The sequence below is a fragment of the Flavobacterium sp. AJR genome, assembly GCF_002156885.1.
GTDB lineage: Bacteria > Bacteroidota > Bacteroidia > Flavobacteriales > Flavobacteriaceae > Flavobacterium.
In genome coordinates this window covers 1-45351 of the sequence record NZ_NCWQ01000022.1, presented here as the reverse complement: position 1 = coordinate 45351, position 45351 = coordinate 1, and the positions used below count along the sequence as shown (strand labels likewise).

Annotated in this window: 40 protein-coding genes; 23 read left to right on the top strand and 17 right to left on the bottom strand. The window is 34.0% G+C overall.

What is annotated here, in order from left to right; translation table 11 throughout:
* From B8T70_RS07590 to B8T70_RS07580, 3 genes are all read left to right on the top strand, one after another.
* Nucleotides 1-1170: gliding motility-associated C-terminal domain-containing protein (locus B8T70_RS07590; protein WP_123912083.1), on the top strand; the 1170-nt coding region annotated here is incomplete at its 5' end.
* 64 nt (nucleotides 1171-1234) lie between these two features.
* Complete coding sequence (locus B8T70_RS07585) at nucleotides 1235-2140, top strand: type IX secretion system membrane protein PorP/SprF (RefSeq protein WP_039118362.1); 906 nt, start codon at nucleotides 1235-1237, stop codon at nucleotides 2138-2140.
* 11 nt (nucleotides 2141-2151) lie between these two features.
* Nucleotides 2152-4107: an OmpA family protein gene (locus B8T70_RS07580; RefSeq protein ID WP_086894489.1), complete on the top strand. Its 1956-nt coding sequence runs from the start codon at nucleotides 2152-2154 to the stop codon at nucleotides 4105-4107.
* Between the two features lie 176 nt (nucleotides 4108-4283).
* Here the strand turns inward: B8T70_RS07580 and B8T70_RS07575 are convergent, their stop codons facing one another.
* Nucleotides 4284-4859: a metalloregulator ArsR/SmtB family transcription factor gene (locus B8T70_RS07575; protein WP_207621520.1), complete on the bottom strand. Its 576-nt coding sequence runs from the start codon at nucleotides 4857-4859 to the stop codon at nucleotides 4284-4286.
* A 465-nt stretch (nucleotides 4860-5324) separates the two neighbouring features.
* On the opposite strand from B8T70_RS07575, the gene B8T70_RS07570 reads away from it, so the two are divergent.
* From B8T70_RS07570 to B8T70_RS07555, 4 genes are all read left to right on the top strand, one after another.
* Nucleotides 5325-5822 carry a DUF2480 family protein gene (locus B8T70_RS07570; protein WP_086894488.1) on the top strand — a complete coding sequence of 166 codons (498 nt, stop codon included), beginning with the start codon at nucleotides 5325-5327 and terminating at the stop codon, nucleotides 5820-5822.
* Nucleotides 5823-5830: 8 nt separating this feature from the next.
* On the top strand, nucleotides 5831-6955 hold the full coding sequence (locus tag B8T70_RS07565) for an efflux RND transporter periplasmic adaptor subunit (protein WP_086894487.1): 1125 nt from the start codon (nucleotides 5831-5833) through the stop codon (nucleotides 6953-6955).
* A 6-nt stretch (nucleotides 6956-6961) separates the two neighbouring features.
* Complete coding sequence (locus B8T70_RS07560; RefSeq protein ID WP_086894486.1) at nucleotides 6962-10111, top strand: efflux RND transporter permease subunit; 3150 nt, start codon at nucleotides 6962-6964, stop codon at nucleotides 10109-10111.
* Between the two features lie 350 nt (nucleotides 10112-10461).
* Complete coding sequence (locus B8T70_RS07555; RefSeq protein ID WP_086894485.1) at nucleotides 10462-11847, top strand: efflux transporter outer membrane subunit; 1386 nt, start codon at nucleotides 10462-10464, stop codon at nucleotides 11845-11847.
* Nucleotides 11848-11944: 97 nt separating this feature from the next.
* On the opposite strand, the gene B8T70_RS24180 is transcribed toward B8T70_RS07555, so the two are convergent.
* Nucleotides 11945-12736, bottom strand: coding sequence for a response regulator transcription factor (locus B8T70_RS24180; protein ID WP_086894484.1), 792 nt, complete (start codon nucleotides 12734-12736; stop codon nucleotides 11945-11947).
* Nucleotides 12737-12803: 67 nt separating this feature from the next.
* Between B8T70_RS24180 and B8T70_RS07545 the strand changes: the two genes are divergently transcribed.
* Both B8T70_RS07545 and B8T70_RS07540 read left to right on the top strand, forming a co-directional pair.
* Nucleotides 12804-13451: a DUF1349 domain-containing protein gene (locus tag B8T70_RS07545; RefSeq protein ID WP_086894491.1), complete on the top strand. Its 648-nt coding sequence runs from the start codon at nucleotides 12804-12806 to the stop codon at nucleotides 13449-13451.
* Between the two features lie 124 nt (nucleotides 13452-13575).
* A complete protein-coding gene (locus tag B8T70_RS07540) occupies nucleotides 13576-14874 on the top strand; it encodes a M20 family metallopeptidase (protein ID WP_086894483.1) in 1299 nt (432 codons plus the stop codon).
* 227 nt (nucleotides 14875-15101) lie between these two features.
* Here B8T70_RS07540 and B8T70_RS07535 read toward each other — a convergent pair whose 3' ends face one another.
* The 6 genes from B8T70_RS07535 to B8T70_RS07510 form a co-directional block, all read right to left on the bottom strand.
* Nucleotides 15102-16511, bottom strand: coding sequence for an MFS transporter (locus B8T70_RS07535; RefSeq protein WP_086894482.1), 1410 nt, complete (start codon nucleotides 16509-16511; stop codon nucleotides 15102-15104).
* Nucleotides 16512-16542: 31 nt separating this feature from the next.
* On the bottom strand, nucleotides 16543-17613 hold the full coding sequence (locus B8T70_RS07530) for a nitronate monooxygenase family protein (protein ID WP_086894481.1): 1071 nt from the start codon (nucleotides 17611-17613) through the stop codon (nucleotides 16543-16545).
* Nucleotides 17614-17738: 125 nt separating this feature from the next.
* Nucleotides 17739-19733 carry a TonB-dependent receptor gene (locus B8T70_RS07525; protein ID WP_086894480.1) on the bottom strand — a complete coding sequence of 665 codons (1995 nt, stop codon included), beginning with the start codon at nucleotides 19731-19733 and terminating at the stop codon, nucleotides 17739-17741.
* A 66-nt stretch (nucleotides 19734-19799) separates the two neighbouring features.
* On the bottom strand, nucleotides 19800-20651 hold the full coding sequence (locus B8T70_RS07520; RefSeq protein WP_086894479.1) for a hypothetical protein: 852 nt from the start codon (nucleotides 20649-20651) through the stop codon (nucleotides 19800-19802).
* Nucleotides 20652-20731: 80 nt separating this feature from the next.
* Nucleotides 20732-21070, bottom strand: a complete 339-nt coding sequence (locus B8T70_RS07515; RefSeq protein ID WP_052250190.1) for a hypothetical protein — start codon at nucleotides 21068-21070, stop codon at nucleotides 20732-20734.
* A 156-nt stretch (nucleotides 21071-21226) separates the two neighbouring features.
* Nucleotides 21227-21883: a trans-aconitate 2-methyltransferase gene (locus B8T70_RS07510; protein WP_086894478.1), complete on the bottom strand. Its 657-nt coding sequence runs from the start codon at nucleotides 21881-21883 to the stop codon at nucleotides 21227-21229.
* A gap of 397 nt (nucleotides 21884-22280) precedes the next feature.
* Here B8T70_RS07510 and B8T70_RS07505 point away from each other — a divergent pair, with 397 nt between their 5' ends.
* The 5 genes from B8T70_RS07505 to B8T70_RS07485 all read left to right on the top strand — a co-directional run bounded on the left by B8T70_RS07505 (nucleotide 22281) and on the right by B8T70_RS07485 (nucleotide 29935).
* Nucleotides 22281-22664 carry a hypothetical protein gene (locus B8T70_RS07505; RefSeq protein WP_086894477.1) on the top strand — a complete coding sequence of 128 codons (384 nt, stop codon included), beginning with the start codon at nucleotides 22281-22283 and terminating at the stop codon, nucleotides 22662-22664.
* A 176-nt stretch (nucleotides 22665-22840) separates the two neighbouring features.
* Nucleotides 22841-23923: an efflux RND transporter periplasmic adaptor subunit gene (locus tag B8T70_RS07500; protein ID WP_086894476.1), complete on the top strand. Its 1083-nt coding sequence runs from the start codon at nucleotides 22841-22843 to the stop codon at nucleotides 23921-23923.
* A 122-nt stretch (nucleotides 23924-24045) separates the two neighbouring features.
* On the top strand, nucleotides 24046-27213 hold the full coding sequence (locus tag B8T70_RS07495; RefSeq protein ID WP_039120341.1) for an efflux RND transporter permease subunit: 3168 nt from the start codon (nucleotides 24046-24048) through the stop codon (nucleotides 27211-27213).
* The gene (locus B8T70_RS07490; RefSeq protein WP_086894475.1) at nucleotides 27206-28639 is read left to right on the top strand and encodes a TolC family protein; all 1434 of its coding nucleotides are present in this window, start codon (nucleotides 27206-27208) and stop codon (nucleotides 28637-28639) included. Before B8T70_RS07495 ends, B8T70_RS07490 begins: the two co-directional genes overlap by 8 nt.
* 255 nt (nucleotides 28640-28894) lie before the next feature.
* Nucleotides 28895-29935 carry a S66 peptidase family protein gene (locus tag B8T70_RS07485; RefSeq protein ID WP_086894474.1) on the top strand — a complete coding sequence of 347 codons (1041 nt, stop codon included), beginning with the start codon at nucleotides 28895-28897 and terminating at the stop codon, nucleotides 29933-29935.
* A gap of 379 nt (nucleotides 29936-30314) precedes the next feature.
* Here B8T70_RS07485 and B8T70_RS07480 read toward each other — a convergent pair whose 3' ends face one another.
* Nucleotides 30315-31064, bottom strand: a complete 750-nt coding sequence (locus tag B8T70_RS07480) for a DeoR/GlpR family DNA-binding transcription regulator (protein WP_086894473.1) — start codon at nucleotides 31062-31064, stop codon at nucleotides 30315-30317.
* 84 nt (nucleotides 31065-31148) lie between these two features.
* Here B8T70_RS07480 and B8T70_RS07475 point away from each other — a divergent pair, with 84 nt between their 5' ends.
* Nucleotides 31149-31682, top strand: coding sequence for a 5'-nucleotidase (locus B8T70_RS07475; RefSeq protein ID WP_039120344.1), 534 nt, complete (start codon nucleotides 31149-31151; stop codon nucleotides 31680-31682).
* An 83-nt stretch (nucleotides 31683-31765) separates the two neighbouring features.
* On the opposite strand, the gene B8T70_RS07470 is transcribed toward B8T70_RS07475, so the two are convergent.
* Both B8T70_RS07470 and B8T70_RS07465 read right to left on the bottom strand, forming a co-directional pair.
* Nucleotides 31766-32362, bottom strand: a complete 597-nt coding sequence (locus tag B8T70_RS07470; protein WP_039114423.1) for a methyltransferase domain-containing protein — start codon at nucleotides 32360-32362, stop codon at nucleotides 31766-31768.
* Entirely contained in the window at nucleotides 32359-32730 is a 372-nt protein-coding gene (locus B8T70_RS07465) for a glycine cleavage system protein H (protein WP_039120345.1), read from the bottom strand. Before B8T70_RS07465 ends, B8T70_RS07470 begins: the two co-directional genes overlap by 4 nt.
* Before the next feature lie 177 nt (nucleotides 32731-32907).
* Between B8T70_RS07465 and B8T70_RS07460 the strand changes: the two genes are divergently transcribed.
* From B8T70_RS07460 to B8T70_RS07440, 5 genes are all read left to right on the top strand, one after another.
* Nucleotides 32908-33591, top strand: coding sequence for a Crp/Fnr family transcriptional regulator (locus B8T70_RS07460; RefSeq protein WP_086894472.1), 684 nt, complete (start codon nucleotides 32908-32910; stop codon nucleotides 33589-33591).
* Between the two features lie 667 nt (nucleotides 33592-34258).
* On the top strand, nucleotides 34259-35131 hold the full coding sequence (locus B8T70_RS07455) for an AraC family transcriptional regulator (RefSeq protein ID WP_086894471.1): 873 nt from the start codon (nucleotides 34259-34261) through the stop codon (nucleotides 35129-35131).
* 188 nt (nucleotides 35132-35319) lie between these two features.
* A complete protein-coding gene (locus B8T70_RS07450) occupies nucleotides 35320-35736 on the top strand; it encodes a cupin domain-containing protein (protein ID WP_086894490.1) in 417 nt (138 codons plus the stop codon).
* A gap of 189 nt (nucleotides 35737-35925) precedes the next feature.
* Entirely contained in the window at nucleotides 35926-36330 is a 405-nt protein-coding gene (locus B8T70_RS07445) for a cupin domain-containing protein (protein ID WP_039118517.1), read from the top strand.
* A gap of 74 nt (nucleotides 36331-36404) precedes the next feature.
* Entirely contained in the window at nucleotides 36405-37460 is a 1056-nt protein-coding gene (locus tag B8T70_RS07440) for an NAD(P)-dependent alcohol dehydrogenase (protein ID WP_039114417.1), read from the top strand.
* A gap of 67 nt (nucleotides 37461-37527) precedes the next feature.
* On the opposite strand, the gene B8T70_RS07435 is transcribed toward B8T70_RS07440, so the two are convergent.
* The 3 genes from B8T70_RS07435 to B8T70_RS07425 all read right to left on the bottom strand — a co-directional run bounded on the left by B8T70_RS07435 (nucleotide 37528) and on the right by B8T70_RS07425 (nucleotide 39910).
* Entirely contained in the window at nucleotides 37528-38415 is an 888-nt protein-coding gene (locus tag B8T70_RS07435; RefSeq protein WP_039118519.1) for an S-adenosyl-l-methionine hydroxide adenosyltransferase family protein, read from the bottom strand.
* 292 nt (nucleotides 38416-38707) lie between these two features.
* Complete coding sequence (locus B8T70_RS07430) at nucleotides 38708-38917, bottom strand: hypothetical protein (RefSeq protein WP_039118520.1); 210 nt, start codon at nucleotides 38915-38917, stop codon at nucleotides 38708-38710.
* Between the two features lie 12 nt (nucleotides 38918-38929).
* Entirely contained in the window at nucleotides 38930-39910 is a 981-nt protein-coding gene (locus B8T70_RS07425; RefSeq protein WP_086894470.1) for a hypothetical protein, read from the bottom strand.
* Nucleotides 39911-40094: 184 nt separating this feature from the next.
* Between B8T70_RS07425 and B8T70_RS07420 the strand changes: the two genes are divergently transcribed.
* The 3 genes from B8T70_RS07420 to B8T70_RS07410 all read left to right on the top strand — a co-directional run bounded on the left by B8T70_RS07420 (nucleotide 40095) and on the right by B8T70_RS07410 (nucleotide 42579).
* Nucleotides 40095-41090: a sensor histidine kinase gene (locus B8T70_RS07420; RefSeq protein ID WP_086894469.1), complete on the top strand. Its 996-nt coding sequence runs from the start codon at nucleotides 40095-40097 to the stop codon at nucleotides 41088-41090.
* Nucleotides 41063-41770 (top strand): LytTR family DNA-binding domain-containing protein, encoded by a 708-nt coding sequence (locus B8T70_RS07415; protein WP_086894468.1) that lies wholly within the window; start codon nucleotides 41063-41065, stop codon nucleotides 41768-41770. The genes B8T70_RS07420 and B8T70_RS07415 overlap by 28 nt, the downstream gene beginning before the upstream one ends.
* Nucleotides 41771-42156: 386 nt before the next feature.
* A complete protein-coding gene (locus tag B8T70_RS07410) occupies nucleotides 42157-42579 on the top strand; it encodes an MgtC/SapB family protein (protein ID WP_086894467.1) in 423 nt (140 codons plus the stop codon).
* A gap of 238 nt (nucleotides 42580-42817) precedes the next feature.
* Here B8T70_RS07410 and B8T70_RS07405 read toward each other — a convergent pair whose 3' ends face one another.
* From B8T70_RS07405 to B8T70_RS07390, 3 genes are all read right to left on the bottom strand, one after another.
* Nucleotides 42818-43213: a hypothetical protein gene (locus B8T70_RS07405; RefSeq protein ID WP_086894466.1), complete on the bottom strand. Its 396-nt coding sequence runs from the start codon at nucleotides 43211-43213 to the stop codon at nucleotides 42818-42820.
* Nucleotides 43214-43541: 328 nt separating this feature from the next.
* The gene (locus B8T70_RS07400; protein ID WP_086894465.1) at nucleotides 43542-44030 is read right to left on the bottom strand and encodes a hypothetical protein; all 489 of its coding nucleotides are present in this window, start codon (nucleotides 44028-44030) and stop codon (nucleotides 43542-43544) included.
* Between the two features lie 728 nt (nucleotides 44031-44758).
* Complete coding sequence (locus tag B8T70_RS07390; protein WP_039114516.1) at nucleotides 44759-45304, bottom strand: DUF4494 domain-containing protein; 546 nt, start codon at nucleotides 45302-45304, stop codon at nucleotides 44759-44761.
* Nucleotides 45305-45351 lie beyond the last annotated feature (47 nt).

The window sequence follows — 45351 nt, the reverse complement described above, 5'->3', positions numbered from 1 at the left end:
GTAGTAATTGGAACCAATCCAGGCGAAGTAAAACTAACGCCAGTAACTGTACCAACAGGACTCACACTAAATCCAGATGGAACAGTAACCGTATCTCCAAATACACCAGCAGGAAACTATGATGTAACCTACAAAATATGCGAAGTGACCAATCCGACAAACTGTGATGAAGTAACTTCAGTAGTTGTAGTAGGAGCAGCGGTGATAGATGCAACAGATGATAACGTACTCTTTGCAGACGGAATAAACGGAACACTAGAAGCAATTAATGTATTAGACAATGATAAATTAAACGGAAGCAGAATAAACAACCCAGCCGTTGTAACCATAAAAAGCCTAACCGTATTATCAGGAATCACATTAAACGAAGACGGAACAATAGATGTAGCGCCAAATACACCAGGAGGTACCTATACACTAAACTACCAAATTTGTGATGCCATAAACAAAACAAATTGTGTAAGCGCCAAAGTAACCATTTTTGTAGCCGTACCATCGATAGCCGTAATAAAAACAGCCACATTCAATGACGAAAACAAAAGCGGTTATGCCAATGCAGGAGAAACGATCACCTATACCTTCAAGATAACCAATACCGGAAACACCCCGCTGACAAACGTAACAGTTAGCGACCCACTTCCAGGACTAGTTATGACAGGAAGCCCAATCACATTAGGCGTAAATGAAACCGATGAACACACCTTTATAGGCGTATATGTAATCAAACAATCCGACATCAATGCCGGAAAAATAAGCAACCAGGCCACCGCATTTGGAACCAGTGCCAACGGAATCACAGTAGAAGACAAATCCGATTACACCAGTAATGTAGACGACAACCCAACGGTATCCCCAATAGAAGGCTGCGTAATAAAAGTCTTCAATGCCATCTCACCAAATGGAGATTCCATGAACGAGAGATTCTACATCCAGGGACTAGAATGTTATCCAGAGAATACCGTAGAGATATACAACCGATGGGGAGTTTTAGTATTCGAACGCGAACACTACAACAACGAAGAACGCGCCTTTAGAGGAATGTCCGAAGGACGCACCACCGTAAAACAATCCGATGGACTGCCAGTAGGAACGTACTACTACGTACTAAAATACAAAGACAGCGAGTCCAATGCCCACCAGGAAGCAGGATATTTATACATCAATAAATAAAAGTAAAAAACAAATAGAAACGGCTTAGCCCTAAAAAGCTAAGCCATTCTTAAAAGAAAAATAAATGAGAAAATTAGTAATCGTTTTTATGTTTTTTTCCGCAGTAAGCCATGCACAACAAGATGCCCAGTTTACACAATACATGTACAATACCATCAATATAAACCCAGCCTATGCCGGTTCCAGAGGAGCCATGAGCATCTTTGGACTATACCGTACCCAATGGGTAGGACTCGATGGAGCACCCGAAACCAGTAGTTTTTCCCTAAACACCCCGTTAAACAATAGCAACCTGGGACTTGGAGTATCCCTGGTAAATGATAAAATAGGACCAACAAACGAAAACACATTCTCGGCCGATTTATCCTATACCGTACCCACATCCGAAACCTTCAAGCTATCCTTCGGGATCAAAGCCACCGCCAACCTGTTCAATTTAGACATCGGTAAACTAAACCCAGAACAACAAGGCGACCCACAGTTTCAAGACCTAAACAGCAAATTCACCCCCAATATAGGAGCAGGAGTATACTGGCATTCCGATAAAGCCTACATCGGATTATCCGTACCCAATTTTATCGAAACTAACAGATACAACGATAACGACATCGCCATCTTCAAAGACAAAATCAACTACTACCTAATAGCCGGATACGTATTCGATCTAGACCCCTATATCAAATTCAAACCAGCCGTACTCACCAAAATGGTCGAAGGTTCCCCACTACAAGTCGACCTGTCAGCCAACTTCATGTTCAATGACAAATTTGTAGCCGGAGTCGCCTACAGATGGAGTGCAGCCCTAAGCGCCATGGTAGGATTCCAGGTAAGCGACGGATTATATCTAGGCTACGCCTACGACCGCGAAACCACCCGCCTGAACAACTACAACTCAGGTTCCCACGAGATATTCCTGCGATTCGAATTCTTTAATAATTACAGCCGAATAACCTCACCAAGATTCTTCTAAAACCATCAAAGATGAAAAAAAACTATATAGCCATCACCTTCACCCTCCTTTTAGTACTGATAACACCAAACGGAAGAGCACAAAGCGCAAGCCAGCACAAAGCCGATAAAGACTATAACCAATACGCCTATATCGATGCCATTGCCACCTACGAAAGAGTAGCCGAAAAAGGATACAAAGACCAGGAAATGTTCCAAAGACTAGGTAACGCCTACTACTTTAATGGTGAACTAACCAAAGCTGCCAAATGGTACGAAGCCCTTTTTGAAATGAATCCAGAACAAGAACCCGAGTACTACTACCGCTACGCACAAACCCTAAAAGCCACAGGAGATTATGCCAAAGCAGATAAAACCCTCGAGAGCTTCAACAAAAAAAAGACAGCCGATAAAAGAGGAGAACTATTCGAAAACAATAAAAACTACCTCGAGCAAATAAAAGCCAACTCAGGGCGATACGAAATAGCCGACGCAAAAATCAACTCCACCCAAACCGATTACGGAAGCGCCTATTACAACAACAAACTCGTATTTGCATCCGCCAGAGATACCGGAGGCATAGCCAAAAAAACATTCAAATGGACCAATAAATCCTTCACCAACCTATACACCGCTGAAATAAAAGCCGATGGAACACTAGGAACACCAGAACGATTTCAAAAGAACATCAATTCCAAATTCAATGAATCCACACCCGTTTTCACCAAAGACGGAAAAACAATGTACTTTACAAGAAACAACTACCTGGAAGGAAAAAGAGGCAAAGACAACCAAAAAATCACCCTGTTAAAACTCTATAAAGCAGAACAAATCGATGGCAAATGGACCAACGTAAGCGAACTACCATTTAATAGCGACCAGTACAGCACCGCACATCCCGCACTAAGCAATGACGAGAAAAAACTATACTTCGCCTCCGATATGCCAGGAACACTGGGCCAATCCGATTTGTATAGCGTAACGATAAACAGCGACAAAAGCTTTGGAAAACCAGAAAACCTAGGAAAAACAATCAATACCGAAGGCAGAGAAACCTTCCCGTTTATAGCAAACGACAACCAGCTATATTTTGCCAGCGACGGACGACCAGGACTAGGCGGACTCGATGTATACGTTACCAAAATCAATGATAACAACAACGATAACACCTTTACAACAGTACAAAACGTAGGCGCACCAATAAATAGCAAGCAAGACGACTTTGCATTTATCATCGATAGTGAAACCCAAAAAGGATACTTTACCTCCAATCGAGAAGGAGGAAACGGCAACGATGATATTTACAAACTAACCCAAACCAGAAAACTAAACTGCGAACAAACCCTAAAAGGAATAGTAAGCGACAAAGAAACCAATGCCATACTAGAGAACGCCAAAGTAACCCTGCTCGACGAGCAATTTAAAACAATAGGCGAGGTTACAACAGCAGCAAACGGAACATATAGCTTTAAGGTAGATTGTAACAAAACCTATCATGTAAGAGTAGCCAAAGAAGATTATGAAACCATAGAAACTCCAGTAATCATAAAAGAACAATCAGGAGAAACAGACCTAAATATAAAATTAGAAAAACGCATCAAGCCAATCACAGTAGGAACTGATTTGGCCAAAACACTAAACATACCTATCATTTATTTTGATTTAGATAAATCCATCATCCGCAAAGATGCCGCCTTCGAACTAGAGAAAATCCTGGCGGTAATGCAGCAATATCCGAAGATGAAAATCGATATTCGCTCCCATACCGATAGTCGTCAAACAGCCAAATACAACCTGGCATTATCAGACAGAAGAGCCAAATCAACCCAACAATGGTTGATAAAAAACGGAATTAAATCTAATCGATTAACCGCCAAAGGATATGGTGAGAGTCAATTAGTAAATCACTGTTCCGATGGAGTTCCTTGCACCGAAGCAGAACACCAATTGAACAGAAGAAGTGAATTTATTGTTGTTTCAATGGACTAAATTTAATTAATTGTCAATCAATCAAAAGCCCTTTCTAAAGTTTAGAAAGGGCTTTTTTAGTTTTCAGTTTCAGTTTTCAGTAGCAGAGAAATTAACCGCAAAGAGCGCAAAGTTTTACTGTAACTGTAACTGTAAACTGAATACTGAATACTGATACTGTAAACTGCCACTAAAAACTAAATACTAATCTGATAGGCACATCTTCTTTCGCCCGCAATGATATGACTCACACGATTAATGCTAACTTCTTTTCCTAATACAGATCTAAATGTATTTAATTCGGAAGAACAAAAACCTTGGCAAATTGTAGCAGCAGCACAAATAGGACAGTGATTTTCGACAAAAAGATACCCATCGTCATTCTTAGCGTATTCCGCCATATAACCTTCTCTTGTTCTTATTTCGACAAGTTTTTCTATTTTTTGTTCCAAATCATTAATAGTATCAATTTCTTCATGATACTTCTTTTTCCCACTTTCTTCATATACATCAATAACCGCTTGCATAGTATCTCCGCCCATAGCGTTAATAATGTTAATCAGCTTTAGGGTTAATTCAGCATGAGTATCGGGAAACTTCGAATTTCCATTCGCCGTAAGGCTAAAAGTTTTTTGAGGTCTACCAACACCTTTAGACTCTTCTTGAGGATGTATAAAATCTTCTTCAACAAGTTTAAGTAGTTGTTGTCTAACGCCTTCCTTTGTTATCTTAAGCTCATGCGCAATCTCGAGAGCCGTAAGAGGACCTCGCATTTTGAGCAACATTAAAATCTTATTTGTAGTCATAAATTAATAAAACAAGTATTTAGTTGTTTTATTATGCAAAAATATTAATTTTGCATAACTTATCAAAGCTCATTGCCAGATATTATTATCCTAAGAGCAATCAATATTGAGAGTTACAGAAATTATTAATACAAACTATAGATTATGGTACTAGAATTACAATCACCACCCATTAGTTCATATGATAGGATTAATTTACCTGTATATATCGTTCCGTACTGGAATGTGTTAATGAAAATCTACAAATAGTACATACTCTCCATTATAGATTTTAGAAATCTCAAAAACCTTTAGTTAAAGTGTTTTTTATAGCATGCTCAACATACTAGAAAAATAGTATTCAAGTTGGGCGGGGGATACCTATGTCCAAAAATCAGCAAAACTCAAAAATTAAAATTCAATAAATAACTCAATTTTTTAATAATCCAAAATATGGAAATAATAAATAAAATAGATGCTTCTGGCATACAAACTCTCGATTTACGGTCGTATAAACCCATCGAAAATGATTTCATAATATTTGATATTGTACCATTTCTTATAGAAGATTTTATGTTGCAAGAAAAGACATTCCGATTAGAAATGGCTAATATCGATTGGAACCAATATAAAGGAAAAGATGTAGTAATCACTTGTTCTAATGATGCCATAGTTCCGCTTTGGGCGTATGTATTAATCAGTTCATTACTAGCTCCGCATGCATCGATAGTGGTGTATTCGACAACTGGAAATCACGAAGGAATTTTATGGATGGAAAGAATAAGAAAAATAGAATTTTCGGCTTTTATCAATCAAAAAGTAGTGCTTAAAGCCAATTCGTCCATACCCGAAGAAATTCTTGTATTGGTCACAAGCCAATTAATTAAATATGTACAAACCCTAATGTGGGGAGAAGCAGGTTCTCCTTTAATGATTTACAAAAGAAAATAAACGAAATAATGAAAAGAAGAATAGCAATACTGATTATAGGAACACTTTTGATAGTTTCATGTAATTCTAAAAACGCAGAACAAACAGAAAGTCCAGTAGCATATCCCACGCTTACGATAAAGGCACAAAAAGCCAATGTTTCAGTCGAATTTCCAACGACTTTAGAGGGAGAACAAACTGTTGAAATACGCTCTAAAGTAGATGGATATATAGAGCAGGTTTATGTAGAAGAAGGTTCGGCTGTAGCCAAAGGACAACCTTTATTTAAAATAGATGCCAATAGTTATTTGCAGGAAGTAAATAATAAGAAAGCAGCAGTTCTTGCAGCCGAAGCTAGTTTGGAAACTGCCGTTATCCAGACTAAAAGAACAGCAGCATTGGCAGAAAAGAAAATTATAAATAACTATGAATTGACATCTGCTAAAAATATTGAACGAGTAAAAAGAGCCGAATTAAGTCAGGCAAATGCCGATTTATCTGCGTCTAAATCCAAACTAGCTTTTACCAATATCGTGAGCCCGATAAATGGAGTTGTAGGAAGCTTGCCATTTAAAACAGGAAGTTTAGTAAGCAGTTCGGCACCAGACCCTTTAACTACAGTAGCTAATACCAAAAACATCTTTGCTTATTTTTCTTTAAGTCAGCAACAATTAAACTCTTTTTTGAGTCAATATTCAGGGAATCAATTAAAAGATAAATTCAAGAATATGCCCGAAGTTTCATTAGTAACTGCTGATGGAGAAACATATCCATCAAAAGGGAAAATCCAGACTTTAAGCGGAGTATTAAATGCAAGTACAGGTTCGGCAAATTTTAAAGCAGTTTTCCCAAATCCAGAAGGTAAATTATGGAGTGGAGCAAGTGCCACAATTGTCATTCCAACACAGTTTGAAGCTGCGATTTTAGTTCCTAAAAAAGCAGTATTTGAGTTGCAGGGACGCTTTTTTGTATTTACTGTAGATGCAAAAAATGTAGTGCATAATACCGAAATAAAAATAAGAAACACCTCAACAGAAAAAGAATATGTAGTAACCGAAGGCGTAAAATCTGGAGATACTATAATTACAGATGGGATAGGGAATTTAAGGGATGGAGTGAAAATCGCACCGATAGTTCCTTCATCAAAAAATTAAAAAGACATGTTTAGAAAATTTATAGAAAATCCGGTATTATCCACCGTAATATCGATAATCATAGTGATTTTAGGATTACTAGGATTAGCTTCGCTGCCCATATCACAATACCCCGAAATTGCGCCACCTACAGTTGTTGTAACCGCTTCTTACCAAGGAGCAAGTGCCGATGTGGTTATGAAAAGTGTGATTGTTCCGCTAGAAGAACAAATAAACGGAGTCGAGAATATGACCTATATGACATCTACCGCCAGTAGTAATGGTAGCGCGTCGATAACCATATTCTTTAAACAGGGTACAAATCCCGATATGGCAGCGGTAAACGTTCAGAACAGAGTTACTAAAGCTACAAGTTTGTTACCAAATGAGGTTATTAAATCGGGTATTACAACTAGCAAACAGTTAAGCAGTACCGCTTTTAGTTTCTTGTTATATAGTAAAGACGGAAAGTACGACGAAAAATTCCTTGATAATTATTTGAGGATAAATATTATGCCCGAGATGAAACGTGTTGAAGGAGTAGGAGGAACTGAAATTTATAGCAGTCAGGAATATTCAATGCGTATTTGGTTAAAACCCGATGCAATGGCAAATCAAGGATTAGTTCCAGACGATATTATTAAAGCATTACAAGAACAAAATATTGAAGCTGCACCTGGAAAAATTGGAGAAAACAGTAAAGAATCGGTACAATATGCTCTAAAATTTACAGGAAGACTTGAAAACCCTGCAGAGTTTGAAAACATTGTTTTGAGAAGCGGTAAACAAGGAAGTTTATTACGTTTAAAAGATGTTGCCGATATCGAGTTTGGTGCTTTAGATTATACCACTTCATTAATCACCCAAGGAAAAGTTTCTTCGGGAGGAGCGATAAGTCAGATTTCAGGATCTAATGCTCGAGAATTAATTATTGCTTGTGAAGACATATTAAAAAAAGCATCTAAGGATTTCCCTCCGGGATTAGAGTATCATACTTTCTTAAATGCCAATGATTTTCTAGACGCGTCTATCGAAAAGGTAATCTATACGATTATCGAAGCATTTATTTTGGTTTTCATTGTTGTGTTTATCTTTTTACAAGATTTTAGGTCAACATTAATTCCGGCGATTGCAGTTCCTGTATCGATTATTGGTACTTTCTTTTTCTTGAAACTATTCGGATTTACGATTAATTTATTGACTCTTTTTGCTTTGGTTCTTGCCATTGGTATTGTGGTCGATGATGCGATTGTAGTCGTCGAGGCAGTTCATGCCAAACTAGACCAAGGCGCAAAATCGGCTAAGAAAGCAACCATTCATGCTATGAGCGAGATTAGCGGAGCGATAATATCTATTACCTTAATTATGTCGGCGGTATTTATTCCTGTTACATTTATTACAGGTTCTGCTGGTGTATTTTACAAACAATTTGGTTTAACATTGGCAGTAGCCATATTAATTTCGGCAATTAATGCATTGACTTTAAGTCCTGCACTTTGTGCTATTTTATTAAAACCACACGACCCAGAAAAATCAAATCATCCTAAAGGTTTCTTACCAAGATTCTATGCGAGTTTTAATGTAGCTTTTGAAACTGTTACAAATAAATATATTGGTGCTGTTCGATTCCTGATTCGTAGAAAATGGATTTCATTAGTTGCAATTGCACTATTCGGAATGGTATTTTATGCTTTAATAAAAACAACACCAACAGGTTTTGTACCTAATGATGATGGAGGAGCTATTTTTGGGAATGTGGTTTTACCACCATCTTCGACACTGGAACGTACCGAAGAAATTACAAAAGAAATAGATAGTATTGCGAGAAGTATCCCCGAAATAGAACTTTCATCAACCCTTTCGGGAATGGATTTAATTCACGGATCTGGAGGTTCTTACGGAGCATTATTCATAAGACTGAAACCTTGGAATGAAAGGAAAGGTAAAACTCAGGATGTTAATTCAATTGTGAGTCAGTTGTTTGAAAAAACTTCACATATAAAAGGAGCAAGTATTATTTTCTTTGCTGCACCAACTTTGCAAGGATTTGGAAACAGCAACGGATTCGAAGTGCAACTGCAAGATAAAACGGGAGGTAGTTATCAGAATTTTGATAAGAATATCGGAAAGTTTATGGCAGCAGTTAATCAGCGACCAGAGATAATGTATGCTACAAGTCCGTTTAATATTGGTTTCCCAGAAATGGAAGTCAACGTAAATGTGGCAAAGTGTAAAGATGCGGGTGTATCTGTAAATACTGTTCTTAATACGCTTCAGGGTTATTTTGGTGGAATCTACGCTTCGGATATTAATAAATTCGGAAAGCAATATCGAGTAATGTTACAGTCACATCCTGATTACAGAGCGAAAGAGAGCGATATAAATAAAGTTTTTGTTCGAACAGATAAAGGAGTAATGGCACCAATTTCGGAGTTTGTAACATTAAAGAAAACGTATGGTCCAGAATTTTTAAATCGTTTTAACCTGTTTACATCTACTACTGTTACTGGTGCGCCAAATGCAGGATATAGTTCGGGAGATGCGATAAAAGCAATCGAGGAAGTGGCAGCACAAACACTAGAAAGAGGGTATACTTATGAGTTTTCTGGTTTAACCAAAGAAGAACTTTCCAGCGGAAGTCAGACAACATTGATTTTCGGACTTTGTTTAATCTTTATTTACTTCTTGCTAAGTGCACAATACAAGAGTTATATTTTACCATTTTCGGTGTTGTTATCCTTACCAATAGGACTTGCGGGAGCATTTATATTTGCGAATCTTTTTGGAGTAGATAACAATATTTTCCTTCAGATAAGTTTGATAATGCTGATTGGGCTTTTAGCCAAAAATGCCATTCTTATTGTAGAGTTTGCACTATTACATCGCTTAAGCGGAAGAAGTCTTGTGCAGTCGGCAATATTCGGAGCGAGAGCAAGATTACGACCTATTTTAATGACCTCGTTTGCTTTTATCTTCGGATTGATTCCGTTGATGATTGCTACAGGAGCAGGAGCATTAAGTAACAGGTCTATTGGTACAGCAGCCGTTGGCGGAATGTTGATTGGTACATTATTCGGGGTTTTTGTGATTCCGGTTTTGTTTATCATTTTTCAGGCTATGCAGGAAAAAGTTGGAGGAATAAAAGAACCTGCGCATGAGCCGAGAATGTTAGATTAGATAAGAAAGGAACAAAGGTTTGGAGGCTCAGAGTAGCAAAGGTTCAAAGGTTCAGAGGGAATAGCTTTGCGATTATTTTACCGCAAAGGGCGCAAAGTTTTTTAGATGGATGGTTTTATAAAAACGCAAAGCTCGCAAAGCTTTGCCTTGAACCTTCTTTGAGAACCTTATGATAAAATTTTAACCGCAAAGGACACAAAGTTTTTTACAAGGATGGTTTTATAAAAACGCAAAGTTCGCAAAGCTTTGTATTGAACCTGCTTTGCGAACTTTGCGTATCCCGACGCTTCGGGATTGTGAACCTTGCGGTTAATTTCACCCAAATAAATAAAAAATAAAAACATATTATAATGAAGAAATATAATTATAAATTAATAGTCATTATACTGATTGTTGCCAGTATATGGAGTTCGTGTAAAATCACTAAATCCTATTCAAAACCTGCAACAACAGTAGAATATCGTGAGCCTGAAAATAAGGATACTACAAATATGGCAACGATGAAATGGTCGGAGCTATTTACTGATGCAGCTTTGCAGCAACTTATTTCCGATGGATTAGCGGCAAATCTGGATTTAAAGATTGCAGTAGAACGCATTAACCAATCTACAGCAAATCTTAAACTGAAAAAAGCTGCTTTCTTGCCTTCGGTAGATGGGAATGTTTCGGTAAAAGAATCCAGATTGGCTTTCCCGCAAGGATTTGGACTTTTCGACCAATCAACACAATATGATTTGGGAATTACAGCAGGATGGGAAGTAGATGTTTGGGGAAAATTAAAAAGTGCTAAAAAAGGAGCTATTGCTAATTTATTGGCTACAGATGCTGCCAAACGTGCTATTCAGACTCAACTAATAGCCAATATTGCCAATTCATATTATGAGTTGCTTATACTTGACGAACAATTAAAAGTACTTAAAAAGACAGCCAAAAATAGAGAAACTGATGCCGAAACAATTAAGGTTCTTTTCGAAAATTCTATTATTAATGGAGTAGCTGTTGTGCAGAGTGAAGCCAACTTTTATGAAGCTGAATTAGCGATTCCGGATATAGAACAAAAGATAACCGAAACCGAACATGCTTTATGTGTGCTTCTGGCAAAATCTCCAACTAAGATTGTACGTGGTTCTCTGGAACAACAAAAGCTTGTTTATGATTTAAAAATTGGGGTTCCGATGCAGCTTTTGGCAAACAGACCAGATGTACAACAAGCCGAATATAATTTTAGAGCTGCATTTGAAGAAAGTAATGTAGCAAGAGCTTATTTTTATCCTAGTTTGACTATTAGTGGAGCAGCTGGTTTTTCTAGCTTCGGATTAAAAGATTGGTTTACAAACGGTGGACTTTTTGGCAATATAGCCGGAGGGCTTGCACAACCAATTTTTAATAAAGGAATCAATAAAGCGAGATTGGCAACAGCATTGTCTTTGCAAAAAGAAGCGTTGTATAATTTTGAACTTTCGATGTTAAAAGCAAGTGAAGAAGTTTCGAATGCATTGTCTAAATATGATAACGCAGCTTTAAAAGAAGAAAAAAGGAAAAAACAATTAGAAGCATTATTTAAAGCGGTAGATTTTAATAAAGAATTATTAAACAATTCGACGACTAATTATACCGATGTGTTAACAGCCGAACAAAATTTACTAAATGCACAATTAAGAGGAATTGATGATCAAAGTCAGAAATTGCACGCCGTTGTAAACTTGTATCGCGCTCTTGGCGGTGGATGGAATTAATTTAAAAAATAAATGATAATTATTTAATTTGTTGGTTTTATTTGAAGCAGGGGATAGTTGAATTGAAAAACTATCCCTTCTTTTTTTTGGGGAAATTCTAACGTGGTATTAATCCCGTGGCATTTGCAATTCTGCAGGCTTCCATGGCATTATTGACATTGAGTTTTTCAAAAATATTTTGGCGATGCCTATTTACTGTATGTATGCTCAGGGACAGTTTATCTGCGATTTCTTTGCTTCGCATTCCTAAATTAATAAGCTGAATAATTTCTCCTTCTCTTATCGATAGCAAATCATCAAAACGGCCTTGTTCGCTATCTAAAATTACCCCTGTAGCGGTATTAATAATCACTCCATCAGGAACATCAAATCCAGGATAATCATATACCATGTTGTATAAGCAAAGTACTAGTGAAACATTTCCTTCATCTGTGCTGCTAAGATATAGTAAGCGATGTTTTATCAAAAGATATTTACCTTCGTTGTTTTTAATTCTCAGTTTGGTAATTACATTATAATTAAGGCGCTCATTTAAACTAATAGACTTCAGTAGCTTAAAAAACTGAAACTCAAGTCGGTATTTTTTCTGAAGATCCTCCGGATGAACCCGGCTCAATAATTCATCTTCCCAAATAGAGTTTATGGCTGTTTGCTTGGGTTCAAATCCCAGTTGCTGAGCGATTCCGCCAGAATAAATATAACTTTTTCTTTCTTTTAAATCGCTAAGTACACTAATTGTGTTTTCTAGTTTGGCGTATAGTTTAGCGATCATTTTACCATCGTCGAGTTGCATATTAGGCTGAGAAAAACCTGAAAAAGGCTGAGAAAATAGTTTTATATCAAGTAACTCACGAATATTTTCAGTATCCTGATGGTTATTTATAGCCATTTGATGTAGAATATTAATTTATAATTTTGGAATGCACAAGGTAACATTTCAAATCTATAACAAACTTATGAAAAAAACTATATTAGCTATTGGGCTCTTATTGAGCTTAACTGAAATAAATGCACAGAGTCTTGAAAAAATGCATTGGTTTAATGAGCCTGAAAAATGGCAGATAAAAGACAATAGCTTAATTATGCAGGTTACACCAAAAAGTGATTATTGGAGAATCTCGCATTATGGATTTACTGTTGACGATGGTCCATTTTATTACAGTATGTACGGAGGTGAATTTGAAACAAAAGTAAAACTAACAGGAAATTATAAAACCCGTTTCGACCAGATGGGACTTATGATTCGTGTAGATGAAAAAAATTATATTAAAACCGGCGTTGAGTTTGTAGACGGTAAGTTTAATATCAGTACGGTTGTAACACATGAAAAGAGCGACTGGAGTGTGAATGTACTGGACAAAGTTCCTCCTTTTGTATGGATTAAGGCTGTACGCAGATTAGACGCTGTAGAAATTTATTATTCTTTGGATGATAAAAACTATATTCTGACTCGTAATGCCCCATTGCAGGATAATATCCCTGTTATGGTAGGACTTATGGCAGCTTGTCCTGATGGAAACGGATTTGAAGCAAAATTCGAAAATTTTTCTGTAAAACATCTTGCAGATCAGAGACGTTTAGAGTGGCTTAAAGATCACCAATAGACCTTTTTTGCATTATTTGGAGTTCTAAATTTGAAAGCTTTTTGGGCTATTTAATAAAGAATGATTAAAAACATGTAACCTTTATATTATTAATGCCGTCTATAAAAGAACAACCTTCAAACATATGAAACTTATTCTATCAATATTTATTCTGGTATTTATCTTTAACTTAGAACAAATAGATAAAGAAAATCCGTCAGGACTATCTGTCGAAAATGCAATTCATAAACGCATTTCGGCAGATACTGACAAAATTTACGGTAAGCTGGTAGAACTTAGAAGAGATTTTCATGAAAATCCCGAATTGGCAGGAAATGAAAAACGTACCCAGGAAATCATAAAGCAATATTTGTTAGACTTAGGGATCGAAGTTGTAATGGATGTACACGGGTATAGTATTGTGGGCATTTTGAAAGGAGAAAAAAAAGGAAAAAGTATTGCGTGGAGAGCGGATATGGATGCCTTGCCAAATGATTTTCCTGATAAGGTTGATTTTAAATCTAAAATAAAAGGAATACAGCATGGTTGCGGACATGACGTACATCTTGCAATTGCACTGGGAATAGCCGAAATACTTTCGAAAAACAAAGCATCATTAAAAGGAACAGTTTATTTTATATTTCAATCAGAAGAAGAAACATTTGTCGGAGCAAAAGGTATGATCGACAAAGGCTTATTTTCTAAAATAAATCCCGAAGAAATTTATGCTCTACATATAAGCGCGTTGCCGGTAGGGGAAATTATGGTGAAACCAAATGAAATGTTTGCGTACCAAAAACGAATCAGAATCAAATTGAAAGATGAATTGTCGAAAGACGAAACCAAAGCGCTTACAGCGAAAATTCAGAGTTTGCTTTCTCGTAACCAAAGCGGTACAAAACCATGGGAAATACAATCTATGCTTGATCCTGAAATTGGATTAATGAATCAGAATACAATTTTTAAAGATTATCTTTTTGTCGACGGTCAATTTAATGTCTACTCAAAAAATGGAGAACTTTTTTTAGAAGCCTATCTGTATGAAACCAATAAATCGAATCTGCCAAAAATAATACCTGAAATAGAAGAGTTACTGGCCAAAGAGAAATATACCCAAAAAGTGATCTCACTATCTTTTATACAAGAAAATCCAACAGTAATTAATGATGAAAACTTGACCAAAAAAGCCATAAAATCGCTAAATAAAATTTATGGAAATAATTTGATGGTAAATGATTTTGGACAAATTCCATATTTCAATGATGATTTTGCTTATTTTCAACAAAAAATACCAGGAGTATATTTCTTGTTGGGAGGATCAAATAGTGAAAAAGGGATTGTAGCAATGAATCACGCCCCTAATTTTACAGTTGATGAAGAAAGTATAAAAATAGGTGTTAGGAGTTTCTCATCTTTAATAATTGAAAGACTAAATACCAAATAGCAACCGCACATCTTTTATGCATGAAAAATAGAATAATTATTGATTTAACATTTTTATCTGTCAATGCTTTTGTACAAAAAGAATGAAGCCTAATCATTTATTCGACGATAAATAAACAGAAGTAAAGAAAAAAGAGATATAAAAAAGCCTGTAATTATTATGTTTACAGGCTTTTTTATAAAATTATGTCAAGTAATTTATTGCTATGGTGAAGCAAAAAAATGCAGTTAAATTCCTGACTTTAAATTGTCACCATCTTTATCATGCAGTCTTCTGAAAACTAAACCAGATAGAATTGTCAAAAAGCCCACAACTAAAAATGTATATCGAAAAGCATTGTGAATTTCGTTGTGAATGAGTTTTACATCACCCTGAAAAATTTTGAGAACCAATAGTCCGAAAGCAATACCAAAACCAATAGCCAACTGCTGATTTACAGAAACTAATGAGTTACCACTACTTGTATGATAGTTTCTTAAATCGGCAATAGAAATAGAATTCATAGAGGTAAACTGTATGGAGTTAAAGAAACCCAATACCGAAATAATAGGAACATACCAATAGATAGATGTATGAATAGATGGAATGGCAAGAGCGCAAATTAGGACACCGATAATAAAGGTATTCACCATTAAAGTCTTTCTATATCCGTAAGTATTTAAAATTTTTATTACTGCCGATTTTCCAAACATAGCAGTAAGAGCCATGGGAGCAACAATCCACCCCGAGGTTACTGCCGATTGACCGTAAGCAATCTGAATCATCATAGGTAATAATAAAGGGATTGAACTAAAACCCAAACGAGTAGCGAGATTACCTATTATGCCCACACGAAAGGTTCTTACCTGAAATAAATTTAAAGGGAAAAGAGGATTTTTGTCAGTCACAGCATGACGATAGTACCAATACAACATTAAAAAACCTGCCATTAAGATCAGTAAAACAGGTGTTAACTGAACTGTGTTGCCAAATAATTCTAAAGAAATAGACAAGAGGAGCGAAGCTGCAGCAAAGATAAGGAAGCCTTTTAAATCAAAATCGATTATAGGTGATTTGTAATCAGGCATGTATTTTAAACTTAAAAGAATACCAATAATTCCAAACGGAATATTGATCAGGAAAATCCAGTGCCATGATAAATAATCGACCATATACCCACCAACTAATGGACCCAATACCGGACCAATTAAGGCAGGAATAATGGCAAAATTCATTGCCTTTAATAACTCTTTTTTAGGGAATGTTTTAATAAGTGCAAGCTTTCCTACTGGTGTCATTAAACTTCCTCCAATACCCTGAATCACACGGGAAAAAACCAAATGAGTTAAATTTTGGGAAAGCGAACAGAATAAAGACCCAACACTAAATAACAATAACGCAAACATAAATACTTTCTTGGTGCCGAATTTATCAGATAAAAATCCGCTAACAGGCATAAAGAGTGCTAAGGTCAGAACATAGCTGATAATAGCATTTTGCATGTCCAGCGGTGATTCGTTTAAGTCTTTGGCAATAGAAGTTATCGACGTATTAAGAATAGTAGAATCAAGCATTTGCATAAAAATAGAAGTCGCCAAAATAAGTGGTAATACTTTTTTGATTGTTTCATTATTTTGCCCTGCACTATTTGCATTCATATTTTTGTTTGGTTAGAATTTAAATATGGATTTATTTCAATATTTTATTAGTTTTATTAATTAAGGAGAGCATTAATTCTTTGGCATTAGTATGCTTTAGATTAATTGCATTTTGTCCAGACCAGAAATTAATCAATTCGGTTTTTCCTTGAGCGAATGCAGCTGTTTTAAGAGCAGCTATTAATCTTGTCTGAAGCGGAAATGGTAATACTTCGGTTTCAAACTTTATTTCTTCGGCAATGCGATTGGTCATCATTCTACCCATTCTTCCAGTAAGCGATTTAGAAAGTAAGGTATATTGTGAAGCTTCAGAAAACAATGCTTTTTTATGTTCGGGTGTGGCACCCGATTCATCGCAAGCTAAAAAAGCAGTTCCTAATTGTACCGCATCTGCGCCTAAAGTAAGTGCTGCAGCAACACCTTTAGCATCTACAATACCTCCGGCGGCTATAATGGGTGTTTTTATCTTGGCTTTCAGCTGTTGTACTAAGGCAAATGTACCTGTTAAAGAATCTTCTGCGGGTTTTAGAAAAGAAGGGCGATGACCACCAGCTTCAAATCCTGCTGCAACAATGGCATCAACTTTATGACTTTCGAGAAATAAAGCTTCATCTAGGGTAGTGGCACTACCAACAGTTTTAATCCCTAAACGACGGCATTCGTTTAATATATCTTCTGATGGAACTCCAAATGCAAAGCTGAAAATGGCAGGTTTTATCTGGAACAGAACTTCAACTTGCTGTTCAAATTTTGATGGAATGTCAATATTTAGATCAGGAATCGGAATGTTTAATTGATCGAAATAAGGCTTAAATATGGTTGTTATTCTTGCTAAACTTTCGGGCGAATAATTTTTCAATCGTTCATCGACATCCGATACCCACAAATTAATATTATATGGTTTGTCTGTTGCTGCATTTATTTTATTGCCAGCTTCCAGAATTTCTTGTGGTGTAAGCGTATAAGCTCCAAAACTACCCAAACCTCCCGCATCTGAAACTGAAGTAAGTAAATCTACAGTAGAAAAACCTGCACCCAATGGACCTTGAAGAATAGGGTATTTAATTTTCAGAATTTTGGTTAATTTGGTTTTGTGCCACATAATTTTGTTCTTTCTTACGATTAATGACAGAAGTAATTATTAGTAAACAAGATTTTTATTTACTGTTGATATCAAAATTAATCATTTCTGAATTAAGAAATAATCAGAATCCTAATTTTCATTACTTAAAACAAACTATAAGAAACATTAATAAAAAAGTTTCTTCCTTGTCTCGGAATCTTATTCCAATCAGAGAATGTGGTGTAATATTTATCAAGAATATTTTCGATTCCAGCCTGAATATTTAACTTGTTATCGTTCCATGGAAATGTATATCCAGAATTGAAATTAAAAATTACATAATCAGGTGTTTTGGTTTCTCCATATACCGAAGCGAATTTTGTTTTCGCCAGATTTCCAGAAGCGCCAAATCCTAAATTAAAGTTCTCTTTTTTGTATTGAATGCTTCCCGAATAACGCAACGGACTTATAAATGGCAGATTATTGTTATCATTATCTTTTCCGTAGCTATAAACGAACATGGTTTTGAAATTCCAGTTTTCGGCTATTTTATATTCTAGGTTTAAATCGGTATTAAAAATTGATGCATAATTTAATGCATTATATACTTTTACTCCCGAGGCTCCAATAGTCATAGGTTGTATGTTAGCATCAATTTTCCCGACGATATAATCCTGAATATGGAAAAAGGAAGAAGTTAATTTTGAAGTAAATTTTTCGGTTTTAAATCCAAATGAGAGATTAGCTTCAAATGATTTTTCGTTTCTCAGATTTGGATTTCCTACATAATCATAAAAATCATTACTATTGTACAAATAGTATCCATATCCCTCTGAAACTGAAGGTGCTCTTTCGCCGTAGGCTAAACCAAAACCATATTCTAATTTATCGTGATGCACGTGGTAATTCCCAGAAAGGCTTTTCAGAATTCTATTTTTGGATGCATCCATATCAGGATAAAAAATCTGTAGACTTTGTAAACCAAATTCATCAGCCACTTTATTAGAATGCATTCCGATGTTTGCAGAAAGTTTAATATCAGTATTTGAGGAAATTTGTATTGCATCTTCTAGATATAATCCGTTATAAAGTGTTCGCACATCGGGCCAAGTGTACATAAACATTGCATTTTCTTTGGGATTGTTTGGATACATTGTCATCTCGGCAACCGATTTGTTATAAAAACTATTCAGGTTTGCCATGAAGTGATGGTTTTTAAATTTCCCCTTTAGTTTAGAGTAGTATCCGTAGGTGTCTGACCAACCTGGCATATCCATATGAATAGGGACGCTTGGTCTTTTGGTATCATCCATTTTGTGAGTAATGGTGTTAAAGTATACTTTGGTTTCCCAATTGGTAAAATATTCAGAAGCAGGAGTATAGCTATAACGCAACGAAGTTATTGTGGCTTTGGCCAAAGAAACGTCCATTGGTAGCGCAGGATAACCTACATCTGTAGCTTTATCATAAATTATCGAACCTTCTATTAAACTCTTTTTGTTTAAATAATAACCCGCTGTTGCCGATAGGTTGTATTTTGTAAACTGCGAAAAGTTTATTTCTTCATCGTTTCCCGCTTTGTAATTTTCGGCATCACGATACATAAAATCAGTATTGATATAAAAAGAGCTATTGTTGTAACCTATAGATGTTCCTATGATTTTATGTTGATTATTGGTTTCATATCCCGTTCTTAAATTCCCATTCCATCCTAATTCTCTTTGAGTAAGATTGGTTCGTTTTAAATCAATTCCACCGCCAATTGTAGGGCCATGACAACTTCCTTGCTGACCTGAAGTAATATTGGCCTCAGACAAGTTTGATATCTCTACATAAGAAGTTACAGGATCCATTTTATCGGTACAAGCTCCAAAAATTCGCATGCCATCAATCGTGATAACAGTACGTTCAGTAGCCATACTATTGATAATAGGTTCGAGTGCATATCCGCCTCTTCGTACCATATTTACTTTAGATGATTGTTGTAAATATTCTTCGACAGTCGCAAGAGATTTTGGTTGTTTTTGATATACTGGCGTTTTTTTTCCAATAACAATAATTTCATTAAGATCAATGGGCGAAATACTATCTTTTTCTTTTTTCTGTGCAAAGCAAATAGTTGAAAATGCTGCTAACAGAATTGTTGCTATAATTTTCATAATATCACAAATGGGGATGGACTAAGCGTTGCTGCTTAGTCCTTAATCTTGTTATTAATAAAATGATTAAAATTCAATCTCAAAGAAGAGACTGCTTGAGGTATTTTCAGGAGTAAATTCTTCTCCTTTTAATACATCGCCAGAAGCATTTAAGAGTTGGAGGTTAATTTTCCAATAACCTGTCATAGTCAGGGAAAGATTTCCGTTATAAAATCCTTGTGCTATCGCTTGTGTTAAATCGGTATTGTTTGGAGAGCTATGATTGCCCATACTTGGCATTCTTGGGTCAATTTTTACTTTAAAATTATCAACCACAGAAAACGTCATCATGTCTTGCATTTTATATAACCCTACGGTCATATTATTCAACCCAATTTTTGGGCTTTTAGGAGCTATGTAAGCCAAAATATATCTTACACCATCAGTTCCTGTAAAAGAGTTTACAGTACGTTTTTCAGCTGCAAATACACTTATAGGTGCTGTTACAGTATAATCTACAGCATTAATAGTATAGTTAATTTTTAATTCCCAAAAATCCTTGTCATTTTGAGCCATCTGAAAAATAATAGTGCCATCGTATAACGTTTGTTTTCCATAAACCTTTTCGATTAGAGACTTAGGGCAAGAATGTTGCATGGTTGCCATATTCATTATTGGCATCCAATTTAAGGAAGCGTTGGTAATGTATGTATTGGTGTTTTTGTCTTTTATTCTTAATGAAATCTGGTTGTAACCTTGGGTTAGTTTTCCAGTTTCAGAATAAAGTTCGATGATATGATTATCATTAGATAATTCTTGAATTTTTGTAAGTCCTGATATTTCATCAATAGGTTTTTCGGGTGTAGAATCACTATCAGAAGAACAAGAAAAAAGAGTAACTGCAACAAAAAGAATAGATAAATATTTAAAATTTTTCATAAGTATTAAATTTAAAAATGGATAATAAGCAGCTTGTCGGTTTGTATTACCGATAAGACAATTAATAAAAATTCCGAAAATTAATACTGAAGAGTAGGTGGATGAAATATTAAATCAATATTGAAATGAGAATATAGATTAATAGGCAAAATATCATTCTTCAAAATGGATTTGAAAATGAGTTTAAAATTAAATGAGTTGATTTTTTCCAGGAATAATAGATCTAATCCAGTAGGAAAGCTCTTTTTCTCTGATGAAGATGAAGAATCATCTTCGGTTGCTTTTCCTAATTCCTTTTTTAAATGACATTTCCCTTTACAATCTAATTCTGGTTGATTTTTGTTTTCGCAAAGTTCAGTCGCTATATAATCATAATTAATGATGTAGTCTAAGACAGGAAAGACAGGTCTTAAAATCATAGTTATTAAAAATATATAGGCAAGGGTTTTCATTGATTTCTTGAAAACACAAAGTTATAGCCTTGCTTTTTTACAAAATATGATTCTTGTCATATTAAGTAAAATAGGTGAGAAGAAAATTTAATTTCTACTTTTAAAAATAAAACCGAAGTAAATCTAAAAGAATAGCGCTAAGTCAGTAACATCTGCATAAAAGAATAGAATTAGACTCAATACTCTAGGTTTAATTTTATAAAGATAAATATGCCAGAAGATTTCATTAGATTGTTTTACGAGTACTTTTTTTAATAATGTATATTCGCTAGGTACTACTTCTATAATAGTATCTGAATTTTTAAAAAGAGAAATTATCAAATAATCGGTATCGGTATTCTTAACAAATTTTGAAATTATATTTTCTTGATTTTCCAAATAGCTAAGAACTTCATTAAAAATGACAATATCATAATGCTCATTGGTATTAAATTTATTAATATCAGCAGTTATAAAAGTAGAGTTTATGAAATTTTGTTTTTTAGCTTTACTAATTGCTACAGAAGATAAGTCTACACCTGTTATAGTAGAATAATCAGTTTCTTTTAAATAAAAATTTAGGGCTCCATATCCGCAGCCTAAGTCTAGTATTTTTGGTTTTTTAATAGGAGACGCTTTGATGAATTCAATAATCTTTTCATATCTGGTCTTTTCCTCTTTCATAAAATCCCACTTGCCTAAAGCATATTTGTAGTTCCAACTACATTTTTTTCTGAATTTTTCTACTTTGATAAGTAATTGACCAATATTCGATTTTGAATTGCCTTTATATAGTTTCATCTATAACTAGTTTACATTACTAAAACGGATTTTCTTCTCTTTACAGGTTTATATTCAGTTGGTTGGTGTTTTATTACTTGCTAATTTATTAATTGTTTTAATTCTAAATAATAACTTAAGTTAAATTAATTGTGATAATTATTTTATCAGATTCTATTGCAAAATGAATTTAAGCATAGATTTCTTCTTTAGAGACTTGTGAAATTATATAATTTCTAATGGGATAAAATATTTCTAAAAAAATATCATTAATGTTACTATTTTAAGAAATTAATACAAGATTTGAGTTATTTAACTATTTGATAACTAATAGAAAACGTTTTCGTTGGCTTTTACTTGTTAAAGCCTAGTGAAAATTCTTTTTTTGTTTCAATACTTTGTTTACTTTTGACCCCAAATGAAAAAAATCGTTGTGATATTTGTGTATTTAAGTTTGCTTCTGCTAGGCGGAGGTCAATATCTTAATGCCGGTACACATCAAAATTCTTCTTCTCATAGTTTAGAGAAAAAACACCGAGTAAAATTTACTAATCAGGATTCAGGTAGTTCTTTAATTGAAGATGCCGATTTTGATATCGACGAGGAACACCTTGGAGGAGATATCAAAGATGGAATTTCTGACAAACTTTTTACAGGAAATTATAGCTTATTAGATAATTGGTATTTGACACTCTCTTGTCAATCTATTTTAGACCATCATCAAAATAGTTTTAAAATCTTCACGCCATTTTGTGGCCAATCAAATCCTATTTATATTACTCAACGAGTATTAAGAATCTGATAAACAAGATACATCGGTTACCTAAAGTGTGATTATGATGCATATCTTGTTGTTGTATATTTAGTACTTCTTCTTGTATGACTGTTCGTGCATAACTATGGCTACTGATGTCTTTTTAACATCCAAAGGAATCATTGCATTCCAAGCATTCAATCGCTTAATTTCCATTTTATACCATGAAGAGAATTATCTTGTTCACAGGCTTAATAGCCCTTGTGTGCCTAACTAGTTGTACAACTAAAAAAGAAGAAAAAGAAGAAGCTGAAAAATTTACAGTAACAAACCCTGTAAAAATAGACACTTCGTTAACTAAAGAGTATGTTTCGCAGATCAAATCTGTACGTAACATCGAACTCCGCGCCCAGGAAAAAGGGTTTTTACAAAATATTTATGTTGATGAAGGACAGTTTGTAAAAGCTGGACAATTATTGTTTAAAATTCAGCCAAAAATGTATGAAGCTGAGTTGCTTAAAGCTCAGGCAGAACAAAAAGCTGCTGAAATCGAATTGCAGAATACTAAAATGTTGGCAGACAAAAATATCGTTTCTAAAAACGAACAAGCGGTAGCATTATCAAAACTTCAGGCTGCAAAAGCAGAGGTTGCATTGGCAAAACTACATTTGTCATTTACCGAAATCAGAGCTCCGTTTGACGGAACAATCGATCGTATTCCGTTAAAACTTGGAAGTCTTATTGATGAAGGCGAATTATTGACAAGTCTTTCAGACAACAGTCAGATGTTTGCTTATTTCAATGTTTCTGAGCCAGAATATCTTCAATATCAAACGGATGTAAAAGATCGTGCAGAAACTAAAGTGAATTTGGTTTTAGCAAATGGACAACTTTTTAAAGATAAAGGAAACGTAGAAGTTATCGAAAGTGAATTTAATAATGAAACAGGAAATATCGCCTTTAGAGCAAGATTCCCTAATTCGGCTAAATTACTTAGAAACGGAGAAACAGGACAAGTACAAATGCTTGTACCACTTAAAAATGCTATTGTGATTCCACAAAAAGCGACTTACGAAATTCAGGATAAAAAATATGTTTTTATTGTAGATAAAAATAATAAAGTGAGTTCTAGAGAAATCAGTATTACTGGCGAAATCCCAGATCTGTATGTAATAAGCAGTGGACTTACTGAAAATGATAAAATTTTACTTGAAGGAGTTCAGAAAGTAAAAGATAATGATAAGATTAAATTTAGCTATATCGCTCCTCAAAAAGTGATTAATAATTTACGATTAAAAGCGGAGTAGGGGGAAGTGTTCAGTGTTCAGTATTCAGTTTACAGTGTTCAGTTTGCAGTGACAGTATTCAGTTTACATTTCACAAATCTACATTTCGCAAAGTGGTTTAATCATTAAAAAAATACAAATAAATGTTTAATAAATTTATACAAAGACCTGTACTGTCGATAGTAATATCGCTAATAATTGTCTTTTTAGGGATATTGTCGGTGATGAATTTACCTATTACTCAATTCCCTTCCATCTCTCCACCGATGGTAAATGTTACAGCAGATTATCCTGGATCTAATGGGGAATTGATGATTAAATCGGTTGTTATTCCTTTAGAAAGAGCTTTAAACGGAGTTCCGGGAATGAAATACATGACTTCTGATGCAGGAAATGACGGTGAAGCAAGTATTCAAGTTGTTTTTAATTTAGGAACAGATCCTAACCAAGCAGCCATTAATGTTCAGAACAGAGTAGCTTCGGTTACCAATAAATTACCTCCATTGGTAGTTCGTGAAGGTGTAAAGATCACGCGTGAAGTTCCTAGTATGTTAATGTATGTGAACCTTTATAGTACGGATAAAAATACCGATATGAAGTTCTTGTACAACTATGCAGATATCAATGTACTATCAGAATTAAAAAGGGTAAATGGAGTAGGATCAGGAGATATCTTAGGTACTCGTGAATATGCAATGCGTATTTGGTTAAAACCAGATCGTATGTTGGCTTACAAAATTTCTGCCGATGAAGTAATGGAGGCATTATCAAGTCAGAGTTTAGAAGCTTCGCCTGGTAAAACAGGAGAAAGTTCTGGTAAACGTTCTCAGGCATTTGAGTATGTATTAAAATATTCTGGTCGTTTTACAACAAAAGAGCAATATGAGAATATAGTAGTTAGATCGAATAGTAACGGAGAGCTTTTGCGTTTAAAAGATATTGCCAAAGTTGAATTTGGTAGTTCGATGTATGATATTTATTCTAATTTAAATGGAAAACCATCTGCAGCGATTGTATTAAAACAATCTTTTGGAAGTAATGCAAATCAGGTTATTGAAGATGTAAAAGCTAAACTTGAAAAAATTAAGCAAAAGTTTCCAAAAGGAATGAATTATGAAATCTCTTATGACGTTTCTAAATTCTTGGATGCTTCTATCGAAAAAGTAATTCACACTTTAATTGAAGCTTTTATTCTGGTAGGACTTGTTGTGTTCCTTTTCTTGGGCGATTGGCGTTCCACAGTTATTCCTGCGATTGCAGTACCAGTTTCCTTAATTGGAACTTTTATTTTCATGACATTCTTTGATATTTCATTGAACTTAATCACATTATTTGCGTTGGTTCTGGCGATTGGAGTCGTCGTCGATGATGCGATTGTGGTAATCGAAGCCGTCCATGCCAAGATGGAAGAAGAACATCTCTCAGCCTTTAAAGCGACTAAAAAAGCAATGCATGAGATTGCGGGTGCTATTGTTGCAATTACTTTCCTGATGGCTGCGGTATTTATTCCTGTAGCATTTATGTCTGGTCCTGTTGGAGTATTTTACAGACAATTCTCTATCACGATGGCTACAGCAATTATACTTTCGGGTATTGTTGCCTTGACTTTAACTCCTGCACTTTGTGCAATGATGTTAAAAAATAATCATGGTAAACCTAAAAAGAAAACGCCTGTAAACAGATTTATAGATGGTTTTAATAACAAGTTTAATCTTGCTCAAGGCAAATATCAAAATGTATTAGCCAAAATTGTAAATAGAAGAGCTGTTACTATTATTGCACTTCTAGGATTTTGTGCAGGAACATGGCTTATTAGTAGCACAGTTCCTTCTGGATTTATACCAAATGAGGATCAGGGTATGTTTTATGCTATTATACAAACACCTCCGGGTTCATCATTAGAAAGAACAAATGATATTGCATTAAAACTGCAAAAAATATCTGAAGATGTAGAGGGTGTAAAATCAGTATCTGCCCTTGCAGGTTATGAAATCCTGACGGAAGGTACAGGATCTAATGCGGGAACTTGTTTGATTAACTTAGAAGATTGGAACGATCGTAAACAATCTGTAGTGGAGATTATGGCAGAACTGGAAGAAAAATCGAAAGATATTCCAGGTGCCAATATTGAGTTTTTCCAACCACCAGCCGTACCAGGATATGGAGCTGCAGGAGGATTTGAACTTCGTTTACTAGATAAAACAGGTTCGGGAGATTTCAAAAAAATGGAAGCTGTTAATAAAGAGTTTGTTGAAGAATTAAATAAACAACCTGAGCTATCTAACGTGTTTAGTTTCTTTAGTGCGAGTTTCCCTCAGTATATGATGAAGGTGGATAATGATCTGGCTCAACAAAAAGGAGTTTCTATTGAAAATGCGATGAATACGTTATCGACTCTTGTGGGAAGTAACTATGAAATTAGTTTCATTAAATACGGAATTAACTATAAAGTAATCGTTCAGGCTGCTCCAGAATATCGTGCACAACCGGATGATATCTTAAAGCTTTATGTAAAAAACAACCATGATGAAATGGTGCCATTTTCGGCATTTATGAAATTAGAAAAAGTATATGGTCTTTCAGAAATTACAAGACATAATATGTACAATTCTACAGAAATTAGTGGTGGTGCAGCTCCAGGATACAGTTCTGGTACAGCTATTAAAGTAATTCAGGATGTTGCTGCCAAAAAGCTACCTAGAGGATATGATATTGATTGGGCAGGTATTTCTGCCGATGAAGTTGCACAGGGTAATCAGGCAATTTGGGTATTCTTGATTTGTTTAGGATTTGTGTACTTGGTTTTAGCTGCCCAATATGAGAGTTTTATTTTGCCATTATCTGTAATTCTTTCATTGCCGGCAGGTATTTTTGGAGCTTTCCTTCTGTTAAAAATAACAGGATTAGAAAACAACATTTATGCTCAGGTTGCCATGGTAATGCTTATTGGTTTATTGGGTAAAAATGCCGTATTGATTGTAGAGTTTGCTATACAAAGGCATGCCGCTGGTAAATCTGTACTTGAAGCCGCAATGGAGGGAGCGAAAGCGAGGTTCCGTCCTATCTTGATGACTTCATTTGCTTTTATCGCCGGATTATTGCCACTTGCTTTTGCTACGGGACCAGGTAAAATTGGTAACAGAACCATTGGTACTGCCGCTGCCGGAGGTATGCTTATAGGTACAATTTGTGGTGTATTTGTTATTCCGGGATTGTATTACATATTTGGTAGAATTGCCGAAAAACACAAGCTGGTAAAACATGAAGAAGAAAACCCATTAACAGAAGAAATTGATAACAATCATGTATAAATTCAAATTACATCAATATGCTATTGCTTTAGGGCTTTGTCTTGCTGTAGTAAGTTGCAAGACTCCAGAAACAGTAGCAGAAACTCCAAAGACTCCGGTTCCTGAGTCTTTTGGAGAGAAGAAAGACACGACAAATATGTCGGCTATTAAATGGAATAATTACTTTAAAGATCAGAATCTTGTAGATTTAATAGATGTTGCTCTAAAAAACAATCAGGAGTTAAATATCACTTTGCAAGAAATAGAAATTGCCAAAAATGATATTCGTGTTAAAAAAGGATTATTGTTGCCAACTGTTGGCGTACGGGCTGGTGCAGGAGTAGAGAAAGTAGGGAGATATACTAGCCAGGGTGCTGGTGATGCCTCTACTGAAATAACTCCTGGTAGAGAAACGCCAGATCCTCTAGGTGATTTTACCATTTCGGCTTATGCAAATTGGGAAGTAGATATCTGGAAAAAATTGCGCAATTCTAAAAAAGCAGCAGTAAGCAGATATTTAGCTACTGTAGAAGGGAAAAACTTTGTAATTACAAATCTTATTGCAGAAGTTGCTGATTCTTATTATGAATTATTAGCTCTTGATAGCCAACTAGAAATCGTAAAACAGACGATAAAATTGCAAACGAATGCTTTGGAAATTGTAAAAGTTCAGAAGCAAGCTGCGAGAGCAACAGAATTGGGTGTTCAGAAATTTCAGGCTGAAGTTTTAACTTCAAAAAGCATGGAGTTTGAAATTCTTCAGAAAATAAAAGAAGCAGAGAATAAAATCAACTTTTTGTTAGCACGTTATCCTCAGGAGATTAAAAGAGACAATAGTAACTTTTTGGCTTTGTTGCCTTCATCGGTTAGTTCTGGGATTCCGTCGCAGTTGTTAGCGAATCGTCCAGATGTTAAACAAGCCGAGTTAGAGTTAGTTGCTGCAAAACTGGATGTTAAAGTAGCTCGTGCCGAATTTTATCCTTCATTAGATATTTCGGCTGCAATAGGTGTACAAGCATTTAAACCATCATATTTGTTTACTATGCCAGAGTCATTGCTTTATTCTTTAGCAGGAGATTTAGCTGCGCCATTAATTAATCGTAATGCGATTAAAGCGGAGTTTGCAAGTGCAAATGCAAGACAACTTCAGACTTTGTATAATTATGACCGTACGGTTCTGAATGCTTATTTAGAAGTTTCTAATCAGCTTTCTAAAATTGATAACCTTCAAAAAGGATATGATTTAAAATCGCAACAAGTAGATGCGTTAAACAAATCGATTGATATTTCTAATGATTTATTTAAATCTGCGAGAATTGATTATTTTGAAGTTTTAATGACGCAACGTGATGCTCTGGAAGCTAAACTGGAATTAGTAGATACTAAAAAAGAACAACTTAATGCTGCAGTCTATATTTATAAAGATTTAGGTGGTGGTTGGAAATAGAAAACCATTTTTGTTTTAGATTACAAAACCTCTTGAAAGTAAAATTTCAAGAGGTTTTTTTTATGCAAACTGATACCCCACGGTTTTAACGGTGTGGTACAGATGGCGATAATGTATTACGTTCCAACGGTTGAAACCGTTGGCAATGTTTGTAACATGTTATTTGTTGTAGGTAATTGAATGGAACCTTTGTCAAATTTTTAAACTTTGACAAAGGTCTGCAAAGGCTTATATTTGTTTACCAAAATGTTTTTTATGAAAGATTTAATTAAACCAAAAGCGTTAAAACAAGGCGATAAAGTCGCTACAATATCCCTTTCTTGGGGTGGTGCAGGAGAATTACTAGAAAGGTATGAATATGGCAAAAAACAACTTCAGGATGTATTTGGTGTTGAAGTTGTGGAAACAAAAAACGCCTTGAAACCTGCAGATTGGATATATAATAATCCGAAAGCTCGTGCTGAGGATTTGATGGAAGCATTTTCTGATCCATCGATAAAGGCTATAATTAGCAACATTGGAGGTGAAGACAGCGTTAGAATTTTACCTTATATAGACTTAGATATTATCAGGCAAAACCCAAAGATATTTTTAGGTTTTTCAGATTCTACAATAACACATTTTGTATGTTTAAAAGCAGGGCTAACTTCTTTTTATGGAACTTCACTTTTAGTAGGGTTTGCAGAGAATGGAGGGATGCATGACTATCAGATTGAGGATATTAAACGAACGCTATTCTCGGGTGCTGCTGTTGGCGAAATTGTTCCTAATAAAAATGGTTGGACTTCGGAGCACTTGGATTGGTTTGATGCTTCATTATCGAAGATTACCAGAAAAACTAAACCATCTAATGGCTGGAACTTTTTGCAAGGAAAAGGAAAGGTTCAAGGAAAACTTATTGGTGGTTGTTTGGACGTTTTGGAGTTTTTAAAAGGAACTGAATTTTGGTTGTATAATGACGAATGGAATGATTGTATTTTGTTTTTGGAAACTTCCGAAAATATGGCTACGCCAGAAACATTAAGATGTTGGTTAAGAAACTATGCTGCTCAGGGTATTTTGCATCGTGTAAAAGGAATTATTGTAGGCCGTCCTTATGATGCTAAATATACCGAAGAATATAATACTGAGATTCTGAAAATAATGAAAGAAGAGAACCTGACTAATCTTCCTATTATTACCGAGATGGATTTTGGTCATACTTGTCCAACTTTTACACTTCCTTTCGGCGTTTTGGCGGAAATAGATTGTGTAAATCAAAAAATAAGTATTCTGGAAAGTGGGGTAACTGAATGATTTATTTATAGTTAACTCGTTGGGTGTAATTAATTTTAACACATAGAAACATAGGCTTTATATTCTCAAAGAAGTCGTTTCACTTATTTTAAATGCATCCCGTCCCGATGCTTCGGGATCGGGACTAGCTATGTGAAAGAAATGTATTTCTTTTTGTGTTCTTTTTTTACACATAAAATCTATGTTTCTATGTGTTAAATGAAATTTTTACGACCCGAGCGAAGCGAATAGACGCAGTAATTACACCCAACGGGTTATAGTTAGATTATTTTTTAGGAAAATGGGAGTCCTAGCCCAGACAGTAACGGCATCCTTTGTTTGCCTTCTTTAGGCAAGCAAAGATATAGTGTATGGCTGGATTAGCTCCTTATAAATAGTATTAGACTATTGTTACGCCTGCGTCTTTATAAGGTTTTAATAGTTCGTCTTCGGGATCATTATTTGTTACGAGAACATTAATGTCTTTGATTGGGCAAACAAAATAAGCTTCGGCAGTTCCTACTTTTTCGATAGAACTTAATGCGATAATAAAGTTTGAGTTTTGTATCATGTTCTTTTTAATTTGCGAATCATCGTACATAATGCCTGTAATTCCGCGTTCGTGATGTATGCTGCAAACTCCCAAGATGCAGACATCGGCTCTAAAGTTTCTGAAGAAATCTATTGTTTCGATACTGGAGGTTGCAAATGATGTTTTGCACATTTTTCCGCCTGCAAAAATGAGTTCGATATTAGGCAAATCTTCTACTAATGCCGCAACTGGAAAGCTATTTGTAATGATTGTTATTTTTAAATCGTAAGGGAAACTTGCCACTAAAGCCACTGAAGTTGTTCCGCCATCGATAAATACTACTTGTCCATCTTTTAGGAATGATATTACTTTTTCGGCAATAATTTTTTTGTTTTCGAGGTCATGTTTTTCTCTATTTCTGTAATGTAGCGGTATGGGCGATGGAGCTACTGCACCGCCTCGTACTGCTTTGAGTAATCCCTGATCAGAAAGTTCTTTTACATCGCGTCTTACGGTGTCTTCGGATACGTTTAAGTATTCGCTAAGTTCTATTAACGTTACTCTATGCTCTTTTGAGAGGTATTCTAAAATTACGTTCTGACGTTCTTCCTTTTTCATGTGTTGCGGATTTATATTGCAAAAATAAGTTAAAATTGCAATATATTGCAATTTTTGCGTAAATTTGTTGCAAAATAATTTATCATGAATAAGAAAACAATTGCTATCGATATGGATGGTGTACTTGCGGATATTGAGGCGCATTTAATCACGTATTATAATAATGAATTTGGAACTGCGATTACAAAAGATAGTATTCAGGGGCTAACTGAAGAGGAAGCTTTTAAGGAGAGAGCTATTTTGCGTAGGATTTTAAATTCGGAGAATTTTTTTAGAACATTGCCTGTAATGCCTAATGCTGTGGAGAGTTTACTGGAATTACAAGAAAATTATGAGCTTTTTATAGTTTCTGCAGCCATGGAGTTTCCGATGTCTCTTTCTGAAAAAGTATTCTGGCTTGAGGAGCATTTTCCTTTTATAAAATGGGAAAATATTATTTTATGCGGAAGCAAAAGAATTATTAATACAGATTATATGATTGATGATCATGCTAAGAATCTGGATTATTGTATGGGAAAACCTATTATGTTTACGGCGTTTCATAATGTAAACCAAACCCATCATTTAAGGGTAAACAATTGGAAAGAAGTTGTTGCAGTTTTAAATAAAGCAGTATAGTTATTGCTTTTATTATTAAAGCAGAAAACCTGCCCGGAAAATTATTTTCGGGCAGGTTTTTTGATATAAATTGCAATATAGAATTAGGATTTTTTCTTCCAGAAGTTCAATATTCCATCGCAAGCAGATTCTTCGAGGTCAAAACTTTCTGGAATTTCTTCCCATGTACTCCAATAGGTTACGAGCCTTGTGCCTTTGGGAGTTTTGCCGAGTTGTTCTCTCACATAATTAGAATAGGTGTGAAACAATTCTTTTTCTGGAAGTATGATTTTATCTATCGGACAGGTAATATCTATATTCTCGTAAAAGGAGTTATAGAAATAAAACGCATCGTAATCTGAAAATGAGATTTGATCGATATTTGAATGAATAAATTCTACATTTTTTATATCGTGTTTTTCGGCTATTTTCTTAGATACTTTTATGAGTGATTCTCTTTGTTCTACTCCATAAAAAAAGCCTCTTGTAGATGCAGCTCCCACTAAGCAAAATTTTCCTGCTCCGGCGCCAATGTCCAATACCTTTTTATAAGGTTTGTCGACTAGGTAATCGGCTGCAACTTTGGCTATTTCTACAGGTGTCCAATGTCGTTCAGAAAGCCTTTGAATACGAGTTGGGTACAATTGATTAAATGTACTGTCTTCGATATCAATATTTTGTCTTAGGTTTTTAAAAATCATTTTGTTAGCTGTATGTACTCTTCATTGGTCAAAAAAGTACTGTTATCTATTGTGATAACTACTCTTAAGAGCCAATTATAATAAGAATCGGTATTAATATGCGATGCATTTTTTTCTAAGATACAATTAGTTACTGTGATTTCACAATCTAAAGGGGAGATAAGGGTAAAAGTTTTATTTGTACCATAAATAGTTCCCCATGTTTCGTCTTTTTTAATAGTATTGCTTTCTAGTTTTAGTTCAACTGAATCAATTTTTCCAATTTCTTTTTGAGCATAATCTGTAATACCAATATAGAAATCGCATGATCCAATTTTTCGTAACCATAAATGGTCTTTAGTGTAATAAAGACTTCTAGGAATAAACATAATTTTTGTTTTTATATTATATCATTTTATTATAAAATGTATAATGTGACTTAATTTTTGAATAAAACAAAGGTAAGTAGCTTTAAAATAGATTATAACGACTAAAATGATGCTTAAATTTGATTTAAATCAATATTTACAAAGTAGGAAGGAAAATAGCTTAACTTTGAGTTTATTATGATATCAAAATTTATTTTTAATAACCAATATCTTTTAAATGAGCTTCCTGAACATGATAAGGATATGCTCGAAGAGGTTATGCATAATAAAAAATATCGCAAACATGAAGCTATATTTACTGAAGGAACTTTGCCTACAGGTATTTTTTATGTTAAGGTTGGTAAAATAAAGAAATACAAAGTTGATAACGACGGCAGGGAACAGATAATTTACATCTACAATCCTGGAGAATTTTTTGGCTATTCGGCTATTTTAAGCGAGGAATCGTATGGAGATACCACTGTTGCTATAGAAAATGCCATCATTTCATTTATTTCTAAAGACGATTTTATTCATATTCTGAACACTTCGGTAGTTTTTTCCAGATTATTATTAAAAAGTTTAAGCCATGAATTTAGTGTTATGGCAAACTTAATGGCTGTATTGTCTCAACGAACTGTAAGGGAAAGAATCGCTCTTAGTTTACTGATATTGCATGATAAATATAAAATAAGTGATATCGAAAAAAAGGTTTTTATAATGCTTTCCAGAGCCGATTTGGCAAACATGGCAGGTACTGCAAATGAAACACTGGCAAGAGTACTTCATGAATTTAAAGAAGATAATCTTATCTGGATGGAAGGTCGGAAAATACAATTGCTAGACCTTAAACAACTTACATTAATAGCCAATTTTTATTAGTTTTTTGTTGTGTGGAATTAACCGCAAAGGGCGCAAAAGGATACGCAATGTTCGCAAAGTTTTTAAATCCAATTATGTATTTGAATCATTTTAATCCTTTAAATCTGTGGCTAACTCTTTGCGAAAATGGTACGCGGATGAAACGGATTCGCTAAAGCGAAAACGCGGATGAGACGGATTTTCTATTTTTTGTTTTATAAATCTGTGGCTAACTCTTTGCGAAAATGGTACGCGGATTAAACGGATTCGCTAAAGCGAAAACACGGATGACACGGATTTTCTATTTTTTGTTTTATAAATCTGTGGCTAACTCTTTGTGAAAATGGTACGCGGATTAAACGGATTCGCTAAGGCGAAAACGCGGATGACATGGATTTTCTATTTTTTGTTTTATAAATCTGTGGCTAACTTTTTGCGAAAAGGATACGCGGATGAAACGGATTCGCTAAAGCGAAAACACGGATGACACGGATTTTCTATTTTTTGTTTTATAAATCTGTGGCTAACTCTTTGCGAAAATGGAACGCGGATGAGACGGATTCGCTAAGGCGAAAACACGGATTAAACGGATTTTCTATTTTTAATGCTTTAATTTTGTGGTAAATAATAACAAACTGATTACAATAATTTTAGTTTGAGTTATATTTGATTTTCTTAACTTTGCATCATGGATAATCAAATTGTTACTCAGGCTTCGGATTTTACTACTAATGACTTAAAGTTAAAAGGCTTTAAAGTGTATGAAGTAAATAGTGGTGTTAATGCAGTTCCTACTTATAATCGTAGAGATTTTTATAAAATATGCATTAATACTAGCAAGAGTTTTATTCATTATGCCGACAGAGGTATTGAGACTGATGGTACTATATTGTTTTTTGGTAATCCTCATATTCCTTATTCTTGGGAAATTAAATCGCCATCTTATAATGGTTATGCTTGTGTTTTTACGGAAGATTTTATAAAGAAACAAGATCGTTCTCAGAGTCTTAACGAATCTCCGTTGTTTAAAATAGGAGGAACACCTATTTTTTCTTTAACTGCTGAACAGGAGAGTTTTATTGCTACAATGTTTAAGAAAATGCTCTCGGAACAAAATACCGACTATATATTTAAAGATGATTTAATTCGTAATTATATCAACCTTATTATACATGAGGCGCTTAAAATGCAACCTTCGGAAAATTTCTTTAAGCATAAAAATGCATCTTCGAGAATAACAACTCTTTTTCTTGAACTTTTAGAAAGACAATTTCCTATAGAAACCAAGAACCAACCGCTTAAGTTAAAAACACCACAGGATTATGCTCAAAATCTTGCTGTACATGTAAACCACCTGAATCGTTCGGTGAGAGAAATTACAGGAAAATCGACCACAGCACATATTACCGAAAGAATAATTAGCGAAGCAAAAGCACTTTTGCAACATACGGATTGGAGTATTGCTGATATCGGATATTCGTTAGGATTTGAGTATCCTAGCTACTTTAATAATTACTTTAAAAGACTTACAGGAACAATACCTAAAACTTTAAGAGTGTAGATTGTTTGAAATTCTTAATTTTTTGTTTGATAATCGTTATATCTATATGTCTTTGCCAAAGTAAATTTGCATTGAAATAATTAGTATTAACCAATATTAGATTGTTTAGCTAAATGATATGGTCGAAGTTATTATTGACCACTACTTCTAGATTTAGTTTCTATCTGATGTATAAAACCAGAAAAATTATGAAAAATCAAGCAGATCAAATCGATACTACAATTTTCCCTAAAGGAGATCCTGCACCAGCAGATTATTTTACTGGTAACGCATGGATAAAAACTCTTGTTCCTGATAATCGCGCACTAAATGTTGTTATGGGAAATGTAGTTTTTGAGCCTGGCGCAAGAAACAACTGGCATACTCATCCCGGAGGTCAAGTTCTTATAGTTACTCATGGAGTAGGGTACTATCAGGAAGAAGGAAAAGCAATCCAGTTGCTTAATGCAGGTGATGTTGTTTCTATTTTACCAGATGTTAAACATTGGCATGGTGCATCTCCAGAGAGTGAATTTACTCATATAGCAATAAGTACTAATACTCAAAATGGTATTGTAGATTGGCTGGAAAGAGTAACTGACGAACAATACAATAGCTTTAAATAATTTTAAGGTATAGGTGTGTTGTTTCATCCAATATTAATTTAAAAACAAGCTTAAAAAAAGTAATTCTTAAATTTTTGTTCTCTACATTATTATAAGAGAATATTTTTGTAATTTACTGTTTTTAAATTGGTTGCAATTTTATTGGGTTAGCATTAAATAATAAATTAAACTACAACAAATAACTAATTTATGTCAACACATTATACAACAGTTATCGAAGAAGGAATAGTTCCTAATAAATATACTACAGGCGCAGTTTCTTATAAAAAACGTACTAGCGATATTCAGCCACGTAATACTACTATAAAAGAAGTTGCTTTTGAGGCAGGTTCGAGAAATAATTGGCATACAAACTCGGCTTTGCAATTGCTTGTTGCGACTGAAGGTGTTGGATATTTTCAGGAAAGAGGTACACCAATACGATTGGTTCATAAAGGAGAAGTTCTTACCATTTTGCCAGGGGTAGAACATTGGTATGGCGCAACACCAAATAGTCGATTCTCGCATATAGCAATTATTACCGAGATTGATAAAGGCATCGGGACTTGGATGGAACAAGTTACTGATGAAGAATACAACAGTTTTTCTAAATAATTTTAGCAAAGAATCTATTTAAAAACTGAGTTTGAATTTGTTTGTAAATAAGAATTAAATATAACTATAAAACTATGGAAACAAAAAACATAAAAGCATTTGGTACTGAAGCTGCTGAAGCACCATTAAAAACATTAGACATTAAACGTAGAGCGGTAACGGCTCATGATGTAGAAATTGATATTTTGTATTGCGGAATTTGTCATTCTGATCTTCACTCAGCTAGAAACGAGTGGCACGGTACGACATACCCAATAGTTCCGGGACATGAAATTGTAGGTAGAGTAACCAAAGTAGGAGATCATGTAAAAAACTTTAAAGTAGGAGATTTAGCTGGAGTAGGATGCATGGTCGATTCTTGTAGAGAGTGTGAACATTGCAAAGAAGATTTAGAGCAGTTTTGCGATTCAGGAAGTACACTTACATTTGATTCTCCGGATAAACATCTTGGTGGACAAACGTTTGGTGGATACTCTGAGAGTGTTGTTGTAGATGAAAATTTTGTTCTTCATATATCTGATAAATTAGATCTTGCTGGTGTTGCGCCTTTACTTTGTGCTGGTATTACAACTTACTCTCCTTTAAAACACTGGAAAGTTGGTCCTGGACAAAAAGTAGGTATTGTAGGTATTGGTGGTTTAGGACACATGGGAATTAAAATTGCAAAAGCAATGGGAGCTCACGTAGTAGTTTTTACTACTTCATTATCTAAAACGGAAGATGCTAAACGTTTGGGAGCAGACGAAGTAGTATTATCTAGCGATGCCGAACAAATGGCTAAACATGCTAAAAGCCTTCATTTTATTTTAGATTGTGTATCGGCTCAACATGATATCGATGCGTATTTAAACTTACTTAGAGTAGATGGAACGCTTACATTAGTAGGTGCACCGATGGATCCACTTCCTGTAACATCATTTAGTCTTATATTAGGCAGAAGAAGTTTCTCTGGTTCTCTTATTGGTGGAATTGCTGAAACTCAGGAAATGCTTGATTTTTGCGCTAAGCATAACATTACTGCCGATATAGAAATTATTGGCGTAAATGATGTAAATAATGCTTACGAAAGATTATTAAAAGGCGATATAAAATACCGTTTTGTAATAGATATGGCTTCTCTTAAAAACTAGAGAATTCTAAAAACTAAAAAAGGTGTTCATTGTAATGATGAACACCTTTTTTTGCTTAATAATTAAGCTATTTGCTGATTATTATATTCCAATTTGCTCCGCTATAAACTTTATATTTTTCGGAGAAACTCCCTTGGTTTACTGCCAATGAAAAGTTTAAGAGACTATTAAAGTAGCAAACATCGGTTCCGATTTTTACCTCTCCAAAAGTATGTACTAGTTTTAGTTTGCCGTCATATACTTTTTTAGTTCCATCGAAGATTTGAATTTTTACCAAATCTCCTGCTTTCAAATCTAAATTAGCAAAAGTTTTCTTGTCAATATTCGTCCATACATTTCCATATTGAATATCCAAAATCGGAATTCCTCCTTTGATGATTCCTTTCTCGAAAACAGGTTTTTGGTATTCTATTTTTACTACTTCATTAGGTAATTTTGGTCCGACTTGGTCAAAAGTAATTGTTTTGGATGCCAAACGCGCGCCTGTATATGCATACACATCACGACCATGAAAAGTATATGATTCATTTGAGTCCTGACGACGATTTTTGACTTCGTCAATCTCGCGAATTTCCTGAATTCCTAATTGTTCCGCTATCAAAGTTAAAGTTCCGTTATCTGGAGTTACAAAATAATGACCAGATTTAGTAAGCAATACAACAGAATGTCTTGCTGTTCCCACTCCAGGATCACAAACAGAAACAAATACTGTTCCTGTGGGGTAATATTGAGCAGTTTGCGATAGGCGATAAGCTGCTTCCCATATATTATATGCTGGGATTTCGTGTGTTAAATCGAATACTTTTAAATCGGTAGAAACGCCCATTGCAACTCCTTTCATAGCTGATACCGCACCGTCTTTTAATCCAAAATCAGATTGAAAAACCAATACGTTATTCTGAGAAAAGCTATTAAAAGTAACAGCACACAAAAAAAGTAATAATCGTAGTTTCATTTTTATCGTATTTAGAAGATGTTTTACCAGAAAGTTCTATGTGTGTTTAACCGCAGAGAACGCAATCCCGAAGCGTCGGGATACGCAAAGGTCGCAAAGCTTTGGGTGTATTTAACTGTGTTTAACCGCAAAGTTTATAAAGTTTTATAGTTTTAACCGCAGAGAACGCAATCCCGAAGCGTCGGGATACGCAAAGTACGCAAAGCTTTGGGATAGAATCTTTTTAATCTGTGGCAAAAAGTATCTAGTCTCAGTGCCTTAGAATCTTAGCATCTCAGAACCTTAAAAAAAATCAATCTAATTTAACACAATCAAAGCTAAGGATATTAAGTAGTTCTATAATTTTATTTGATTCTATTTCATTGGCTTCAATTCGTAGTATTTTATCGCAATCTTCTAAGTCAAAATTAATTTTATGGTCCTGAAAATAGTCTTGAATACTTTTTATAATTACAGTTGTTTCAGTTTCGTTTTGAACGTTTGTTTTAAAAATTTCAATCATGATTTCTCTTTTTTAAAATGGATTGTAAGATATACCAAATCTAAAATAGCCTTGAGGATCTTGTTTGTTGTCATAAATATATTTGTCGGTTCGTTCGCCTCTTTCGGTAACACGAGTGCTTAAAACATTGTTTATTCCGGCTTTAAATGTGCCTATAATTTTTCTGTCAATATGATATTCGTAGGTTACGCCAGATTTTAATTCGAGAGAGTTTACTTCGTAGATTCCGTTTAACTGCGGGGTTTTTAGATTCAGATAGAAATTTTCCGAATCAAACTCTGTCCCAAACGAAATACGTCCGTTTTCTAGCAAACTTCTTCTGAAAAGAATACTCTTAGGCAGAATTACATTAATCTCCCATTTAGAATCTAAGAAGTGGTGATTATAGCTAAATAAAGGAGCAATAGGAACTATTGATGATGGATCTGCAATTGCTAAAAGTCCAATCGTAATAGTCGTATTTGGTGTTTTCTTGATGACTAAACTTGCAGTAACAAACCCTTTAATTCGTTGTATGTTTTCTTGATTTCCATCGACAATTACGGTTGTGTTGTAAATGATGGGTTTCTTAAAAAGAGACGAAACATAGGTAGCGCTTAATGCTCCAGCGAGATAGTGAAAATCTTGTGTAGGTCGAGTATGGGTTATATTAGAGTCAAAATTATAAACATCACCAAATCCGTAAGATTCATACTTATAGTTAAATGTACTTGTTACAATAAATCGTTGTGTTTGCGATTTATATAAGGGCAAGTTTACAGCTAGTTTTAATCTATTATGGCTGTCAAATCTTCCTTTTTCCAGGTCTTGCCCAAAGAGTTTAGCATCATAGTTCGTAGGTCCGAATTGGTCATATTGCAAATCGAAAGTTCTTGTAATAGGAAAATTTTCCTTTACGGCTCTAACAAAGCCTTTCATTGTTTTATTATCTTCCTGACCTATAACATGTAAAGAAGTTAAAGCTAGTAGAATAAAATAAATAATTGTTTTCATGAGTTTGGTATAAAAAACGTAAATGCCTTGATGTAGCTAGTAAAAATCGGAAGCAAATGTAGTTTGTAGCTTCTTATTATAATAGAACAATTATACTAATGGCGTATGATTTATACCAATGGCGTTTGTATAATTTTAGCATTATAAAAGGTTATAAATTAAATATTAAGCTAATTTTGCACACATGAAATTTTTTAAAATTTATCAAAACTTTTTTCTACGAAACATCATAATAAATATCCTTGTTGTAGGGATTATTTTGGCTTGTGTATATGATGAGTTTAGTATAGAAGTAGACTGGTTTTACCTTTTTAAGAAAATATGTTTAGGCTATTTGCCAATGTATTTTGGGGTATTAATCAGTAATATTTTTTTAATTAAAATGTTATTTTTCGAAAAGAAGTATAAAACCTTTACTGTTCTTTTTATTATCTATTGGATTTGTTTTTACTTCCTGATGTCGTGGTATTTTTTATATGCTGATTTAGGAAGACTTAAAACATTATCTGTATTTTCATTAGTTTGCAATGGTACAGGAATCTATTTTCTGCATTTATGGATTGTTGATAAAATCTCGCAAACGAGTAAGGATATTATTAATTATGAATCGGAACTTTCCTTTCTTAAACAGCAATTAAATCCTCATTTTCTGCTTAACGCAATGAATAATCTTTATGGAGAAGCATTGGTTGCCCCAGAAAGACTTCCGGATAGAATTTTAAATTTATCAGATATGCTTCGGTATCAGATAGAAGCAACCAAAAAAGATTTTGTATTGCTTGTAGAAGAAGTAGAGTTTATTAAAAAATATGTAGAGTATTATACTTTTAGGAATGAACGCCTTTCGATTTCTCAAAATTATGAAGGCCATTTTGAAGGAATAGAAATATCGCCATTGTTCTTTTTGCCATTGGTAGAAAATGCAGTCAAATTTTCGGGAGAAACGGCAGCGCCTTACATTATTCTGGATGTAATTGTAAAGGGACGAAACTTATCCTTTTCGATAAAGAATAATTTTTTGGTAGATGGCTCCAGACTTTCAAGCACCGGAATAGGTATTGAAAACCTTAAAAGGCGGCTTGAAGTTTATGGATTAAAACATGAGCTTAAATGCAATAAAGAGGATGATTTATTCAGTATAAAATTAAATATATGGGATTTACCTACCGCTGCCTTATAATAGATGATGAGACTCCTGCTCACAAAGCGCTAGCTTCGCATATTGCAAAATATGAGGATTTAGAGCATTCTGGTAGTGCATTTAGTGGTATGGAAGCTCTAAAAATGCTCAACGAAAACACGTACGATATTATTTTTCTGGATATTAATATGCCAGTTATATCAGGAGTAGAGTTAATGGAACTTCAGCCCAATCGTCCGCTTACAATTGTAACAACAGCTTATTCTGATTTTGCCCTTTCGGCTTATGAAAATGATGCTATAGATTATTTACTCAAGCCTATCTCTATAGAAAAATTTGCAAAAGCAATTACCAAAGCAAAAGCGTATTTTTTGGGTAAAAAAAATAAGAATAATAACAGTGTAAAAGATGTACTTTTTTATCGTGTAAACGGACAGATGACAGATATTTTATTAAAAGATATTATTTACATTGAAAGTTTAGGTAACTACATGAAAATATTTAGTAACAAGCTAGATATGCCTATTATAATATATGGTTCACTTTCTAGTATTGCTACAGATATTGATAGCGTAAATTTTATACAAATTCATAGGTCATTTATTGTAAATACAAAAGCTATACAAGCACTAACTTCCAGAACTTTAACTATGAGTAATGGTGAGGTTTTACCTATTGGAAGAAAATATCAAATCTTGGTTGATAATTTAAATTTATAGTTTGGTTGTATTTGTATTACCATTTACACCATCTTAACATGGATGTTCTTTATATTATTTCTACAGAAATTGTTACGCATAAGTTCGACAAAGTCATGATAAAAAAGTATTGGAAGTATCGTTTGTTTTACTATTTGGTTTCAAATTATAAAATAGAACATAGAATAGTTTTTGAAATGATACCTATTAAGTCTTGGTTTTCAGTAGAATAATTGTTCTGGGTTATTGCAAGTATTTCTTCGGGTGTTGTCCAAAGTTGAAAAAATCAAGATTTGATTCAATTGATGTTCTTATACTTCGAATAATATTAATTGCTTAACTCTTATATTTTTAAAAAATTAAATATCTTTATATAAAGTGATTTTTAATCATAAAAAGTAATTATTTTGACTACAACAGAATTTTTAACCCGACTAGTGATAGCCCTTTTCGCAGGGTTAATTATAGGTTTTGAGAGACAATGGCATCATAAAGAAACTGGCTTAAAAACCAATATGCTGGTCGCAACAGGAGCAGCAGCTTTTGTATTATTGTCTATAAAAGTTGCAGCGAGTGCACCAAATATAGATGTAACTCGTATTACTGCCCAAGTCGTTATGGGAGTTGGTTTTCTGGGAGCAGGAGTAATCTTTAGAGAAGGACCAAATGTACATGGATTAAACTCGGCAGCTACAATATGGTGTAGTGCAGCTATTGGCTGTATTGCGGCTTCAGGTTATTTTGCCGAAGCATTAATTTGTACATTCTTAGTTACTATCGTGAACACGGTTCTTGAACCTGTAGATAAATGGTTAAGAAATAGGAAGTAAGGAGTATTATAAAGCAAGAAATAAGAAACAATTTGTACAGTTGAATTTCTTTAAAACACACATGATAGAATCGATTGTTTGTTTATGGAATGAGGATGTAGATTTAATTTGTATTAAAAAAGCAACTTGATTATGAGTTGCTTTAATTTTAATTTTATTTACGGGTAAGGAAATCGGGTTATCGTTGTGCATATCCTAGCCTAGTAGCAGGGTATCTTTGAAATTTGACTTTTTCAGCTTATTTGTCTAATACTTTATTAAGGGTTATTTTGCATTTTCTGTTTTTTTCTTTATAATGATAATAAGATAGTATTATTTGTTTGGGATTACATTTTTCTATTTTATAATCTTCATTATCCCAAACGAATGTAGAATCATTTTTTATACTCCAAGATCTTGGACCACTTATTAAATCGCCATCGTTATTGAATAAATCAAAACCACCGTTAATGAACCTATTATATTTATCATAATCACCTTTTTTATTGAATTTAAAATAAACTCCATAACTTTGACAATCATCTTTATATTGCCAATATTCATTTTCTTTGGCTATAAAAATAGTTTCGAGTTCATTTTGTTTGGTACAAGAAAATTGAATAGATAAACATATTAAAATTACTATTTTCTTCATTGATTTTTTTATAATTTATTGGATAAGTATTTTCTTGATATTGAAGTTCTAAACTAATTTCCCTTTTGAAAAATTGCCAAAATTATCTTCTTGTCGTCTTAATTGTAATCCACCTGCTCTCCAAAGTGTTCTAACGAACGCAGTGTGAACGTCTCCGACTTCCCACTCACAATCAAACAAAATATATAAAGCCTCGTCTAAATATTGGAGAAGTCATTTTTATTTATCGAAACAATTCAAAATTTCTTCATACACACTTTTAAACTTGTACTTGTTTTTTTGAAGTGGGCATCGAGGGAAAGAAAACTTCAGGAATAATATTCTAAAATTATATCCCTTGAATTACTTTAAAATTATCAATCTCAATTTTATTAGATTCAGGGTCAAACATTTTAACTTTTATATTACGATTTTTTAAAATTAAATAACTTTCAAATTCATTTACAAATTTATGATCATTATTTTTTTTATGGTATTTGATTAAAATCAATGCTAATCCATAGCCCTCAGCGTCGCATTTAATATTCTTAGTTGTTATTAGACTTTGCCATAATATAGATTTATTTGTCTGTCGTAAAACAAGTCCGTTTTTAATATTAAATTTGCTTATATCTTTGGAGTCAATTTTATCATCTTTTTCAATTAATAAAGGATAAAACTCTAAATATCTTATAGAGCCTGTTGAACTGGACGTAAATCGAATAACGCCATAACCATCGTAGTTTTCTGCTAAATTTATAGCATTATCCTTAGACTTCTTTTTGTCATTACATGCCACTATCATTAAACTAATTGCTAAAAAGTATAGTAATCTCATAACCCGGTCTTCAAAGAATTCTAATGAATAAATAAATTAGTAGTGTGTGCTGTACGAAAGCCCCTGACTTCGCACTCACAATCTAAATCGAGTAAACAAAGTAAAACAAAGTCTAGCCCAACTCAAATAGACCTCAGTTCCTACTTGTTTCGTTTATATAAAAACCATTTAAAGAACAACAAAAGGGTGGCATAAATTAGAGTTATGGCTTGTAATATAGTGAAGATAGCATTTATGGGATGAGTAGTTAATTCTTCTTTTATAAGAGACGGGAAACTATTAAAACCAATGAGAATTAAAGCTAATAAAAGATATTTAATCCATGAGATTTGAAATCTAACTAGTAATCCTGCTATAAAGAGTAAGGAAAGAGTAATTATACTTAGAATCATTGCCGATTTTGAAGAAAGTATATGTGGTGAAAGTAAAAAATTAATAAGCCCAAGACCTACAGAGATAAAAATAAAATTTGATGATTTAATGTAATTTGGGTTTAAAGATAATTTCATTGTAAATTTTATCAGGGTATAAGAATATATTAATAAATTAAGCTAGAAATAAAGATAATAAAAAAAGTGAGATTCAAAATAATTACTGATAATCGTTTTGAAATTATATAGGTATTATAGCATTTATCTAATTAAAATCGAATTGGCTTTTTTATTTTTTAATAAACAAAAAAGAGGACTAAAAAAGCCCTCCTTATATACTATAAATGCTAAAACGAATTATTCACTTTCAGCTCCTACAAAGTCATCACCAGTTTCACCAGCGGCTACTAATTCAGGTTTTGATGCTTTAAGTGCATTAAATCTTTCTAGTTGTTCCATTTCTCCTTCTTCGCCACTAAAGTATGGGAAAACATCCATAATAGGCGATTCTGCAATAGCAGGGATTGTATAATCTCCCATGGTATTTTTCATAATACCAATTGTGTTATCGTAAGCTTCTTTTACATCATTGGCTTGAACCAAAATATACATATTTGATCTTCTTTCTTTACCGCTTTCTTCATCATAAGCCATTAAAGATACTTTTGATTTAAACCAACGATCAGCATTTTCGAAAGGGTGGATTTCGGCATAATTAGCCATTTTTATATTTGTGATTTTAAATTCTTCACTAATATAAGCAGACATTTCTTCATTAATTCTAGTTTCTGCTTCTGTATATGATAACGCATCTACCAAGTAAGGTTCTGTAGTAACCTTTTGTGTTCCAGTATCATCAGTCTTTCTATATTTTACTTTGCATTCGTACCAAATTGTGCTCATTTCTTTTTTTTTAAGGGTGTCAAAGATAGATTTTAAAGAAAAAAAAA

Coding starts and splice junctions, on each gene's coding strand:
- B8T70_RS07585 (WP_039118362.1), top strand. CDS start 1,235: ATGAGAAAATTAGTAATCGTTTTTATGTTTTTTTCCGCAGTAAGCCAT.
- B8T70_RS07580 (WP_086894489.1), top strand. CDS start 2,152: ATGAAAAAAAACTATATAGCCATCACCTTCACCCTCCTTTTAGTACTG.
- B8T70_RS07575 (WP_207621520.1), bottom strand. CDS start 4,859: ATGCGAGGTCCTCTTACGGCTCTCGAGATTGCGCATGAGCTTAAGATA.
- B8T70_RS07570 (WP_086894488.1), top strand. CDS start 5,325: ATGGAAATAATAAATAAAATAGATGCTTCTGGCATACAAACTCTCGAT.
- B8T70_RS07565 (WP_086894487.1), top strand. CDS start 5,831: ATGAAAAGAAGAATAGCAATACTGATTATAGGAACACTTTTGATAGTT.
- B8T70_RS07560 (WP_086894486.1), top strand. CDS start 6,962: ATGTTTAGAAAATTTATAGAAAATCCGGTATTATCCACCGTAATATCG.
- B8T70_RS07555 (WP_086894485.1), top strand. CDS start 10,462: ATGAAGAAATATAATTATAAATTAATAGTCATTATACTGATTGTTGCC.
- B8T70_RS24180 (WP_086894484.1), bottom strand. CDS start 12,736: ATGGCTATAAATAACCATCAGGATACTGAAAATATTCGTGAGTTACTT.
- B8T70_RS07545 (WP_086894491.1), top strand. CDS start 12,804: ATGAAAAAAACTATATTAGCTATTGGGCTCTTATTGAGCTTAACTGAA.
- B8T70_RS07540 (WP_086894483.1), top strand. CDS start 13,576: ATGAAACTTATTCTATCAATATTTATTCTGGTATTTATCTTTAACTTA.
- B8T70_RS07535 (WP_086894482.1), bottom strand. CDS start 16,511: ATGAATGCAAATAGTGCAGGGCAAAATAATGAAACAATCAAAAAAGTA.
- B8T70_RS07530 (WP_086894481.1), bottom strand. CDS start 17,613: ATGTGGCACAAAACCAAATTAACCAAAATTCTGAAAATTAAATACCCT.
- B8T70_RS07525 (WP_086894480.1), bottom strand. CDS start 19,733: ATGAAAATTATAGCAACAATTCTGTTAGCAGCATTTTCAACTATTTGC.
- B8T70_RS07520 (WP_086894479.1), bottom strand. CDS start 20,651: ATGAAAAATTTTAAATATTTATCTATTCTTTTTGTTGCAGTTACTCTT.
- B8T70_RS07515 (WP_052250190.1), bottom strand. CDS start 21,070: ATGATTTTAAGACCTGTCTTTCCTGTCTTAGACTACATCATTAATTAT.
- B8T70_RS07510 (WP_086894478.1), bottom strand. CDS start 21,883: ATGAAACTATATAAAGGCAATTCAAAATCGAATATTGGTCAATTACTT.
- B8T70_RS07505 (WP_086894477.1), top strand. CDS start 22,281: ATGAAAAAAATCGTTGTGATATTTGTGTATTTAAGTTTGCTTCTGCTA.
- B8T70_RS07500 (WP_086894476.1), top strand. CDS start 22,841: ATGAAGAGAATTATCTTGTTCACAGGCTTAATAGCCCTTGTGTGCCTA.
- B8T70_RS07495 (WP_039120341.1), top strand. CDS start 24,046: ATGTTTAATAAATTTATACAAAGACCTGTACTGTCGATAGTAATATCG.
- B8T70_RS07490 (WP_086894475.1), top strand. CDS start 27,206: ATGTATAAATTCAAATTACATCAATATGCTATTGCTTTAGGGCTTTGT.
- B8T70_RS07485 (WP_086894474.1), top strand. CDS start 28,895: ATGAAAGATTTAATTAAACCAAAAGCGTTAAAACAAGGCGATAAAGTC.
- B8T70_RS07480 (WP_086894473.1), bottom strand. CDS start 31,064: ATGAAAAAGGAAGAACGTCAGAACGTAATTTTAGAATACCTCTCAAAA.
- B8T70_RS07475 (WP_039120344.1), top strand. CDS start 31,149: ATGAATAAGAAAACAATTGCTATCGATATGGATGGTGTACTTGCGGAT.
- B8T70_RS07470 (WP_039114423.1), bottom strand. CDS start 32,362: ATGATTTTTAAAAACCTAAGACAAAATATTGATATCGAAGACAGTACA.
- B8T70_RS07465 (WP_039120345.1), bottom strand. CDS start 32,730: ATGTTTATTCCTAGAAGTCTTTATTACACTAAAGACCATTTATGGTTA.
- B8T70_RS07460 (WP_086894472.1), top strand. CDS start 32,908: ATGATATCAAAATTTATTTTTAATAACCAATATCTTTTAAATGAGCTT.
- B8T70_RS07455 (WP_086894471.1), top strand. CDS start 34,259: ATGGATAATCAAATTGTTACTCAGGCTTCGGATTTTACTACTAATGAC.
- B8T70_RS07450 (WP_086894490.1), top strand. CDS start 35,320: ATGAAAAATCAAGCAGATCAAATCGATACTACAATTTTCCCTAAAGGA.
- B8T70_RS07445 (WP_039118517.1), top strand. CDS start 35,926: ATGTCAACACATTATACAACAGTTATCGAAGAAGGAATAGTTCCTAAT.
- B8T70_RS07440 (WP_039114417.1), top strand. CDS start 36,405: ATGGAAACAAAAAACATAAAAGCATTTGGTACTGAAGCTGCTGAAGCA.
- B8T70_RS07435 (WP_039118519.1), bottom strand. CDS start 38,415: ATGAAACTACGATTATTACTTTTTTTGTGTGCTGTTACTTTTAATAGC.
- B8T70_RS07430 (WP_039118520.1), bottom strand. CDS start 38,917: ATGATTGAAATTTTTAAAACAAACGTTCAAAACGAAACTGAAACAACT.
- B8T70_RS07425 (WP_086894470.1), bottom strand. CDS start 39,910: ATGAAAACAATTATTTATTTTATTCTACTAGCTTTAACTTCTTTACAT.
- B8T70_RS07420 (WP_086894469.1), top strand. CDS start 40,095: ATGAAATTTTTTAAAATTTATCAAAACTTTTTTCTACGAAACATCATA.
- B8T70_RS07415 (WP_086894468.1), top strand. CDS start 41,063: ATGGGATTTACCTACCGCTGCCTTATAATAGATGATGAGACTCCTGCT.
- B8T70_RS07405 (WP_086894466.1), bottom strand. CDS start 43,213: ATGAAGAAAATAGTAATTTTAATATGTTTATCTATTCAATTTTCTTGT.
- B8T70_RS07400 (WP_086894465.1), bottom strand. CDS start 44,030: ATGAGATTACTATACTTTTTAGCAATTAGTTTAATGATAGTGGCATGT.
- B8T70_RS07390 (WP_039114516.1), bottom strand. CDS start 45,304: ATGAGCACAATTTGGTACGAATGCAAAGTAAAATATAGAAAGACTGAT.